This is a genomic window from Pseudomonas sp. IT-232MI5 (assembly GCF_949767845.1).
Taxonomy (GTDB): Bacteria; Pseudomonadota; Gammaproteobacteria; order Pseudomonadales; family Pseudomonadaceae; genus Aquipseudomonas.
The window spans coordinates 1-55,252 of sequence record NZ_CATKQE010000011.1 but is presented as its reverse complement, the minus strand read 5'-3'; the positions used below and the strand labels follow the sequence as shown (position 1 = coordinate 55,252).

Annotated in this window: 53 protein-coding genes; 24 read left to right on the top strand and 29 right to left on the bottom strand. The window is 59.0% G+C overall.

The features are described from left to right. Positions 1 to 80 precede the first annotated feature (80 nt). A complete protein-coding gene (locus ACM6JQ_RS09145; RefSeq protein WP_095111958.1) occupies positions 81 to 479 on the top strand; it encodes a hypothetical protein in 399 nt (132 codons plus the stop codon). Here ACM6JQ_RS09145 and ACM6JQ_RS09140 read toward each other — a convergent pair whose 3' ends face one another. Then, a complete protein-coding gene (locus ACM6JQ_RS09140; protein WP_414893606.1) occupies positions 480 to 1,988 on the bottom strand; it encodes an EAL domain-containing protein in 1,509 nt (502 codons plus the stop codon). It abuts the gene before it with no gap. Between the two features lie 512 nt (positions 1,989 to 2,500). Between ACM6JQ_RS09140 and ACM6JQ_RS09135 the strand changes: the two genes are divergently transcribed. Continuing rightward, positions 2,501 to 4,420: a tyrosine-protein phosphatase gene (locus tag ACM6JQ_RS09135; protein ID WP_414893605.1), complete on the top strand. Its 1,920-nt coding sequence runs from the start codon at positions 2,501 to 2,503 to the stop codon at positions 4,418 to 4,420. An 809-nt stretch (positions 4,421 to 5,229) separates the two neighbouring features. On the opposite strand, the gene ACM6JQ_RS09130 is transcribed toward ACM6JQ_RS09135, so the two are convergent. Beyond that, positions 5,230 to 6,201, bottom strand: a complete 972-nt coding sequence (locus ACM6JQ_RS09130) for an AraC family transcriptional regulator (protein ID WP_414893604.1) — start codon at positions 6,199 to 6,201, stop codon at positions 5,230 to 5,232. Between the two features lie 266 nt (positions 6,202 to 6,467). On the opposite strand from ACM6JQ_RS09130, the gene ACM6JQ_RS09125 reads away from it, so the two are divergent. Beyond that, positions 6,468 to 7,271 (top strand): 2OG-Fe(II) oxygenase, encoded by an 804-nt coding sequence (locus ACM6JQ_RS09125; protein WP_414893603.1) that lies wholly within the window; start codon positions 6,468 to 6,470, stop codon positions 7,269 to 7,271. Positions 7,272 to 7,514: 243 nt separating this feature from the next. Here ACM6JQ_RS09125 and ACM6JQ_RS09120 read toward each other — a convergent pair whose 3' ends face one another. The 8 genes from ACM6JQ_RS09120 to ACM6JQ_RS09085 form a co-directional block, all read right to left on the bottom strand. Continuing rightward, on the bottom strand, positions 7,515 to 8,408 hold the full coding sequence (locus ACM6JQ_RS09120) for a LysR family transcriptional regulator (protein ID WP_007913030.1): 894 nt from the start codon (positions 8,406 to 8,408) through the stop codon (positions 7,515 to 7,517). Between the two features lie 82 nt (positions 8,409 to 8,490). Beyond that, entirely contained in the window at positions 8,491 to 9,543 is a 1,053-nt protein-coding gene (locus tag ACM6JQ_RS09115) for an alpha/beta hydrolase (protein WP_007913032.1), read from the bottom strand. Positions 9,544 to 9,591: 48 nt separating this feature from the next. Continuing rightward, positions 9,592 to 10,536 carry an alpha/beta hydrolase gene (locus ACM6JQ_RS09110; RefSeq protein ID WP_177321049.1) on the bottom strand — a complete coding sequence of 315 codons (945 nt, stop codon included), beginning with the start codon at positions 10,534 to 10,536 and terminating at the stop codon, positions 9,592 to 9,594. A 121-nt stretch (positions 10,537 to 10,657) separates the two neighbouring features. Next, the gene (locus ACM6JQ_RS09105; RefSeq protein ID WP_007913034.1) at positions 10,658 to 11,431 is read right to left on the bottom strand and encodes a carboxymuconolactone decarboxylase family protein; all 774 of its coding nucleotides are present in this window, start codon (positions 11,429 to 11,431) and stop codon (positions 10,658 to 10,660) included. Between the two features lie 229 nt (positions 11,432 to 11,660). Next, positions 11,661 to 12,128: a cupin domain-containing protein gene (locus tag ACM6JQ_RS09100; protein WP_007913035.1), complete on the bottom strand. Its 468-nt coding sequence runs from the start codon at positions 12,126 to 12,128 to the stop codon at positions 11,661 to 11,663. A gap of 62 nt (positions 12,129 to 12,190) precedes the next feature. Next, positions 12,191 to 13,183, bottom strand: a complete 993-nt coding sequence (locus ACM6JQ_RS09095; protein ID WP_007913036.1) for an aldo/keto reductase — start codon at positions 13,181 to 13,183, stop codon at positions 12,191 to 12,193. Positions 13,184 to 13,207: 24 nt separating this feature from the next. Then, positions 13,208 to 13,798, bottom strand: coding sequence for a flavodoxin (locus tag ACM6JQ_RS09090; RefSeq protein ID WP_007913038.1), 591 nt, complete (start codon positions 13,796 to 13,798; stop codon positions 13,208 to 13,210). Further along, complete coding sequence (locus tag ACM6JQ_RS09085; RefSeq protein ID WP_007913039.1) at positions 13,795 to 14,784, bottom strand: aldo/keto reductase; 990 nt, start codon at positions 14,782 to 14,784, stop codon at positions 13,795 to 13,797. Before ACM6JQ_RS09085 ends, ACM6JQ_RS09090 begins: the two co-directional genes overlap by 4 nt. Before the next feature lie 397 nt (positions 14,785 to 15,181). Between ACM6JQ_RS09085 and ACM6JQ_RS09080 the strand changes: the two genes are divergently transcribed. From ACM6JQ_RS09080 to ACM6JQ_RS09065, 4 genes are all read left to right on the top strand, one after another. After that, positions 15,182 to 15,727 (top strand): PAAR domain-containing protein, encoded by a 546-nt coding sequence (locus ACM6JQ_RS09080; RefSeq protein WP_007913041.1) that lies wholly within the window; start codon positions 15,182 to 15,184, stop codon positions 15,725 to 15,727. Between the two features lie 10 nt (positions 15,728 to 15,737). Then, positions 15,738 to 16,520 (top strand): hypothetical protein, encoded by a 783-nt coding sequence (locus tag ACM6JQ_RS09075; protein ID WP_095111966.1) that lies wholly within the window; start codon positions 15,738 to 15,740, stop codon positions 16,518 to 16,520. Further along, positions 16,505 to 16,861, top strand: a complete 357-nt coding sequence (locus ACM6JQ_RS09070; RefSeq protein ID WP_007913045.1) for a hypothetical protein — start codon at positions 16,505 to 16,507, stop codon at positions 16,859 to 16,861. The genes ACM6JQ_RS09075 and ACM6JQ_RS09070 overlap by 16 nt, the downstream gene beginning before the upstream one ends. 110 nt (positions 16,862 to 16,971) lie before the next feature. After that, the gene (locus ACM6JQ_RS09065) at positions 16,972 to 17,349 is read left to right on the top strand and encodes a hypothetical protein (RefSeq protein ID WP_095111967.1); all 378 of its coding nucleotides are present in this window, start codon (positions 16,972 to 16,974) and stop codon (positions 17,347 to 17,349) included. 140 nt (positions 17,350 to 17,489) lie between these two features. Here ACM6JQ_RS09065 and ACM6JQ_RS09060 read toward each other — a convergent pair whose 3' ends face one another. Both ACM6JQ_RS09060 and ACM6JQ_RS09055 read right to left on the bottom strand, forming a co-directional pair. Continuing rightward, a complete protein-coding gene (locus ACM6JQ_RS09060; protein ID WP_007913049.1) occupies positions 17,490 to 17,852 on the bottom strand; it encodes a DUF6124 family protein in 363 nt (120 codons plus the stop codon). 461 nt (positions 17,853 to 18,313) lie between these two features. Then, positions 18,314 to 18,874 (bottom strand): hypothetical protein, encoded by a 561-nt coding sequence (locus tag ACM6JQ_RS09055; protein WP_007913051.1) that lies wholly within the window; start codon positions 18,872 to 18,874, stop codon positions 18,314 to 18,316. Between the two features lie 215 nt (positions 18,875 to 19,089). On the opposite strand from ACM6JQ_RS09055, the gene ACM6JQ_RS09050 reads away from it, so the two are divergent. The 3 genes from ACM6JQ_RS09050 to ACM6JQ_RS09040 all read left to right on the top strand — a co-directional run bounded on the left by ACM6JQ_RS09050 (position 19,090) and on the right by ACM6JQ_RS09040 (position 22,695). After that, a complete protein-coding gene (locus ACM6JQ_RS09050) occupies positions 19,090 to 19,962 on the top strand; it encodes a helix-turn-helix domain-containing protein (RefSeq protein ID WP_176472282.1) in 873 nt (290 codons plus the stop codon). A 129-nt stretch (positions 19,963 to 20,091) separates the two neighbouring features. Then, positions 20,092 to 21,360: a DUF1479 domain-containing protein gene (locus tag ACM6JQ_RS09045; protein ID WP_007913055.1), complete on the top strand. Its 1,269-nt coding sequence runs from the start codon at positions 20,092 to 20,094 to the stop codon at positions 21,358 to 21,360. Between the two features lie 54 nt (positions 21,361 to 21,414). Beyond that, positions 21,415 to 22,695: an ABC transporter substrate-binding protein gene (locus ACM6JQ_RS09040; RefSeq protein WP_176472283.1), complete on the top strand. Its 1,281-nt coding sequence runs from the start codon at positions 21,415 to 21,417 to the stop codon at positions 22,693 to 22,695. A gap of 224 nt (positions 22,696 to 22,919) precedes the next feature. On the opposite strand, the gene ACM6JQ_RS09035 is transcribed toward ACM6JQ_RS09040, so the two are convergent. Further along, positions 22,920 to 23,555: a TetR/AcrR family transcriptional regulator gene (locus ACM6JQ_RS09035; RefSeq protein WP_095111971.1), complete on the bottom strand. Its 636-nt coding sequence runs from the start codon at positions 23,553 to 23,555 to the stop codon at positions 22,920 to 22,922. Between the two features lie 131 nt (positions 23,556 to 23,686). On the opposite strand from ACM6JQ_RS09035, the gene ACM6JQ_RS09030 reads away from it, so the two are divergent. The 3 genes from ACM6JQ_RS09030 (at position 23,687) to ACM6JQ_RS09020 (ending at position 25,890) form a co-directional block, all read left to right on the top strand. Beyond that, positions 23,687 to 24,904 (top strand): MFS transporter, encoded by a 1,218-nt coding sequence (locus ACM6JQ_RS09030; protein ID WP_414893602.1) that lies wholly within the window; start codon positions 23,687 to 23,689, stop codon positions 24,902 to 24,904. Positions 24,905 to 25,118: 214 nt separating this feature from the next. Continuing rightward, on the top strand, positions 25,119 to 25,625 hold the full coding sequence (gene msrA / locus ACM6JQ_RS09025) for a peptide-methionine (S)-S-oxide reductase MsrA (RefSeq protein ID WP_414893601.1): 507 nt from the start codon (positions 25,119 to 25,121) through the stop codon (positions 25,623 to 25,625). 34 nt (positions 25,626 to 25,659) lie between these two features. Further along, positions 25,660 to 25,890, top strand: coding sequence for a hypothetical protein (locus tag ACM6JQ_RS09020; protein ID WP_414893600.1), 231 nt, complete (start codon positions 25,660 to 25,662; stop codon positions 25,888 to 25,890). 127 nt (positions 25,891 to 26,017) lie between these two features. On the opposite strand, the gene ACM6JQ_RS09015 is transcribed toward ACM6JQ_RS09020, so the two are convergent. The 3 genes from ACM6JQ_RS09015 to ACM6JQ_RS09005 form a co-directional block, all read right to left on the bottom strand. Continuing rightward, a complete protein-coding gene (locus tag ACM6JQ_RS09015; protein WP_095111975.1) occupies positions 26,018 to 26,479 on the bottom strand; it encodes a hypothetical protein in 462 nt (153 codons plus the stop codon). 104 nt (positions 26,480 to 26,583) lie between these two features. Further along, on the bottom strand, positions 26,584 to 27,375 hold the full coding sequence (gene sseB / locus ACM6JQ_RS09010; RefSeq protein ID WP_095112196.1) for an enhanced serine sensitivity protein SseB: 792 nt from the start codon (positions 27,373 to 27,375) through the stop codon (positions 26,584 to 26,586). Positions 27,376 to 27,434: 59 nt separating this feature from the next. Further along, positions 27,435 to 29,561 carry a TonB-dependent receptor family protein gene (locus ACM6JQ_RS09005; RefSeq protein ID WP_414893599.1) on the bottom strand — a complete coding sequence of 709 codons (2,127 nt, stop codon included), beginning with the start codon at positions 29,559 to 29,561 and terminating at the stop codon, positions 27,435 to 27,437. Positions 29,562 to 29,750: 189 nt separating this feature from the next. Here ACM6JQ_RS09005 and ppk2 point away from each other — a divergent pair, with 189 nt between their 5' ends. Further along, a complete protein-coding gene (gene ppk2 / locus ACM6JQ_RS09000; RefSeq protein WP_007913069.1) occupies positions 29,751 to 30,566 on the top strand; it encodes a polyphosphate kinase 2 in 816 nt (271 codons plus the stop codon). A gap of 264 nt (positions 30,567 to 30,830) precedes the next feature. Continuing rightward, positions 30,831 to 31,046 carry a hypothetical protein gene (locus tag ACM6JQ_RS08995; protein WP_007913071.1) on the top strand — a complete coding sequence of 72 codons (216 nt, stop codon included), beginning with the start codon at positions 30,831 to 30,833 and terminating at the stop codon, positions 31,044 to 31,046. Positions 31,047 to 31,051: 5 nt separating this feature from the next. On the opposite strand, the gene ACM6JQ_RS08990 is transcribed toward ACM6JQ_RS08995, so the two are convergent. Further along, positions 31,052 to 33,664, bottom strand: a complete 2,613-nt coding sequence (locus ACM6JQ_RS08990) for an EAL domain-containing protein (RefSeq protein ID WP_095111977.1) — start codon at positions 33,662 to 33,664, stop codon at positions 31,052 to 31,054. Positions 33,665 to 33,885: 221 nt separating this feature from the next. On the opposite strand from ACM6JQ_RS08990, the gene ACM6JQ_RS08985 reads away from it, so the two are divergent. Together ACM6JQ_RS08985 and ACM6JQ_RS08980 are read left to right on the top strand one after the other, a co-directional pair. Further along, positions 33,886 to 36,090 carry an OsmC domain/YcaO domain-containing protein gene (locus ACM6JQ_RS08985; protein ID WP_414893598.1) on the top strand — a complete coding sequence of 735 codons (2,205 nt, stop codon included), beginning with the start codon at positions 33,886 to 33,888 and terminating at the stop codon, positions 36,088 to 36,090. 155 nt (positions 36,091 to 36,245) lie between these two features. After that, positions 36,246 to 36,692 (top strand): hypothetical protein, encoded by a 447-nt coding sequence (locus ACM6JQ_RS08980; protein ID WP_007913077.1) that lies wholly within the window; start codon positions 36,246 to 36,248, stop codon positions 36,690 to 36,692. Here the strand turns inward: ACM6JQ_RS08980 and ACM6JQ_RS08975 are convergent. From ACM6JQ_RS08975 to ACM6JQ_RS08965, 3 genes are all read right to left on the bottom strand, one after another. Continuing rightward, positions 36,689 to 37,183: a PaaI family thioesterase gene (locus tag ACM6JQ_RS08975; RefSeq protein ID WP_123376842.1), complete on the bottom strand. Its 495-nt coding sequence runs from the start codon at positions 37,181 to 37,183 to the stop codon at positions 36,689 to 36,691. The two genes, ACM6JQ_RS08980 and ACM6JQ_RS08975, sit on opposite strands and share 4 nt — an antisense overlap. An 8-nt stretch (positions 37,184 to 37,191) precedes the next feature. Next, a complete protein-coding gene (locus ACM6JQ_RS08970) occupies positions 37,192 to 38,349 on the bottom strand; it encodes a GGDEF domain-containing protein (protein WP_123376843.1) in 1,158 nt (385 codons plus the stop codon). A gap of 147 nt (positions 38,350 to 38,496) precedes the next feature. After that, positions 38,497 to 38,745, bottom strand: coding sequence for a hypothetical protein (locus ACM6JQ_RS08965; RefSeq protein ID WP_123376844.1), 249 nt, complete (start codon positions 38,743 to 38,745; stop codon positions 38,497 to 38,499). A gap of 171 nt (positions 38,746 to 38,916) precedes the next feature. On the opposite strand from ACM6JQ_RS08965, the gene ACM6JQ_RS08960 reads away from it, so the two are divergent. The 3 genes from ACM6JQ_RS08960 (at position 38,917) to ACM6JQ_RS08950 (ending at position 41,370) form a co-directional block, all read left to right on the top strand. Next, complete coding sequence (locus ACM6JQ_RS08960; protein ID WP_414893597.1) at positions 38,917 to 39,561, top strand: ATPase; 645 nt, start codon at positions 38,917 to 38,919, stop codon at positions 39,559 to 39,561. Positions 39,562 to 39,647: 86 nt separating this feature from the next. Beyond that, the gene (locus tag ACM6JQ_RS08955; RefSeq protein WP_007913083.1) at positions 39,648 to 39,989 is read left to right on the top strand and encodes a hypothetical protein; all 342 of its coding nucleotides are present in this window, start codon (positions 39,648 to 39,650) and stop codon (positions 39,987 to 39,989) included. A gap of 739 nt (positions 39,990 to 40,728) precedes the next feature. Beyond that, positions 40,729 to 41,370 carry a LysE family translocator gene (locus tag ACM6JQ_RS08950; protein ID WP_007913084.1) on the top strand — a complete coding sequence of 214 codons (642 nt, stop codon included), beginning with the start codon at positions 40,729 to 40,731 and terminating at the stop codon, positions 41,368 to 41,370. Here the strand turns inward: ACM6JQ_RS08950 and ACM6JQ_RS08945 are convergent. The 4 genes from ACM6JQ_RS08945 to ACM6JQ_RS08930 form a co-directional block, all read right to left on the bottom strand. Then, the gene (locus tag ACM6JQ_RS08945) at positions 41,367 to 42,560 is read right to left on the bottom strand and encodes a GAF domain-containing sensor histidine kinase (protein ID WP_095111983.1); all 1,194 of its coding nucleotides are present in this window, start codon (positions 42,558 to 42,560) and stop codon (positions 41,367 to 41,369) included. The two genes, ACM6JQ_RS08950 and ACM6JQ_RS08945, sit on opposite strands and share 4 nt — an antisense overlap. A gap of 140 nt (positions 42,561 to 42,700) precedes the next feature. Next, positions 42,701 to 44,878, bottom strand: coding sequence for a TonB-dependent siderophore receptor (locus ACM6JQ_RS08940; RefSeq protein ID WP_414893595.1), 2,178 nt, complete (start codon positions 44,876 to 44,878; stop codon positions 42,701 to 42,703). A gap of 274 nt (positions 44,879 to 45,152) precedes the next feature. Continuing rightward, positions 45,153 to 45,992 carry a glutathione-dependent disulfide-bond oxidoreductase gene (yghU, locus tag ACM6JQ_RS08935; RefSeq protein ID WP_007913089.1) on the bottom strand — a complete coding sequence of 280 codons (840 nt, stop codon included), beginning with the start codon at positions 45,990 to 45,992 and terminating at the stop codon, positions 45,153 to 45,155. A gap of 111 nt (positions 45,993 to 46,103) precedes the next feature. Further along, a complete protein-coding gene (locus tag ACM6JQ_RS08930; RefSeq protein ID WP_414893594.1) occupies positions 46,104 to 46,724 on the bottom strand; it encodes a LysE family translocator in 621 nt (206 codons plus the stop codon). Positions 46,725 to 46,890: 166 nt separating this feature from the next. On the opposite strand from ACM6JQ_RS08930, the gene ACM6JQ_RS08925 reads away from it, so the two are divergent. Then, positions 46,891 to 47,766, top strand: a complete 876-nt coding sequence (locus tag ACM6JQ_RS08925) for a LysR substrate-binding domain-containing protein (protein WP_414893593.1) — start codon at positions 46,891 to 46,893, stop codon at positions 47,764 to 47,766. Positions 47,767 to 47,825: 59 nt separating this feature from the next. Here ACM6JQ_RS08925 and ACM6JQ_RS08920 read toward each other — a convergent pair whose 3' ends face one another. From ACM6JQ_RS08920 to ACM6JQ_RS08910, 3 genes are all read right to left on the bottom strand, one after another. Next, positions 47,826 to 48,236: a GFA family protein gene (locus tag ACM6JQ_RS08920; protein WP_007913096.1), complete on the bottom strand. Its 411-nt coding sequence runs from the start codon at positions 48,234 to 48,236 to the stop codon at positions 47,826 to 47,828. A 2-nt stretch (positions 48,237 to 48,238) separates the two neighbouring features. Continuing rightward, complete coding sequence (locus ACM6JQ_RS08915) at positions 48,239 to 49,315, bottom strand: alpha/beta hydrolase family protein (protein ID WP_414893592.1); 1,077 nt, start codon at positions 49,313 to 49,315, stop codon at positions 48,239 to 48,241. 88 nt (positions 49,316 to 49,403) lie between these two features. Continuing rightward, positions 49,404 to 50,330, bottom strand: coding sequence for a LysR substrate-binding domain-containing protein (locus ACM6JQ_RS08910; protein WP_414893591.1), 927 nt, complete (start codon positions 50,328 to 50,330; stop codon positions 49,404 to 49,406). Between the two features lie 123 nt (positions 50,331 to 50,453). Between ACM6JQ_RS08910 and ACM6JQ_RS08905 the strand changes: the two genes are divergently transcribed. Next, a complete protein-coding gene (locus ACM6JQ_RS08905) occupies positions 50,454 to 50,729 on the top strand; it encodes a DUF2798 domain-containing protein (RefSeq protein WP_414893590.1) in 276 nt (91 codons plus the stop codon). A gap of 132 nt (positions 50,730 to 50,861) precedes the next feature. Here the strand turns inward: ACM6JQ_RS08905 and ACM6JQ_RS08900 are convergent, their stop codons facing one another. Beyond that, positions 50,862 to 51,632, bottom strand: a complete 771-nt coding sequence (locus ACM6JQ_RS08900; RefSeq protein ID WP_123376854.1) for an APH(3')-II family aminoglycoside O-phosphotransferase — start codon at positions 51,630 to 51,632, stop codon at positions 50,862 to 50,864. 185 nt (positions 51,633 to 51,817) lie between these two features. Here ACM6JQ_RS08900 and ACM6JQ_RS08895 point away from each other — a divergent pair, with 185 nt between their 5' ends. Together ACM6JQ_RS08895 and ACM6JQ_RS08890 are read left to right on the top strand one after the other, a co-directional pair. Next, complete coding sequence (locus tag ACM6JQ_RS08895) at positions 51,818 to 53,605, top strand: thiamine pyrophosphate-requiring protein (RefSeq protein WP_414893589.1); 1,788 nt, start codon at positions 51,818 to 51,820, stop codon at positions 53,603 to 53,605. A gap of 159 nt (positions 53,606 to 53,764) precedes the next feature. Further along, positions 53,765 to 54,535, top strand: a complete 771-nt coding sequence (locus ACM6JQ_RS08890; protein WP_414893588.1) for a DUF72 domain-containing protein — start codon at positions 53,765 to 53,767, stop codon at positions 54,533 to 54,535. Positions 54,536 to 54,815: 280 nt separating this feature from the next. Here ACM6JQ_RS08890 and ACM6JQ_RS08885 read toward each other — a convergent pair. Further along, positions 54,816 to 55,252 (bottom strand): IS3 family transposase (locus tag ACM6JQ_RS08885; RefSeq protein WP_414893587.1); only part of this gene is annotated, 437 nt, incomplete at its 5' end.

Genomic DNA, 55,252 nt, shown 5'->3' with positions numbered 1-55,252 from the left:
AGGGTGAGGCAAACGTTGGCAACGGTGGGGATCCATTGCATGCTGCGCGCACACTTCACTGTACGCCCGGAGGACACGCCTTGCCGACCCTGAGCCGCGCTGATCTTGCTTACGTTCTACAAATCCTCGAGCAAGACACGATTCACGACTTGAGCCTTATTTCTCAGGCCGTGCAGATGAATCCTCGCGACCTGTTGAATCAAGTCGCGATTGCCATGGCCGATCAGTTCCTTAGCGGTGCACGCGACTTTCACGCATGCGACGAGGTGATGAATCTGTTGTTCGGCGATATCGTGAACCTCGGCATGGATGCCGAAATGCCCGAGCCGGCTTTTTCCATCTACCTCGCGTTTGATTCTGGAGAGCATTGGCACACCGGTGATAACAAGGAGGTCGTACCGTGGGAAAAATGGACGCGACCTGAGCTCGTGCAGATTCTTGGTCAGCTGACGGGTGGCTTGTCCGGAGGTCGTCGATAGTTACACGCTTTCTAGCGCTGGATGGTCGACAAGCACGTTTGCCCGGTCTTGATAGAACCGCAAAAACTCATCCGCCGGCATCGCTTTGCCAAACAGCCAGCCCTGACCAAAATGCACGCCGTGATCGCGCAGGTAATCGCGCTGGGCTTCGGTCTCGATGCCTTCGGCGACTATCTGCAGGCGCAGGCTCTTGGCCATTTCGATGATGTGGCCGGTCACGGTGCCGGTCGCGGCATCCTGATCGATATTGTCGACAAACGACTTGTCGATCTTCAGCACGTCCAGCGGCAGTTGCTGCAAATGCTGCAGGCTGGAAAACCCGGTGCCGAAATCATCGATAGCCGCCAGATAACCCAGCTCGCGGGCATGGTTGACCGTGGCCCGCGCGGCGTCGATCTCGACGAATCCGCGCTCGGTGGCCTCCAGCCAGATTTGATGCTGCTGCACGTTGGCCCGGTCCAGCGCGGCCTCCAGTTTCGCCAGAAAGCGCCCGCTGCTGACGTCCTTCGCCGCCAGATTGATCGCCACGTGCAAGCTGCGCTCCTTGACCAGCAACGGGCCGAGGTCACGCATCACATTGTCGATGACTTGATCGGTGATCGGCAGAATCAAACCGCTGTGCTCGGCCAGCGGAATAAACGCATCGGGGCACACCCGCGAGCCATCCGGATGCTGCCAGCGCACCAGTGCCTCCGCACCGACGCAGGCTCCGTCGCTGAGGCGGATGATCGGTTGATAGTGAACAACGAACTCACGATTGCGCACCGCCATTTGCAGTTCCGCCAGCGGCGACAGACGTTGCCGGGTGCGGCGCACGATCAGCAACACCAGCACCCCAGCGAGCAAACCACCGATGGGCAATAGCAGTAACTCCCGGCGGATCAAGCCTTGCATCAGCTCATGGCGCGACAGCGCGGCGATGACGACCCAGTCGCCGCTGTGCACGAGGGTGTAGAGATAGCCGTCGGCAAGGCCCGAATGCGGGCCGGAATGCACGCGAGCAAGAAAGTGTTCTGCGCCCGGACGCGAGGCACTGATCAATTGCCCGGATGCGGTGCCGACCGCCAGGTGCAGATCCTCGTCAAGCATCACCTGCAAAAACTGCTCGGGATCGACCAGCACGTTGAACGCCGCGTACTGCAGCGCCATCATCGGCTTGGCCGCAACGATGCGCGACTGCACACCGAGCGACACACGCACGCCATCCGCGGTGGTGAAGTCTTCACGCCACGGCGCCGCATGCTGCCCGACCAGGCCCCATGACCCGCAGGCGTAAATCTCTTCTTCGACATAGCCGATCGACTTCACCGAGAGGATGTTGATGGTCAGCAGACGCATCTCGTCGATGCTTTCCGGCGTGCACGGAGCGAGCCGGGAACCGGCGATGGATTTCAGCGCGCCGGCCGCTTCACTGAAGGTGCCATGGGCACGACTGGAGGCGACGGAAGCGAGGGCTTCCAGACGTTGTTGAGCCGCTGCCAGATTCAACATCCAGGCGACGTAACCCATCAAAATGACCGGAAGCAAGACACACGGAAGGCCCAGGAGAATGCTCCCCCAGACAATGCGTTTTTTGTTCATGGCGCCACCTTGGCCTCAAGGCCTGTGACGTGCGCACAGCACGGCTGTTTCCCAGCCCATTCAGAATACCGCCGGTGTGTGGGGCAAATATTGCTGTAGATCAACCGCCGGCTCGCCTTGCGCGAGCATTCCATACACCGCAAAACTTTGTGGGAGCTGGCTTGCCAGCGATGGCGTCGGCACGTCCAACATCCTCATAGCCAGACCTACCGCTTTCGCGGGCAAGCCATGCTCCCACAGGTATTGGGTGACGCCCGAAATCTTCAATCATCCAAGCAGACAGGTCTAAATTGCTCCCTGGATTAGCGCCTGGTACGGACCAATCGCGCACCCCACGGCCCGATCACGCAGCCATTTCCATTCAAAGCAAAACTGTCATATTCAGTATCACTTGCCTACCCATAGTGACCAGCCCAACGCTTAAACAATGAGGCTGCACTGTGTTTCAACGTCTACTGTGTTCGCTGTCCGTACTGAGCCTGTCCATTGCCGCCGCCCATGCTGCCGAGTCCGTGCCGCTGGACACGCCGCGCCTGCAAGGCATCGACAACTTCCGTGATATCGCCGGCATCACCACCGCGTACACCACGGCCCACGACGGCACGATGCGCAGCGGCGTGTTCTACCGCTCCAACGCGCTGACGCCGACGACCAGCGATCTGGCGACCCTCAACAGTCTCGGCATCAAAGCCATCTACGACCTGCGCACCCCCAGCGAAATCGCCGCCACCCCGGACACGCTGATCAGTGGTGCGACCTACCAGAACATCGACATCATCGGCAGCACCACCTCCGGCTCGAATATCACCAACATTTCCTTCAACAGCGCCGCCGACGCGATCGCCATGATGGAACAGACTAACCGCGCCTTCGTCAGCGATGCCGGCATGCGCGGCCAGTTCGGCGTGCTGTTCAATGAACTGGCCAGTGTCGATGCCGCGCAACTGTTTCACTGCACCGCCGGCAAGGATCGCACCGGCTGGACCGCTGCCGTTTTGCAGAGCATTGCCGGCGTCGACGACGCCACCATCATGGCCAACTACCTGGCGACCAACGACTACACCGCCGCCCGCGTCGCCGCCACGCTGAAGGCGCTACCGCCAAGCATGGCCGCGATCTACGAGCCACTGCTCGGCGTCCAGGCTAGCTACTTGCAGGCCGGACTCGACGAAGTCACCGCCGAATACGGCAGCATGGACAACTACCTCAAACAAGGCCTCGGCCTGTCGCAAGAAACCATTTACGTCCTGCGCGGCGAACTGGTCGAATACAACAGCCTGCCGGGTCAGGCCGGGCTGATCGGCAACGCCGCTGCCGGCGCCGAATTGCTCCGCGAGTTGCAAAACACCAGTCTGTCCGGCACCTACAGCGCCTACAACTATTACCTGCAATCGGCCATCGACGCTGGCACCCTCGGCGGTGTTGAATCCCAGGTCGGCGGCCAGGTACACGCCGACGCCGCCAGCTACTTGCTGCGCCAAAACGGGATGATCGAACAAGTCGCCGCACCGTTCGCCAGCGGCACTGATCTCAAGGTCGGCCAATACCGCCTCTGGACCACCGCGCTCGCCGGCTACCTCGGCACCGACGGCTCGTCCCACGCCGAGAGCAGCAACGAACACAGCCAAGGCCTGATGGTCGGCGTCACCCAACGCTTCAGCGAACAACTCAGCGCACGCGGCGGCTTCGGCTACAGCAAAGGCACGGTCGGCGGCGCCGGTGGCGAAGCTGACACCGACTTCACCTTCCTCAATGTCGGCGCCCGCTACGGTTTCACCAGCCTCGAACAAGGCCTGTTCCTAGACGCCAACGCCAGCGTCGGCTACGTCGACTACGACAGCAAACGCGATCTCGGCGGCGGCCTCGGCACCGCGAAAGGCAACAGCCACGGCAACCTCACCGGCGCCACTGTCGCCCTCGGTTACCGCGCCCCGGTCAACGGCATGACTTTCGAACCAAGCCTGGGTTTGCGCATCAGCCACCTAGACCTCAACGGCTTCAAAGAGAAGGGCAGCGAACTCTCACTCGATGTCGACGACAACAGCGCCACCCGCCGCAGTGCCGTCGCCAATCTCAACGTCGCCTTTGCGCCGGTGACGATGGGCGCATGGCAACTGGTGCCGGGCGTACAAGTGGGTTACGAACGCACACTGGGCGACAACCAGGTCGACAGCCAAAGCCACTTGCTCGGCCTCGACATCGAACAACGCGCCGCCTTCGACAACCGCGACCAATTCAGCGGCGGCGTCAACGTCATGGCCAGCCTCGGCGCCCTCAGCCTGGGCGCAGAAGTCGGCGCCAACGGCGGCGGCGACAGCCACGGCTTCAACGGCGGCCTCAAAGCCAGCTACGCCTTCTAAACAGAAGCGGGGTCAAGGAAGACCCCACTCCAACCAACACCACAGGTTCTATGGGTTGCTATCAATCTAAATCACACCACAAACCCCTGTGGGAGCTGGCTTGCCAGCGATAGGGCCAGCCCAGCCAACATCTCCATCGACTGACCCACCGCCATCGCTGGCAAGCCAGCTCCCACAGGTTTTGTGGATTGCCAACAATCTCAGGCACACCAAAAATCCTTGTGAGAGCTGGCTTGCCAGCGATTGGGCTAACACAGCCAACCTCTTCATTGCCTGACCCACCGCCATCGCTGGCAAGCAGCTCCCACAGGTTTTGTGGAGTGCCAACAATCTCAGGCACACCAAAAACCCTTGTGAGAGCTGGCTTGCCAGCGATTTGGCCAGCACAGCCAACCTCTTCATTGCCTGACCCACCGCCATCGCTGGCAAGCAGCTCCCACAGGTTTTGTGGATTGCCAACAATCTCAGGCACACCAAAAATCCTTGTGAGAACTGGCTTGCCAGCGATTTGGCCAGCACAGCCAACCTCTTCATTGCCTGACCCACCGCCATCGCTGGCAAGCAGCTCCCAAAGATTGTGGAATGCCAACAATCTCAATCACACCGCTGACCCCTGTGGGAGCTGGCTTGCCAGCGATTTGGCCAGCCCAGCCAACATCTCCATTGCCTGACCCACTGCAATCGCTGGCAAGCCAGCCACAGGTTTTGTGGATTGCCAACAATCTCAATCACAACACAGACCCCTGTGGGAGCTAGCCTGCTAGCGATAGCGCCTTCCCAGCCACCATCACCACAACAGACTCACACCCTCAATCCCGCCCGCGCAAATCCGCAGGACTCACCCCATAAGCCCCCTGAAAATACCGACAAAACCGCCCCACATTACTAAACCCAAATCGCAACGCCACCTCAGTCACCGACCCCGAACCCCGCCGCTTCAAAACCTCATAAGCCCGCTCCAGCCGCACCTGCCGCTGATACGCCACAATCGACATCCCGACAAACCGCCGAAACCCCTCCTGCAATGCGCGCTGACTGACATGGCTCAACCGCGCCAGATCCACACCGCTCACCAACTGCTCAGGATGCGCCTGAATAAACTCCACCGCCAACTTCACATGGCGCGGCGCAACCATCGCCGTCGGCCGCCGCAACGCCTCGGAAAAGTTATGCGGCCAAGCCTCTAGCACCGCATCAACCAACATCTCGCGCAACCGCGACGGCATCAACGTCCCGCTGTTGAGCAACAGATCAAACTCCGTCCCCGTCGCCAGATCAATCAACGCCTTGATCCCCTGAAACGCTGCCGTCTCAAGATCCACGCTCGGTTCAAAAACGATCTTCTGCAGAATCGGTTTATCCAACAGCGCCGATAGCCGCTCGGTGAGCTGATGGCGATTGATCGACATCCCGTGATGCGCGTGATCATCCAGAAAGCGCATCGAACGGATATCCGCCTTATCAATCGCCAGCCCAACGTGCGACACCCCGATAGACTCGGTGGCATGGTTGAAAACGATCTTGCCGGCAGTGGGAATGACGAACGTGATCTCGTCCTGTGGATCGGGGAAAGCGACGGTGAAATCACCGTGATAACGCATCCGCCGAAAACTCACGCCATCGTGCCGCCCGTAGACCCCGCCAATAATGATGTTCGACGGCAGCGGCGGGTTGTCGGCATAACGATTGCCAAACAATCGGGAAAACAGTGCACCGAAGTCGTCCGAACGGAGGTTGTCGGAACGCAGGATAATTTGCTGGCGAACAGGAGTTGGAAACACCTTGGCGGCACCTTCGGTTGGGGGCTCTAGGACAGGGGTGAAGGGTAGGGCGCCGAGGAGGTTAGCAGAGGAAATATGACCGGTTTGTGACAGTCGGAAATATGTCGTTACAGCGCCGCACCACGTTTAAGCAAAGGACACTCGGCAGCCAATCGCCGACATGGCAACCTGCTCGCCACTGTACTCAGCAAGCAAACACAGGCACCGCGCCAAACCCCCAGCCCCTGTTTGCCCAGCCCTGAAAGCCAAAAATCATCGGAGCGGCAATGCAAGCCAACACGCAAACACTCCCCATCACCCTGACCCCGGAACTCGACTTCGACCAAAACGCCGCCAGCGCTTTCGGCGAATCGCTGACCCGCGAATACACCCAAGCCACACCATTCCCGCACATCGTCATCGACAACTTCCTGCAAGCAGACGTCATCTCCAGCATCCGCGAACACTTCCCGGTCGAACCAACCAACAACGAACAGACCTACGAGCGCGGCTACAAAGGCCAACTCAAACGCCAGATCAGCCCCAACGCCTGCAGCCCGTATCTGAAGAACGTGTTCAACACCTTCAACTCCGCACCCATGCTGGAATTCCTCGAAAAACTCACCGGCATTCAAGGGCTAATCCCCGACCCTTATTTCGCCGGCGGCGGCTTACACGAAACCAAAACCGGCGGCTTCCTCGGCGTGCACTCGGATTTTCGGCTGAACAAAAAGCTCAACGTAGAGCGGCGGTTGAACGTGATCATTTACCTGACCGAGGACTGGCAGGAGGCGTACGGCGGCAACCTGGAGCTTTGGGATGTGGGGATGAAGAAATGTCTGAAGAAAGTGCTACCGGTTTATAACCGGTGTGTGATTTTTAATACGGACAAGGATAGTAACCATGGGCATCCGGAGCCGTTGACTACGCCGGAACACATCACTCGGCGGTCGATTGCGCTTTATTACTACACGGCGAGTGGGGTGGGCGGGGAGCCGGGGCAGAGGAATAAAACGCACTATAAGCCGCGGCCGAAGGATCGGTGGAGTTTGAGGTACTACATGAATAAGTTGTTTAGAACGAAAGCGTGAGGAGGCTGCGTAATCAGGGAAGCAGCCGTTTTTTGGACTGGGTGGTAGCAGCTGGTGGTGGTTCAGCTTTCGGCCAATTGCTGCCATTCACGAAAGGCTGCTCTCGGCCAATAGCTGCCATTCATAATGAGCAGTAAACCTCCCATTGCAGCCGGTCGCGCCCGACGCAGTCGATCAAAATCATCTGCTCATTCACGGTTGTGAGGGGGCGGAAAAAATCCAGACGCCTTGAAGGTCGATGTCTCAGTCCCTGTAGAGTAACGCTTCAACTACAACGCCAAACGCTGATGAGTGTTCGCGACGATTGGGGTAGTAGAGATGGTAACCGGCAAAGGGTTGACACCAATCTTCCAACACCCGCACAAGGCTACCGTCCGCAAGTTCCTTCGCCACCATGTCCTCTGGCAGGAAAGCCAAGCCACATCCCGCCACGGCCGCACGCAGAATTGGCACGCTGCTGTTGAATGTCCATTGGCCCTCGACGCGGGCCTTGAGCTCGTGGCCATCCTTTTCGAAATCCCATTGCATCAGGCTGCCGTGAGTCGGTAGGCGCAGGTTAATGCAGTTGTGCGCCGCCAGATCTCCCGGTTCCATCGGGTAAGGCCGATGCTGGAAATACTGCGGCGAGCCGACAACGGCGATGCGCAACGATGGCCCAATCGGTACGGCAATCATGTCCTTGGCTACCTGTTCGCCCAGGCGCACCCCCGCGTCATACCGCTGCGCGACGATGTCGGAAAGGGCGTAATCGACGGTGATTTCGACCCTGATGTCCGGGTAGTCGGGCAGCACCTTCAGCAGCTTCGGCCAGAGAATATTGTTCGCCGCATGCTCGGACGCCTGAATCCGCACATTGCCGGCGGGGGTGTCGCGAAACTCGCTGACGGCGGCCAGTTCCAGTTCGATCTCATCGAACCTCGGTGCCATCGATTGATACAACCGCTGACCCGCCTCGGTCGGCGAGACGCTGCGTGTGGTGCGCGTCAGCAGGCGCACACCCAAGCGGCTTTCCAGTGCGCGCATGGTGTGGCTCAGCGCCGACTGCGAGACGCCGAGTTGTGCGGCAGCACGGGTAAAGCTGCCTTCGCGGGTGATGACCACGAAGGCTTGCAGGTCGTTGAGATTGGCGCGGGACATTGATGAGAACCTCTCATGAGGGGGCGCGTGATTATTCCATGAAAGCAGGTCGCACACAGATGCGCGACCCCCAGAGAGTTGATTACAAGGTACGGGCGTAGAACGTGGTCAGTTTGCCAATCGCGGCATCGACATAACGCGGCACCCAGTAGGTTTCAATGTGGGTGGCGCCATCGAGGATGAACACTTCCTTGTCGGTGGTGCCGGTGGCTTTGGGGAACGCATCCTGGGTCATGTACAGGCTGTCGGCCTTGCTGCCGGCGATCATCAGCAACGGTTGATTGATCAATTCGATATGGTCGGTGGCGTCGAAACGCATCAGGTCAATAAGGCTGCTGGTGGTGTATTTGAAGGTCGAGTTCGGGTGCGCGTGGGTTTTCCAGTAGTACTCATAGCCTTGGCGATACAGTTCGAAAGGCAGTTTGGCAATCTGCTCGTCGGTGAGGTTGGCATCCCCCGAATACAGCACCGCGCCCCCCGCTGCTTCTTGCGCGCGGGCAGCTGATGCCTGCTGCAAACGTTGCTGGATGCTGTCCATTTGCGAGTCGTTGTAGCCGTTGCGGCGTACTCGACCCGAGTTGAACATGCTCACCGTCGCCAGGGATTTGAAGCGTTTGTCGGTTTGCGCCGCCGCCAACGAATAACCACCGCCGCCACAAATGCCGAGCAGGCCCAGACGATTGTCATCCACGCCAGCGAACTGGCTGATGAAATCGGCCATGCCGTGAATGTCTTCGATGCGATACGCCGGTTTATCGATGCTGCGCGGCTGGCCACCGCTGGCGCCCTGATAGGCCGCATCGGCCGTGATGGTGATGTAGCCCTGTTCGGCGAGCCGCTGGGCATAGAGACCGGCGACTTGCTCTTTTACGCCGCCATTGGGATGCGCAACCACCACGGTCGGGTAGTTCTTCTTCGCGTCGTAGTTGGCAGGAGTGTAGACATTGGCGGCGATGTCCAGCCCGTTGAGCTTATAGCTGACCGGGTGGATGTTGACCTTGCCCGGCTCGTTCTTGCTGATCGCGCCGTCATAGGCGAGTGTGAACGGGTTCTTCTTGTAGTCAGCGGCTAACGCTTCGCCCGCCGAGAGACCGACCAATGCCGACATGAGCGTGGCTTTGAGAGTGTTTTTCACGTGAAGCTCCTGAGCAAAAAAAGGGCGGCAGTAGCAAAAGTATTTGGGTCAGTCCAGCTGTTTTTCTTTGAGGAACTGCGCGACCAGATCAGCGATCTGCACGTTGTTCAGATCCGACATGGGGAAATGGGTATTGCCGTGAATGCCAATCTCCGGCAGGTGTATCAGTCGCACATCACCGCCATGGCGATTGACCGCGTCACGCCAGAGCCGGGCCATTTTCAGGCGTGCGCGCCAACTGTCCTGAGCGGGCAGATCGACTGTCTGTTCCGGAATGTTGTCTCCGTACAGGATCAGGATCGGAATGCGCGTCAGTGCCATGAATTGCTCCATCGGCACCGCTGCGCCTTGCACCGTGTCGAACGCGCTGGGAATCGGCGCCGGCACTTCACCGTCAGCAAACACGAAACTGCTGCCCGGTTCGAACGCCACGATGGCTTTGACCTTGTCGTTCTTGATCGCCGTCAACCAGCCCGGCCCGCCACCCTGAGAATGCGTAAACAGGATGCCGGGGCCGATTTTGTCGAACAGCGCCGACACACCATCGGAGACCACGCCCATGTCAAACGGCCCGGTGTTCGGCGTCATTGCCCTGAAAAACTGCTCGCGGGTCTGGGCGTCCTGTGCCACTTGCACGCCGTTGAAGTAGCGGGGCCAAAGGCCGATGCGGAACTGGTTGAACCACAGTTGTTCGTCCGGCACAGGCTTGATGGTGGTCTCGACCATGCTGCGCCCGGCATCACCACGCCGGGGCTGATCGATCAGATAGACGCCGTAGTGGCGGCGCAGAAAGATGTTCTGAAAACCCTCGCGACCATCGGCGGTGGTTTCCCAGGTCTTGGAAAACTGACCCGCGCCGTGCCACATGACGATGGGCAGTTTTCGCGCGTCCGCCGGGATTTGATAGAAGGCGTAGACGTGGTCACCGTGGTAGGTCTGGCCGTTGGGTGTCATCGGTTGGCGCGGGTTGAAGGTGCCCGGTGCCGTGGTCATCGTTCCGCCGGCGGCGAAGCTGCCTTGTTTCTGGATCAGCAGCGGGCCTTCGGAGTGGTTCGCGCAGGCCGCCAACAGGCTCAGCAGCGTGACGCTCAGTAAATGCTTTGCAGATTTCATGTCATTTCCCCGCTGTTGCGAGCGCTTGGGTCAGCGCTGCGCTTGCCCGCTTGGCAGTCTGTGTATCGCCATGCTTTTCAAGCAGCTCGGTGACCTGGCGCAACTGTGCCGCACTTAGCCCGACGCGCAGGCTCGCCGCCATGTGCGAACGCAGTTGCGATTCCACGCCCGGGGACGCTGCCAGCGCCCCGACTGTCGCCAGTTCGCGGCTTTGCCAGTCGAGGTTGTCGCGCTCGAAAATGTCGCCGAACAGATGGGTTTGCAGGAACCGGTTGATCACCGGAGCGAACTCGAACACCGGGCCTTTGACCGGGGCGCCGGAGATTTTCGTTTGATTCGCCGTACCCGCTGCCAATAGCTCATCCCCGACCGGAGTCGCCCGGCTCGGCTCACGTCCCGGCGCATCGTCAAGGCCGCGTTGTTTGCGCGCCTGCACCACGGTCATCAATTCATTCAAGGCGTTGAGGCTGCGGGGGAAGCCGACGTAGGCGTAGAGCTGCACGAGAACTTCACGGGTTTCGCTAATGGTCAGGCCGGCATCAAGCCCTTGGTTGAGCGCCGTGTTGAGGTTGGGCATGTCGCTGGTCGCCATGAACGCCGCGATCAGTGGAATGGCTTGTTGCTGGCTCGACAAGCTGGCTGCGCTGGCGGGTGTGCTGGTCATGGTGGGCGAAGCCTCGGCTGCTTGAGTGGTGACGCTGAACATCGCCCCGACGCCAAGGCAGAGCGCCATGAGTGTGGGGAGTGCAGTGCTGTTGCGGGTGTCAGTGATCATCGTGAAGGGCTCCATCCATTGCGGGGCGCTGCGGTGTCGCTGAATCGTACGGAGGTTGGTTATGGCGATTAACCCTGATATTGCGCATGGGTTCCTGAGCAGAACTCATGAATCGACGGAGCAGTCATCGCAGAAATCCAGACGCAACCCCGCAGATTCGGGGCTTAGACGTCGACTAGTCGATTGCCCCCAACGTGCCGGGAGCGCAACTTCGACACATTCCGTAACTTCATTTACCGGCGTATTGCGCATCCGAGACCTGTTCCCCCCAAGTGACGGTCTTGCCGTCCTCGGCTTCAGCGATGGCGATGTGGGTCATGCCGTTGCTGGCCGTGGCGCCATGCCAGTGACGGGTGTTCGGTGGAATCCAGACACTGTCGCCCGGACGGATCTCCTGACGCGCGCCACCCTCTTGCTGCACATAGCCGACGCCGGCAGTGACGATCAGCGTTTGCCCCAGCGGATGGGTGTGCCACGCCGTGCGTGCGCCCGGCTCGAAGGTCACTGTGCCGCCGCCGATGCGCGCCGGCGGTTCACCTTTGAACAGGCCATCAACGCGCACCGTGCCGGTAAAGTTTTGCGCCGCGCCCTTGACCGAGGGCTGCGCGCCGTTTGGCGTGATGCGGATTTCGCCGGCGGCCTGGGACTCTGCCGCCATCAGTGACAAAGCAACGAGTGGCGCAATCAATCGGTTCATCGGATTGGTTCTCCGGTCAGACAAGAAAAGCGGCGCCGCCCGTGGCGCCGCGTTGGGCAGACTCAGAGTCCGGTCATTTTCAGTGCCGATTCCGGCAGGCGTTCACCGTGCACCTGAATCTGCGCGATCTGCTCGTTGATCACGCGCAGATCGTCGCCGGTCAATTGCAGTTCGACCGCGCCCAGATTCTCTTGCAGTCGATGGGGTTTGGTCGTGCCAGGGATCGGCACAATCCACGGTTTTTGTGCGAGCAACCAGGCTAGCGCGACTTGCGCAGGTGTCGCGTGCTTACGCTCAGCGACGACTTTCACCACATCGACCAGCGCCAGGTTGGCCTTGCGCGCTTCGGGGGAAAAACGCGGGACGAAGTTGCGGAAGTCGCTGGCGTCGAACTGCGTGTGCTCATCGATCTGACCGGTGAGAAAACCGGCGCCCAGCGGGCTGAACGGTACGAAGCCGATCCCCAGTTCTTCCAGCACCGCCAGCAGCTCCAGTTCCGGGCCGCGCCAGAACAGCGAGTATTCGCTCTGTACCGCCGTGACCGGTTGTACCGCGTGGGCCCGGCGGATGGTTTCCACACCTGCCTCAGACAGGCCGAAATGCTTGACCTTGCCCTCGGCGATCAATTCCTTGATGGTGCCGGCGACGTCTTCAATGGGCACCTGCGGATCAACGCGGTGCTGATAAAACAGGTCGATGTGATCGGTACGCAAGCGCTTCAACGACGCCTCGGCGACGGCGCGGATACGCTCCGGCCGGCTATTGGTGCCGCCGCCTCGTGCGCCGGTGATCGGGTCGATATCGAAGCCGAACTTGGTGGCGATGACGACCTGCTCGCGGATCGGCTGCAAGGCCTCGCCCAGCAGCTCTTCATTGGCGAACGGGCCATACGCTTCGGCGGTGTCGAACAAGGTGACGCCTTGCTCGTGGGCCGAACGAATCAGCTTGATCATGCTGGCTTGGTCGGCTGCCGGCCCGTAGGCCGACGTCATGCTCATGCAGCCAAGGCCCAATGCAGACACTTCCAGGCCATTGCCCAACGTGCGGTTTTTCATTATGTCACTCCGTACAGAATTCGATTAATGCGTGAGAGGGTGATCGTTCAGCCAGCCGTTCACGCGTTCCATGGTCTTGCGCTCCTGCTCACCCTCCATCACAAATCCTTCCAGCACTTTGGCCTTCGGCGCGTGCTTGACCAGCACACTGCGGCTGTTGCCCAAGCCGTAACCGCCGTGGGTGTTGAAGGGGATGAGGGTCTTGCCGGTCAGGTCGTGGGCGCTGAGGAATGCGCGCACGATCGGCGGCGCGGTTTCACCCCAGATCGGAAAACCGAGATAGATCGTGTCGTAGTCGCTGAGGGCATGAACCTTGTTCTGCAGCTCGGGCTCGAAGCCACTGTCACGCTCCTGGCGGGCCTGCTCCACGGTTTGCAGATAGTCCTCGGGGTAAGCGTGGGCCGGACAAATCTCGAACAGATCGGCACCCAGTCCACGCTGGATCAGCCCGGCAACCACACGGGTATTGCCCGAGCGCGAAAAATACGCGACCAGAATGCGCGAGCCAGAACGCGGTGTTTCACCGGCACTCTGCGTGTCGGCAAGCGACAGCAGTGGCGCGCTGGCCAATGCGGCGATCACCGTGCGCCGCAGCGGATCGTGATCGTTACTCATCGGCCGACACGCGCCTTGAGGGATTCGGGGTAGCGCTCGCCTTCGATGCGGACTTGCGCCAGCGCGGTATCAATCGCTTTGAGTTCGGCCGCATCGAGCGTGATCTCCGCGCCGCCGAGGTTTTCTTCCAGGCGATGCAGTTTGGTCGTGCCCGGAATCGGCACAATCCACGGTGCCTGCGCGAGCAGCCAGGCCAGCGCGATCTGCGCCGGTGTCGCTTGTTTCTGCGCGGCTATCTGACGGACCAACACCACCAGCGCCTGATTGGCCTGGAGCGCCGATTGGCTGAAACGCGGGACGATGCTGCGGAAATCGTCGCTGCCGTAAGTGGTCTCAGCCGTCACCGTGCCAGTGAGAAACCCCTTCCCCAGCGGACTGAAGGGCACGAAGCCAATGCCCAGCTCCCAAAGCGTCGGCAGGATTTCCTGCTCGGGATCGCGCCACCACAGTGAGTACTCGCTTTGCAGCGCCGTGATCGGCTGCACCGCATGCGCACGGCGAATGGTCTGCGCACCGGCCTCCGACAGGCCGAAGTGCTTGACCTTGCCTTCGCCAATCAAGTCCTTCACTACGCCGGCGACGTCTTCGATCGGCACGTTCGGATCGACGCGGTGCTGGTAGAGCAAGTCGATGTAGTCGGTCTTCAAACGACGCAACGAGCCCTCGACGGCTATTCGAATACGTTCGGGGCGGCTGTCCAGAGTCTGCTTTGTATTGTCGGCGCCGACGGCGAAGCCGAATTTTGTGGCGATCACGACCTGGTCGCGAACTGGCGCCAGCGCCTCGCCGACTACTTGCTCATTGATATAGGGGCCGTAGAATTCGGCGGTATCAAAGAACGTGACGCCTCGCTCAACGGCTGAGCGGATCAGTGCGATGGCTTGTTCGGTGTCCGTGGCCGGGCCATAACCATGGCTCAGACCCATGCAGCCGAGGCCGAGGGCGGATACTTCGAGTGAACTGTTGCCGAGTGTGCGTTTGTGCATGTTGATCTCCCGTTGGGCATGGGAAGAACAGTAAGCGCGCTAACGACTGAGGACTAGACGGGTAAATCGGCAAAGCTTGATGAGGTTTGCTCATCAGTCCCGGAAAAGGGGACGTGGCGACTGCCGAATGAAAGCCTGGGTCACGGTAGGCCATCACCGCTCGCACACAAAAAATCTGACACTCTCTTGACCGTCCGCTTTTGGCCGATTGCTGCCCGTGAATGCAATCAGAGGCAGCCTTTCCCATCCGAGTTGTGACGTCTCGATTCAAACGCTGATCAGCTAATGCGTGCGGCTATTGGAGGGCGATAGACAATGCCCTCCAACACATAGATTTTTAACAAGTGACCTGTTCTGGTAGCTTACGACGCTCACAAGGATTTGACAGGAAGTCATTATGGCCAAGCCAGCGGCGCGAAAAAGTGATCCATACAGTTGCCCATTGCCAGGACACGGCACCAACCCTATTGCGGTCGGCTCTCCCGACGTGTTTTTCGACGGACTGGCCGCAGCACGGCAAGGTGACGCGTGCACATGCGGGAGTGCGCTCTCATCTGGCCTATCTTCGACTGTGCTCATCAACGGTAAGAATGCCGCAACCATTGACACGGGTGGCACTCACGGCGGCGTCGTAGTTGGCGGGTCGGGGACGGTGATAATCGGTGATACCCATTCGCCTTGTGAGTTTGTTGCTCCTGCGCCGTTAGCGGGGTATGCGCGTTGGATCGGCTTCAGAATACCTGCGGACGAGAGCTACGAAGGCCTATCCTGCACCGCGCATTTTGATGACGGCTCATCGTTGCCCGGTGTATTTGATAAAGACAACGCCATTAAATTTTCGAACCTATCGGGGAAGGCGTGCGTGATGCTCCAATTTGAAGAGCAAGCATCCGAAGAAGCGGCATCTCTCACCGAAAGTCTATTGAATTCGATTTTGGGATAAGGACCATCCTATGACAGAGCCGTACATCGTCACTGGCAGCTATGTGGTCCAGCGAGAGCACGCCTTGCAAGACTCTCCTCTTGATCGGGCTTTAGAGCTAATGGAGGGCTCTGCGCTGCGGTTTTCACTGGATGCGATATCTGATGAAAAAACTCGAGCGAGCTATATCAAGAATATCCAGCGTATGTCTCAGCAAACACGCGATGACGTGAAAGCTGGAAAGATTACGGCGCAAGAGGGAGTGAAGTTCAGTCACGAGATGCGCAACAAAATCATGGTTGAGCATCGCAAGTTCACCTCTGCGCAGGGGCTGGCAATCGCCCAGAGGAAGAAAAAGGGTGGGACGGAGCTCAAAACACTTTTAAATATGTACTCTGAAAACCTATTCCAAAAAGGTTACGACAGCCTTTCGGAAATAGAGAAGAACAAAGTCCATTACACCATTCTGGAATCTTCGGGCCGGGATAATGCCAAGTTCTCGGCCGGTACAAAAAAGATGCTGATCATGGGCAAGCTTGGTGTTCTCGTAACTGCGGCTCTGGCGACATATCAGATATTGAATGCTGAAAACAAACCCAAGGAAGCTGCGCGCCAAGGAATCATTGTCGGTGCTGGGGCATTTGGTGGGGTACTTGCAGGGTTGGGCGTCAGCGCATTTTGCGGACCTGGTGCCCCCATTTGTGCAATCGCAGTGGTCTTGGTTGGAACAATCGCAGGCGGTGTTGCGGGCGAAGCTGTTGCGAGTTCATTGGATGAAGAGCTTGAGGAGTTCACGCATTGGGACACCTTCTGACTGAGCCAGAACTGACCAAGGTCAGAGCGGCACTCTCCGAGCCCTTCAACGACTTTCCGGTTGAATATGACTACCTAGCAAGGAAAGTAAGAGGCGTCGACCCTGACATTCTTTACGAAATTCTCTATTCAGAGGTCGCACCGGTGTGCTTCACCAATCTTGTGGCCGCAGTACCCCCGGTATGGACTGGTTTCGATCCTGACATACTCAGAGAGTCGATAGAGGAAAGGTTGGCTGCGAGAAAACGTAATTGGTTTCGTCGGCAGTTCGATAAGGTGTTGGTGCGCTGGCTGAAATACAACTACGCCTATATTTGGAAGGAAATCGCCAGCAGATTGTGATCCAGAATGCTTCAAGGCCTCAGCTTGGTGAACCTTGAAGACTGGCGACCACCGCAGCTGCTTTTTCACGCTAAAGGCAGCCTCCATCGGAAAGAGTGGGAGATCTCGAGATGCTGCGCGGAGCTGAGAACAGTGAGATGTTGCGGGAATACTACGAGATTCTGGTTACTCCAGAGGCCAAGCACGCGCTCTTGTACATGATTGGATGGGCATCAACGCTTAAGGGCTATGACTGCTTTCCAAGCTCGCACGGATACATCAAGGATTTTCGTTTCTTGCGTGAGGATGACTGCGATTTTGCATTCATTCCGAACCAAAAGTGGATGTTGTTCTACTTCAGAAAGCCGTGCCTGCGTCTCCAAAAGTTTTCGCGTGAGGAAATTTTTGGAAGAATTCCCGACGTAAAAGAGAATGCGAACGGAGAGTTTACTGTCAGGCTTAAAAGTATGAGCGACGTCATGCGCTTAGCTAGTTACATCGAAAGTTAGATGTGATCACGGTGATATTTGTTCGATTACATCAGTCGACTCCGAACAGCCGCAATGGGCCGAAAATTGGTCGTTATGCTCATTTTTCTCTCTGTTTTCTCCCGTATGGCGGCCTAATCGCCGCCATAGTCGGGGGCCGGTTACTCCGTTGGCACTACGTTATCCAACGCCCGATTCACTGCCAACTCCCCAAGCATCACCACCTGTGCAATGCCTTGCAGCGTCTTGCGTGCCGGTCCCTGCACCAGCCCGATCACATCCCCAAGCATCACCGAGGCCGAGCCGAGTGATTCGCTGGCATTCACCAGCAATTCCTCAGTCTTGGTGTTCGGGTTGGCGATAAACATCGTGTTGGTTTGGTACGGGGTGAGCATGATTTCCGGGGCGGGGCCGAGGTAATGGGAGAGGGCGCGGTCGACGGCTTCGTTGAATTTCTTGGCGTCTGGGGATTCGTCGCCCGCGATCGGGTCGGTTTCTGGCGGATTCGGTGTGATTTTGAACATGATGTAACTCCCTTGTGTCGCTTAAAAGGAGCCATCACCCTCTCGCTACCAAACGATGGGTGGCGGCCATGCACAGGTTGGTAGACCGGGACACAAGGAAAACCGGCGCGCTCGAAAGCGCCCTGCGCATGACCACCATAAAAGCCAGGCGAAGACTTTCGCCAATAGTGAAATTGCGCACCTTGTATACACGGGCTACCAAACCCGATCACTGCTATTCAGTGACCGAACCACAATAGAACCCGCATCCAAGGCGCACAAGCCGGCGGATTCTGGCGTAGTCGTAGGCAACGGCGCAAGGCGTTGTAGGTTGGGATGACGTAACTTGGGGTGTCTTTAAACAAAGTCCAGGAATTGCTTCAACAGGGCAGTTCGAGCTGTTTTTGCGATGTCTTTGTGGACTGGAGGAGCGATAGCCGTTTCGCGATCCACCGCAGCAAGTCCCGTGGCTAGAGGGGGAGTTAATTCGCCAGCGAAATCAGCGTGTCGATCACATTGATCGGCACATAAATCAACGTAATCGCCGCATACGCTTTACGCGACCGAGCCACAAATGCGCCAATCGGCAACGCAATCATGACCACATCGAGCAAACCCCAAAGCGCTACAGGCGATGCCTCAAACAGCGTGACATTGACGATCAGCCCCAGGCACAGATACGTGGACAGCGACAGCAATGCATAGCGCCCATCCTGTTCGAAATACACGCGCAACCCGTTCTGCTCATCCTCACTACGGCTCGGCAGCAACAACGCAGCGGTGACAAACAGCGACAGTGTCAGCATCACCAACAGTAGAAATTCAAGAAACGAGAAGCTCTGTTTCACCGTCGACAGTGCGTTGACGGCCCACCAGAATTGCAGCTGCATGGTAAACAGCATCACCGCCCAGACCAGCGCCACCCAATCTGGCTTGGCTACTCGGCGGATGCGGAACACCGTTAATACGCCAAGCAGCAGGCGAGTGACGGAGAGCCCGAGGATCATTGAGAGAACGGTGGCGACGATTGGGAAGTTGTTCATCAGGCCTCCCGGGGTACGCGTTATGGGTTAAAAGGGTGTTTTGCGCAGGCCCGGTGATTGGTAGCGTCATTCCTTGACCTTAAAACTAGCGTGTTCACGCGATAGGGCAAGGCAGCGCCATGATCGGGCGGAGGACGACTTCACGCCTTGAACGGCTGGGTGTGAGTGATACGATCGTGGCGTGCCAACCACGCCAGCTAGCAGAATCCGTCACCATGAAGCCCAGTTTCGAGAAAATTCCCACCGAGGCCGATGCCTCTTGGACGCTGCTGAACCGGCGCTTACCCGAGGCGATTCCGTTCGAGTGGCATCACCATCCCGAGTATGAGCTGACGCTGACGTTGAACAGCCGAGGCCATCGCTATATCAGCAATGACGTTGCGCCTTACGATGACGGGGATCTGATTCTGGTGGGGCCTAATGTGCCGCATAGCTGGTCTTCGGCGGAGTTGATTGATCCGCGGCAGCCGCACGTTGCGTTGGTCATCTGGTTTTCGGCGGCGTGGGCGGAGTCGTTGGTGACGTTGTTCCCTGAGTTGGGGTCGGTTCGGCGGTTGCTCGCGGCGGCGGGGCATGCGTTGAGTTTCAGTGAGGACGCGTCTCGCGAGGTGCGGCCGGTGATTGAGGCGATGGTCGATCAGGAGCCGGCGGAGCGATTGATTGCGCTGCTGGCGGTGCTCGGCAAACTGGCGAAAGACGTTGATGCCACGCGGATTCTCCCAGCGCCGAGCACGCAGGCCGGGAGCCCCATCGTCGAAGACCCGCGCATCCATCGAGTCCTGGAGTACCTGCATGGGCACTACGCCCAACCCGTCAGTATTCCTGCTTTGGCCGAGATGGCGTGCGTGAGCGTGTCGGCGTTCCATCGAATGTTTCGTCGTCACACGCGCTGCACGGCGCTGGACTACATCGTGCGCTTACGGATCGGACATGCTTGTGCGCTGTTGATGCAAGGGCACACTACGGTTTCGCTGATCGCTGAGGCGGTTGGCTATTCGTCGTTGGCGCTGTTCAATCGTCAGTTCAAGGCGCAGAAAGGGCTGACCCCCTCGGAGTTTCGCCGCCAGCACGAGCATCATTTTCACTAGGTCGATCGTCCCGGCCCATCCGGGCAAAACGCCACAATCGTATTACCTGACGCTTCAATCGAGGCTGCCGCGATAGCCCTCGGAAGTGCTTCCATACCTGCCTGAATAACAAGAACAGCAGGTCATTCAATGAGCAAATACCAGGCATTCGAAAGCGCAACGCTTCCCGACGATTACCGAGCCAGCATCGTCAATATGAAGCGCGCGCTGCGTGAGCAGATCGGCGATGTGGATGCGTTGTTCGCCCAGGTCAGTGAGTTTGTTGCTGGCGAAATCGCCTCAATCAAAGAGCAGGAAGCGCTCACAGGTTCGGCTTGGCCGGAGCTGGAGTTCGCTGACATTCTCGCGGCGAAAGTGAAGCCGCAGCAGTTGGCGTTGATCAAACGCCGGGGTTGCGTGGTGATCAGAAACCACTTTCCACGAGCGCAGGTGTTGAATTGGGACAAGGGCCTGCTGGAATACCTCGATAAAAACCACTTCGACACTGTTTACCGTGGCCCGGTTGACCAGTTTTTCGGCAACCTTGAGGGTTCACGTCCGGAGATTTTCCCGATCTATTGGTCTGCGTCGCAAATGCAGTTGCGTCAGGACGAGCGGATGGGCGCCGCGCAATCGTTCCTCAATCGTCTTTGGAAAACTCAGTCGCACGGTCAGGAATGGTTCGACCCTGACGTCAATGCGCTGTATCCCGACCGGGTGCGGCGGCGCCCACCGGGCACGTATTCCAAAGGGCTGGGGCCGCACACCGATTCGGGTGCGTTGGAGCGCTGGTTGCATCCGGCGTACCTGAAGGTCTTCGACAAAATCTACAGCAACGATTTCAACGCCTACGACCCCTGGGACGCGGCGTTTCGTACCGAGGTTGATGAATACGCCTACAAGGACACGGTCAAGTGTTCCGCGTTTCGCACGTTTCAGGGGTGGACGGCGTTGTCTGACATGAAGGCGGATCAGGGCGTGCTGCATACCTTGCCGATTCCGAAAGCGATGGCGTACATGCTGCTTCGCCCGTTGCTCGATGACGTGCCCGAGGATGAGTTGTGCGGCGTGGCGCCCGGCAAAGTGCTGCCGGTTTCAAGGCAATGGCATCCGCTGTTGGTCGACGGGCTGAGCCCGATTCCGGATGTGCAGGCGGGGGACTCGGTCTGGTGGCATTGCGATGTGATCCACAGCGTCGCGCCCGTGGACAACCAACAAGGTTGGGGCAACGTGATGTATGTGCCTGCGGCGCCGATGTGTCCGAAAAACCGGCGTTACGCCAAAGATGTATTCAGGGCATTTGAACGGGGCGCGTCGCCTGACGATTTTCCGCCTGAGCATTACGAAAAAAACTGGCAGGAACGCTTCAGTGTCGAAGGCTTGAATGCACTGGGGCGCGCGGGTCTTGGGCTCGAGTAAGTCATCGAACTGCACCGCTGAATCCGTTCAATAACAACAATAAAGGTATCGAAAATGAACCGCATCAATCGCCTTGCTGCAATGGTTTCTTTGGCGTCACTTTTCCCCTTCGTCGTCCACGCCGCTGAAAGCAAAGGCACCGTCGAGGTCGTTCATTACTGGACGTCCGGTGGCGAAGCCAAGTCGGTGGACGTGTTGAAGAAGATCATCCAGAGGGAGGGTTTCACTTGGCAGGACAGCGCCGTCGCCGGCGGCGGAGGTGGCGCGGCAATGACCGTGCTGAAAACTCGCGCGGTGTCGGGCAATCCGCCCTCGGCCGCACAGATCAAAGCGCCGGATATTCAGGAGTGGGGTCGGCTCGATTTGTTGACCAGCGTGGATGACGTCGCCAAGGCCAACCATTGGGACAACCTGCTGCCCAGGACCATCGCCGACAGCATGAAATACGAAGGGCATTACGTCGCGGTGCCGGTGAACATTCATCGCATCAACTGGTTATGGCTGAACCCGGTGGTGCTGAAAAAGGCCGGCGTGAGCAAGGCGCCGGCTACTCTGGAAGAGCTGTATGCCGCTGGCGACAAGCTCAAGGCAGCGGGTTTTATCGCCATCGCCCATGGCGGCCAGGCCTGGCAGGACACCACCGTTTTTGAGAATCTGCTGCTGAGCGTCATGGGTGCTGACGGGTTCAAGAAAGCCTTTATTGATGTCGATGAGGCCACTCTCACCGGGCCAAAAATGACCGAGGTGTTTGCTGCATTGCACAAATTGCAGGGTTATCTGGATCCCGACGGCAATGGTCAGGACTGGAATCTGGAAACCGCCAAAGTCATCAACGGCAAGGCCGGTATGCAGATCATGGGTGACTGGGCGAAAAGCGAATGGACGGCGGCCGGCAAGCAAGCCGATGTCGATTACCTGTGCGTACCGTTTCCCGGCTCGCAGGGCGTTTACAGCTACACGATTGATTCGCTCGCGATGTTCAAATTGGCCACAAAGAACGACAACCCCGGCAACATTGCTGCTCGTGATGATCTGGCCAAGGTCGCGCTGGAGCCGGAGTTTCAATATGTCTTCAACCAGAACAAAGGCTCCATTCCAGTGATTAAAGGGCTGGACATGAGCCGATTCGACAGCTGCGCTCAGGCCTCGGCGAAGGATTTTGCCAACGCCGAAAAGACCGGCTCACTGGCGCCGAGCATGGCGTTTAATATGTCGACATCGCAGGCCGTGCAGGGCGCGGTGTTTGATGTGGTGACGCACTTCATGAATGACAAAGATGCTGATCCGGCAAAGGCCGGAAAGCAGTTGTTGGCGGCGATCAGAGCTGCGCTGTAGGGCGAGAGGCTTTCCGGTTGGTCGCGGGGGACGGTCGGGGTTGATGAGGCGGGGCGGACGACGTTGAGTTTTGTGTGGGGCTGGCTGTCGGGAGCGAGTGGGGGCGGGGAGTCGAATTATGTTGAGGTTGTTGGGGAATAGTTGAGCGGGATTTACGGCTGTTGGATTTCGGTTGGATGAGCTGACGCGTAGCCGAATGGTTTTCGGCTACGCGAGCCCTTCAATTACTGCAATTCCACCAATGTCTCACTCACCGCCATCACATCCCACGTCCGCATCACCTGCGTAATCGCCGCATCAATGTTTTCAATCGGCGTGTTATCCCGAGCAAGGATGGAAATCCCCTGCAGGAAACTGTCGAACACCGTGGCCATGGCGGCCGCGTTCGTATCGTCCGCTAACAGTCCTTCACTCACCCCACGCTCGACACACGCCACAATCCCGGCGCGGGTTCGTGCGCGGGAGTGGGTGAGGGCTTGAGCGACGTGGGCGTTTTCCGGGCTTGGGGCGCTCATAACGCCGAGGGTGACCATGCAGCCTTTCGGATGCCCGTCGTCGCATTGCATGCGTGCTGACCGGCGCAGTGCGGTTTCGATGGCTTGGCGTGGCGGCAGGCTTTCGTCCCACAGGCATTCGGTGACTTGGGCGAAGGTCGCCAGGTAACGCTGCACGCATTCGTCGAACAAGGCTTCTTTGGAGCCGAACGCGGCGTAGAAGCTGGGGGCGGAGATGCCGCCGCCCAGTTCAGCCTTCAGCAGTGAAAGGGATGTCGAGTCGTAGCCGTGTTGCCAGAACAATTGCATGGCCTGGTCGACGGCGTCGTCACGATCGAATGCGCGGGGGCGGCCGGTTCTGGCCATAGCTGAAACTCCTCGGAAAGTGATTTGGATACTAGTCGATACATAAGTCGTTGACAACGTGCCTTGGCTGCCGCCAGTATTCTATATCGATCGGTATGCAAGTCTGATTTTCCAAACTCAAGGAGTTTCCCGTGACACCTTCATTGACTCTAACGGCTGCGCCCAAACGCCTGCCCATTGGCGCCTTGCTGGCGCTGGCCATGACCGGATTCATCTGCATCGTCACCGAAACCTTGCCCGCCGGGCTGTTGCCGCTGATCAGCGACGGCCTGGCGATTTCACCTTCCATGGCCGGGCAGATGGTCACCGCGTATGCGCTGGGCTCGGTGCTGGCGGTGATCCCGATGACCATCGCCACTCGCGGCTGGCGTCGGCGCAATGTGTTGTTGCTGACGATTCTCGGTTTTCTGCTGTTCAATTCGATCACGGCGCTGTCGTCTCACTATGGTGTGACGCTGGTGGCGCGCTTCTTCGCCGGAGTCTCGGCAGGGTTGGCGTGGAGCCTGTTGGCCGGTTATGCGCGGCGAATGGTCGAGCCTGATCAGCAGGGCAAGGCGTTGGCGCTGGCCATGGTCGGTACGCCGATTGCCCTGTCTTTGGGCGTGCCGCTCGGCACATGGCTGGGAGGGCTGGTCGGTTGGCGTACGACGTTCGGCATCATGTCCGGGCTGACTTTGATTTTGATTGTATGGGTGCTGGTGAAGGTCCCCGACTATCCACCGCAGCCTGCGCATCAGCGCCTGTCGCTGCGCGATGTGCTGACGACGCCCGGCGTCCGACCGGTGCTGGCAGTGGTGATCAGCTGGATGCTGGCGCACAACATTCTCTACACCTACATCGCCCCGTTTGTGGCGCCGGCGGGGCTGGCGGATCGCGTGGATCTGGTGTTGTTGGTGTTTGGTCTCGCAGCGTTGGCGGGGATCTGGCTGACGGCGAAACTGGTTGAGCCGCTGTTGCGCAAGACCGTGCTGGTGAGCCTGGCGACGTTTGCATTGGTTTGCGTGGTGTTTGGCTTTTGGGGACAAATGCCGCAGGTGATTTACCTCGGTGTGTTGGTGTGGGGATTGAGTTTTGGCGGCGCGGCGACTTTGTTGCAGACGGCACTGGCGGATGCTGCCGGTGATGGCGCGGATGTGGCGCTGTCGTTGAATGTGGTGGCGTGGAACAGCGCGATTGCCGGTAGCGGGGTGGTCGGCGGGGTGTTGCTCGACCGCTGGGGTGTCGCCTCGTTTCCATGGGCCATGGTGGTGCTGGTGAGCGTGGGATTTGTCATTGCCTTTGGCGCACGGGTGCACGGGTTCAGGTCGGGGCCGCGTGTTGCTGGAGCGGCTGCGGTTGCCGGGCACTGATGCCCGGACGCGCGCACTGCGTGGGCCTCGAGGGCGACCACGAATCAATACTTTGTCAGTGATTACAGCGGCCGAAGGATTACGGGTGTGTTGCTCGATGAAGCCAATTAGGTTTCAGCGCGTCAGTAGTTCTATTGGCTCAGCCCCTTGGAATCCGCCAACCCGCCCTCATAACAATTGCTACACCCAACACCCCCGAGAGGAACGACAAGCCATGACCAGTCAAACCGAAACCGCCATCCTTGCCGGCGGCTGCTTCTGGGGCATGCAGGATCTGCTGCGACGCTATCCCGGCGTGTTGCAAACCCGCGTCGGTTACAGCGGCGGCGACGTGCCGAACGCCACCTATCGCAACCATGGCGACCACGCTGAAGCCATCGAGATCACCTTCGACCCGGCGGTGATCAGCTATCGACAGATCCTTGAATTCTTTTTCCAGATCCACGACCCGAGCACGTCCAACCGGCAGGGCAATGACCTCGGTCGCAGCTACCGTTCGGCGATTTATTACCTCAACGAAGCGCAGCGCGGTATCGCTGAGGATACGGCTGCCGATGTCGACGCCTCAAAACTGTGGCCGGGCCGCGTGGTGACCGAAATCGAACCGGCGGGGCCGTTCTGGGAAGCGGAGCCGGAGCATCAGGATTACCTCGAGCGCATTCCGAATGGCTACACCTGCCATTTCATTCGGCCGAACTGGAAACTGCCGAAGCGCGCGTGAGTCCAAAACGTCCTTAACCACCAGAACCTCGAATATGAATCATGAACTTTGGCTGGACCCTGATGGCTGTCAGACCTTTTGTCTGGCCGGTGCTCAAGGTGATAGTGCGCGGGCACTTATGGATTCGGACGCGAAGCTTGTTTGGGAGGTCGAGGCTGCCAGTCATTTCGAAGCGATGACCAAGTACTATGCGCACATGCAGTGGGGCGAGTACCAGACCGACTTTCCCGAACAAGACAAGACGTCCTACAGAGACCTGGGCTGAGAGTGCTGTCGCGCATCCAGCGCCAGCACATAAGCACTGACATTGAGCTGTCGATGCAACTGGGCTGAAGCGCTCTTTTCGGGGCCATCTGTTGCAGGATGGCGCCCGAGTGGAGCGGCAACGGTGTTCAATTCACACGCGTACTCACGACTTCCCCGGTGGCGGTGTCTTCCAGCCAGACTTGCAGACGATTGAGGCCAACGTATTGCGAGCGTGCCATGATTTTCTGGCCCGGCTTGCCATCGAACTTCAGATCCGCATACATGAAATGTTGCGGCAGTCGGTATTCCAGTTGAATCGTGTAGGTGCCCGGTTTCAGCACCGCGCGCTGCGGCGAATCGTTCTTGTAGTAGTACGTGGAGAACGGGATATTGCCGACTTTTTCATCGTTGATCCGGATGATGTTCAGGTTCGGCTGAAGATCGGCAAAGTGCCGCTGGGGCCGGCCGGCATAGGTGTCGGTTTCGACCACGGTGTAGCGCGACTCGTCTGCTGCGGTGGTGACGCCGACGTTGGAGTACGCCGGCATTTCTGCGCAACCTTGCAGGCCCAACAGCGCCATGATCAAGGGAAGGACAATCTTTTTCATCGATAAAACCTGTTTTTACTCAAAGTTGATTCACGATCAGACGGGCGTCTGACGTTGTTGATTTGCTGATTGCGAGCGGGTGTTTGCCAACAGAGCGCCAGCGCTCAAGCCTTGCCCAAGCCAAACAGTGAACGCAGCTTGCTGCCCCAACTGCGCTCATAGAAGGGCGTCGTTTGCTTGAGAAAGTAATCGCTCAGCCCCGACTCACCTTCGCAGACGCGGTACAGGTCAACGGGTTCGCCCGACGGCGCCGTGTCCCCGGCGACATTGCCGGCTTCACGCATGACCCGCTGAACATCGCCGTCCGCCTCGATCCCGACGATCAAGTGCGGTTTTTCGTCCACCGAAGTGTCGTGCATCAACGCGAGAAAACCGCGTTTGACGTTGCGATGTTTGGCGAGTAACTGCGTCAGCGAATGGATCATTTGTGTGGGGTATTGCGAAGGCTGGCCGAGCAGGACTTTGGTTTCTTTTTCGACGGTGCGCGAGGTGGCTGTCTGGCCGACTTCATCGGAGAGCAGATTGGCCACTTCCTGCGGGAAGAACTCTTTGCCATAAGGCGACTTCGGGTTGAGAAAAAGAGGCGTGCCCAGCGTCATCTCGAACAGCGACCTGGCCGGCAACTCCAGATAAGTCTCTTCACCGTTGATCGACTGTTGCAGGGTTTGCAGCGACGAAAAAAACGGAATGACCGAGGTGCCATCCGGTTTCTCCCAGTGCGCGATGCTGATATTGCTGCCGGCTTCGAGATTGACCACGCCGTCTGCCGTGCCCGTCGTGCCGAGGATGTAAACCGGCGAGTTCAGCAGTGTCGTGAAGAACTCAGGCCGTTGCGCGGGCTCGTCGGCGGCCAGCCTGAGCGATTTTTCCAGTGGGTTTTCTTGCCGGTTATCCATGATGTCCATCCGTGACTCGCTAGAAAATTGCTGACTTGGGTTTTCGCCACCGGCTCGTGTCAGAGCAGACTCCACGACACCCCGACATACACACCCATCCCTTCACCCGGTGTCGATCGCGCCGCGTCCAGACCTTTGTCGTCATACCCCGGTGTCACCGTGGCGGCGTAGTGCTTGTTACTCAGATTGCGCATGTCCAGCCACGTCTGCCAGTCACCTTTCGGCGCGTTGTAGCCGAGTGTCGCGCCGAACAGCGCGTAAGGGTCGGCGTAGTAGCTGTTGGCGTAATCCACGGCAACTTTCGACACTAGTTGCGTGTTGACCGCGGCGAAGAAGCCCTGAGGCCAGTCGTAGCGCAACTCGCCCTGGTAGTAATGCATCGGCAAGCCGGGCAGGCGATTATCGCCAAAACGATCATCGTCGCGATAGTGGAAATCGCTGAAGGTATACGCCTGACGCAGGCTCAACTGGCGACCATCGGCGGCCGACCAGAGTTGACTGTTGAGGCTCGCTTCGACGCCTTGGTGCACGGTCGGGCTGGCGTTGAGTTCGTAAGGCGTGACGGCGTTGGCATCTGGCAACACCGACAACAACTCATGCCGCACTTGCGCGTAGTACCACGCCAGACTCCATTCGCCGACGGCGCTGTCACCACGGCCGCCCAGTTCCAGTGTGGTCGCGGTCTGGTTCTGCAGTTTGATCGGGTCTTTCTGCGTGCCGGTCGCCGCGCCATTGCCAGCGGGGAAGCGCACGTTGGAGCTGTAGATCAGCGACCACGGGTGCGGCGCTTCAACCGAGCGGCTGAGGTTGCCGAACACCTGCAGATCCGGGGTGATCTGGTAGCGCAGGCCCAGGCGCGGCGCGTAGTCCCAGTCGTTCATGCTGGTTTTGCCACCGCTTTGCGGGTAGGTCACGGCGCTTTCGCGGCGGGTGTAGATGGCTGCGAGGCCGGTGGTCAGCCAAAGGTCGTCGGCGATTTCCAGATCGTTGCCAAAGTGCAGAACGGTGTCCGAACCCTGATAGGTGAAATTGCGCATGCGCGTGCCTGGCACGTAGCTGGCGGTGTTGCCGGAAGGGATGCGCACGAACTCGCTGGCGCCGTCGTTGGGCAGGTGTTTGGTCACGCGCAGGCCGACGTTGCTGCGACTTTCCATGCCGAAAATCGTGTCACGGCGTTTGTAGTCAAACGTGCCGCTGACGTCGGTGTAGGCGACCTTCAAGCGGTTCGGGCCTTCACGCAGGTCCATCGGGTAGTCGTGGTAGACGAGGCCGGTCTGGATGCTGGAATCGTCGTCGATGTAATAAGTAGTCTTGTTGCCGATGAAGGTGCTGCCCGGCTGTTTGCGGCTATCGTCGCGCGCCACGTAGGACGGATTGGCCGCGCGAGGCGAGTGTTCGATGGAGTGCTTGGTCACGCGGCCGGCGAGGTCGTTGTCGGTCTCGCGGTAGCGGATATAGAAGCGGGTTTCCAGGTTCGGGTTGAAGCGATAGCCGAAGTTGGCGATCACACCTTTGCTCTCGCTGGCGGTGTGGTCCTGATAGCCGTCGGCGTTGGAATCGGTCAGCGACACGTAGTAATCGAAATCGCCGAGCACTTGCCCGGAACTGACCTGACGCTGCTGATAGCCGTGGCTGCCGGTGGCATAGCGCACTTGCAGTTTCGGCGCGTTGTAGCCGGTGTGGCTGACGTAATCGATGGCGCCGCCCAGTGCCAGCGAACCGCGATCAAAACCGTTGGCGCCGCGCAACACTTCAACGTGATCGACCCACAGCGGTTCGAGCAATTCATACGGCGTGCCGCCCGGGCCAGTCAGAGGCAGGCCGTCGAGCAGGGTGTACAGCCCCGACGCATGCGCGCCCGGCGCGCGGTTGATGCCCGAGCCACGCACCGAGATCTTCACGCCTTCGTTGCCCGCCGACTGCGCATAAACCCCGGGCTGATAAGCCAGCACATCCTGATTGCTCGCCACGCGACCCTGCAATGGCTGGCGCATGTCGACCACGTTGGTGCCGCCGGGGACTTGTTCCAGACGGGTTTTGGCTTCTTCGACGCTCGCGTCTGAAGCGCTTTGCTCGTCGGCCGAAATCAGCACTTGCCCCAGTTCCAGACCTTGAGTCTCGGCCATTGCCGGGCAGGCGAGGGCCAGGCCGAGCAGGGCGGTGGGCAGGGATTTGGACGCGGGCATCGAGAAACTCCAGGCAGACAAGGGCAGGGCAATGAACAGTGCGACGCAATAAAGAACGAAGGAAACACATGGCAATTTGGCTTTTTGCCCGGCAATGGCAATCAGCACGGCATGAACTAACCTCACGTGTCTGGTTTGTCCCGTCAATCAACACTCTGTTTCTGCATTTATTGGAGAGAGGCCAAGGTCATGGCAAAAGGCAAAAAGAAGGCCGCCACGGCGCCTGAAAGTCCGAAGCTGAAGAACAAGGATTACCTTGAGCAGTTGCGCAAACTGCACGTCGAACTGGTCAAGTTGCAGGAATGGGTGATCGCCAAGGGCGTCAAGGTCTGCATCGTCTTCGAAGGCCGCGATGGCGCTGGCAAGGGCGGGACCATCAAGGCATTGACCGAACGTGTCAGCCCGCGAGTCTTTCGCGTGGTGGCGCTGCCGGCGCCGACCGATCGCGAGAAAAGCCAGATGCATGTGCAGCGTTATCTGCCGTATCTACCGGCGGCAGGCGAAGTGGTGATTTTCGATCGCAGTTGGTACAACCGCGCCGGCGTCGAGCGGGTGATGGGCTTTTGCACCGATGAGCAGGCCGACAAGTTCCTCAAATCGATTCCCTGGGTCGAGCACGCCATCGTCCAGTCCGGGGTGATCCTGCTCAAGTACTGGCTGGAAGTCAGCCCCGAAGAGCAGACCCGTCGGCTTGAGGCGCGGATCAACGACGGGCGCAAGACCTGGAAACTGACACCGATGGACCTGAAATCCTACAGCCGCTGGTACGACTACTCACGGGCGCGGGACGAAATGTTCAAGCACTCCGACACCGAACACGCGCCATGGCTGGTGGCCGACTCCAACGACAAGCGCCGTGCCCGGCTGAACATCATCACCGATGTGCTCAGCCGCATTCCGTATGAGGATGTGAAGCGCGAGAAGGTCGAGTTGCCCAAGCGGCAGAAGCCGGGCAAGTACCGGGATCCGGATTATCCGTATAAACGCGTAGCGGAAAAGTTCTGACGAATTGCGTCAGACACAGGGGAACTGACCAGCACAAATCCCTGTAGGAGTGAGCCTGCTCGCGATAGCGGATTGTCTGTGGCGGATGTGTTGCCTGACACACCGCTTTCGCGAGCAGGCTCAATCCCACAGTATTCGGTGGTGTATCCATCATTGTTGATCGGCAAAGCCCTTTAGAAGCAAACAGTCCATCCGTCGACTGCGCTGAACCCCTTTGATCCCGTTTCTTTCTATCAAGGAAGCCCTTCACGAGATCATTCCCCGATGTTCAATCAGCGCAAACAAGAAAAACTGGCGGCATGGCGAAAATTGGCGACGCAATCGCAGATGCGACTGGATCCGGAAGAACAGTACGACGAACTGCTCAAGGCAGCCGATGAGATGGAGGAGCAGGGGTTGATCACCAGCGCCGAGTGGCGGCAGTTAGTTCGCGATGCAGGTAATGTGTTTACCGCTGATTTGGGGCGAACAAACGGTTAAGTCCTTCAGGTCACGCGACCTTTCTTTGCCTTCAGCTGTGCGCCCCTGGAATCGTGCAGTAGCCGCGCAAACGCGATTTTGTCGATCGGCCGACTCATGAAGTAACCCTGCACTTCATTGCATTGGTCGACCCCGAGAATATCCAGCTGCTCTTCGGTTTCGACCCCTTCGGCGGTCACGGTCAGGCCCATGGCTTTACCCAGCCCGATGATCGCCTGCACCACCGCGCGATCGTTGGTGCCGCTGCTGATCGAGGCGATGAAGCGCTTGTCGATCTTGATCCCGTCAAACGGATAGGCACGCAGGTAACCGAGCGATGAGTAACCGGTGCCGAAGTCGTCCATGTTCAGGCGTACACCCAATTCCTTCAGGGCATTCATGGTGGTCAACGCGCCGTCGGTGTCGTTGAGCATCACGTTCTCGGTGATTTCCAGTTCCAGGCGACTCGCTGGAAAACGGGTTTGCACCAGTACCTCCCGAACATCCTCGACCACATCGCTGACGGCAAACTGCGCGGGTGACAGATTGACCGACAGCATAATGTCTTCCGGCCAACCCAATGCGGTTTCGCAAGCTTCGCGCAGCACCCAGCGACCGAGCGGGACAATCAGATCGGTCTGTTCCGCCAGCGGGATGAACAGGTCCGGACCGAGCAGGCCTTTGCTGGGGTGTTGCCAGCGCACCAGCGCTTCGACCGAAACGATGTGTTTGCCATCGACCTTGTAGCGCGGCTGATAGTGCAGGATGAATTCGTTGTGCTTGAGCGCGTGGCGCAGGTCATCCTCCAGTTGCCGGCGCGTCTGGATCTGATCGCTCATGTGCGCTTCGAAATAACACCAGGTGTTTTTGCCCTCGGATTTGGCTTGATAGAGAGCGATGTCGGCATAACGGATCAGGTCGCTGGGCACATAGCCGTGGCGGCGACTGAGCGAAATGCCGATGCTGGCGCCGATGTGCAGCGGGTGATGTTCGAAGACTATCGGTTGATGCAGGCTGCCGATCAGGCGGGTGCAGAATTTGTCGATCTCATGCTGACTGTCCATGCCGTTGAGCACGACGATGAATTCGTCGCCGCCCAGTCGCGCGACGATGTCGTGTTCGCGGGTGCATTCACGCAGGCGCACGGCGACTTCCTGCAGCACGGCGTCACCGGCCGGGTGGCCAAGTGAATCGTTGATCGGTTTGAAGTTGTCGAGGTCGATCATCAGCAGCGACAGCGGCGGCGCGTGCTCCTTGAGCAGCAGCGCCTCATCCAGATAACGTGCGAGTTTGTTGCGGTTGGGCAGGCCGGTCAGGGCGTCGTGCATCGACAGATGCTGGATTTGCGCATGAGCGGCGACCTCGTCGGTGATGTCGCTGGCAGTGCCGCGATAGCCGATGACCGCGTGTTTGTCGAAGATTGGCCGGGCGGACAACCGACAGTGGCGCGTCTGGCCGGAGTGGTCACGGTAGGTGCAACGCAAGTCACTCGCGCTGTTCTCCTCGGTCAGTTTTCTCAGCCACAGTTCCAGCGGCGTGGTGTCGCAACTCAACAGGTGGCCGATGTCCTGCCCCAGCCACAGGGTTTGCGGGTAGCCGGTCACTTCGCTGAAGCGCGCCGACAGGTACGTCAGCGCCAGGTTGCGGTCGACTTCCCAGATCCAGTCGGACGCGGCTTCGGCCACGGCGCGAAAGCGTTCTTCGCTGGCTTCCAGCTCGCGATTGGCGTGTTCCAGCGCCTGATTGGAGGTTTGCATGACGGCAAAACTCTGGTCGACGTACTGCGATGAGCGCAAGGCATGGCGGAAGAAGTACGCGGTCAGCAGCATCAGCACCACAATCGTCGCGCCGAGTGGCGGTAGCAATGACCACAGTAAATGTTGTCCGGGCCGTTCCAGATCAGCGATCAGGCTGTAACCGGTGCTGTCCAGCGGCACGCGAGGGCGGTTCGGGTCGAGCGTATCGTCCAGTGCCAGGGTCAGGTTATTCAAGCCGTAACCGCTGCCGATCAGGCGCAATTTGGTCGGCGTGAGTTTGTCGACGAACACCAGCACCGAAGAAGTCTGCGGATCGCCGAGTGGTCGCTCATCGTTCGGGATGATCGCCGCCGTCGACACCAGCGCCGGCCAGCCCTCGAACAGTGAATAGCGACTGACTGGCTTGGTCAGGTCACCTTGGCCCAACACTTGATCCAGTAATTCCGTGGCGCTCACCTGAACGAACGCGGACAACTCGGCATCGACCATTTGCCCGCGCACCACCGCGTAACGGGTGCCTTCGCGGTTGAGGACGAACACGCCGTCATAGCCGTCACTGGTGAACAGGGTCTTGCCGAGGTTCTGCTCGGTGTAGGCCCAGTCGGTGTCGACCTGACCGCTCAAATGCTCGTAGGCGGTGGTCCAGTAGGCGTAGCTGGTGATGTAGTTTTTCGAGGCAGTGATGCGGTTTTCCAGCGCGCGAGCCGAGTAAAAGCGGGTTTTGTTGACCTCTTCGCTGTCCAGGCGCTCGGCGATACCCAGCAAAGCGACCGCCGCCGCAATCACGCCGCTGACAAACAGCGCACCGACCGCGAAGGCCAGGCGGCGGGTGACGGCGCTCTGGCGCGGTGGAAGCGGGGCTGCATAGCTGGAAAGGTCCATGTGCTCGTCCTTGATCCGCTGTCTTCTGAATCTAGAACCACGGCGCGGGCGCAATGTTCAGATTCTTCTCGGCGACTGCATTGAAAGCGTAGTGAAGCCCGCGTGATTTGCCTCCCCGAGTGCAGCGCGCCGATCAGCGGCGATTCCCGAAAGGGCAAGACTTCCCGCGCAAAAACCGGATAATGGCGCCCATTCGTTTAGCCGTATTCTGGTAATCCCGCATGGAAATCAAGGTCAACTTTCTCGACAACCTTCGACTTGAAGCCAAGTTCGACGACTTCACGGTGATTGCCGATCAGCCCATTCGCTACAAGGGCGATGGTTCGGCACCGGGGCCGTTCGATTACTTTCTGGCGTCGTCGGCGTTGTGTGCGGCGTACTTTGTGAAGTTGTACTGCGACACGCGCAACATCCCCACGGAAAACATTCGTCTGTCGCAGAACAACATCGTCGACCCGGAAAACCGCTACAACCAGATCTTCAAGATTCAGGTGGAATTGCCGGCGGACATCTCCGAGAAAGATCGCCTGGGCATCCTGCGTTCCATCGATCGCTGCACGGTGAAGAAGGTCGTGCAGACCGGCCCGGAATTCATCATCGAAGAAGTCGAAAACCTCGACGCCGATGCTCAGGCGCTGTTGATGCCGGTGGCCGGTTCCGACGCAGGCACCTTCATCGCCGGTAAGGACCTGCCGCTGGAGCAGACCATCGCCAACATGTCGGGTATCCTCGCCGACCTCGGGATGAAGATCGAAATTGCTTCGTGGCGCAATATCGTGCCCAACGTCTGGTCGCTGCACATCCGCGATGCGCATTCGCCAATGTGCTTCACCAACGGCAAGGGCGCGACCAAAGAGGGCGCACTGGCCTCGGCATTGGGCGAGTTCATCGAACGTCTGAACTGCAACTTCTTCTACAACGATCAGTTCTGGGGCGAAGAAATCGCCAACGCCGAATTCGTCCACTACCCCGACGAGCGGTGGTTCAAACCGGGCCCGAAAGACGAGTTGCCGAGCGAGATCCTCGACGACTACACCCTGAAGATTTACAACCGTGACGGCGAGCTGCGCGGCTCGAACCTGTTCGACACCAACTCCGGCAACACCCAGCGCGGCATCTGCTCGCTGCCGTTTGTGCGCCAGTCGGACAATGAAGTGGTGTACTTCCCGTCCAACCTGATCGAAAACCTCTACCTCAGCAACGGCATGAGCGCCGGCAACACCCTCGCCGAAGCGCAGGTGCAGTGCCTGTCGGAGATCTTCGAGCGCGCGGTCAAACGCGAAATCCTCGAAGGCGAAATGGCCCTGCCGGACGTGCCGCAAGAAGTACTGGAGAAATACCCGAGCATCCTCGCCGGCATCAAAGGCCTGGAAGAGCAGGGCTTCCCGGTGCTGGTCAAGGACGCGTCGCTGGGCGGTGAATTCCCGGTGATGTGCGTGACCCTGATGAACCCGCGCACCGGCGGCGTATTTGCCTCGTTCGGCGCCCACCCGAGCCTGGAAGTGGCGCTGGAACGCAGCCTCACCGAGCTGCTGCAGGGCCGCAGTTTCGAAGGCCTCAACGATCTGCCGCAGCCGACGTTCTCCGGTCAGGCCGTCACCGAACCGAACAACTTCGTCGAGCACTTTATCGATTCCAGCGGTGTGGTTTCGTGGCGCTTCTTCAGTGCCAAACCAGATTTCGAATTCGTCGAGTGGGACTTCTCAGGCCAGGGTGAAAACTCCAACGCCGAAGAAGCCGCAACGCTGTTCGGCATCCTCGAAGACATGGGCAAAGAAGTCTACATGGCGGTCTATGAGCACATCGGCGCCAAGGCTTGCCGCATCCTCGTGCCGGACTACTCGGAGATCTACCCGGTCGAAGACCTGATCTGGGACAACACCAACAAAGCCCTGCAATTTCGCGCCGACATCCTCAACCTGCACAACCTCAGCAAGGTCGGCCTGCGCAACCTCGCCCAAGGCCTGGAAAACAGCGAGCAGGACGATTACACCGAGATCACCACGCTGATCGGCGTCGAGTTCGACGACAACACGCCGTGGGGCAAGCTGACCATTCTGGAACTGCGCCTGCTGATCTGCCTCGCCCTGCAGAAGTACGAACAGGCCAAGGATCTGGTCGAAGCGTTCCTGCAGTACAACGACAACACCGTTGAGCGCGGCTTGTTCTATCAAGCGGTCAACGTGGTGCTGGAGATGGAGCTGGACGAGGATCTGCAACTGGAAGACTACGAAGCCAACTTCCGCCGGATGTTCGGTGACGAGCGCATGGACGCGGCGATTGGCTCGGTCAATGGCAGCGTGCGCTTCTATGGCCTGACGCCGACCAGCATGAAGCTGGAAGGGCTGGATCGGCATTTGCGTTTGATCGAGAGCTATAAGAAGTTGCATACGGCGCGGGCGAATGTGACGGCTTTGTCGCGCTGATATCTGCGCTAGAACAAAAGCACCCTCGGGTGCTTTTTTTACCTGCAAGTCTTGAATCGTGTGAATGTCTTATAGGTGAGTAGTGGCCAAGTGCTAGAATTTGCCACGAGCGTCTGAAGTCACGGACGATGATTTAAAATCAGGGAGAAGTGTAAATGTCGGAAAAGATTGTAAAGTCCAAACTGGTCAACTTTCTGGTAGCTGATGTCGAGGTGAATTACGAGGAGGTGGGTGAGTTTTACGATGCTGTTGGCGCCGGCAATGTCGACGTGGTGGCCGGGGTCATGGAGTCGTTCAAGCAAGCTTATGGCGGTCTGTGGGTCGGTGGGAAGATGGTGCTGACCAAAACGGCGGTTCACCTCAATGCCAACGCCCTGAATCGCATGGTTCAGGACGGTACGTTAGACATCGAGATTCCGATCGGTATGATCCGCGCTGTCGCCAACGAAGGTGGATTCTTCACCAAGATCATCCGTCTGGACACCGACGCTGGTAGCGTCAAATTCCGCTGCTATGGCGCTAAAGAGGTGGTGGCGCTGATCGAAAGGATGATCGTGCCACGGGTCTCGACTGCGGTGCTCAAACGGTCTTCTAACGCTTAACGACCATGCGCCGCATTCGCCAGCAGCTCGGTATCCACTCGCACAAACACCGAGTCACCCACCGCCGTCAACACGTCCCCGGCAAACACCTCACAGATCACCCGGGTCTTGCGCCCGACGTCACCCTCGACTTTCGCGCGCAGAGTCAGCGGCACGCCCATCGGTGTCGGTTTGATGAATTTGATCCCAAGGTTGCCGGTGACGCAGTCGATACGCGGCAGGCTGCCAGGCTCGCGGTTTTCCGCGCGGTAGTGATACGCCATCGCCGTCCAGTTGGAATGGCAGTCGACCAGCATCGCGATCAGCCCGCCGTAGACCAGATCCGGCCAGCCGCAGTATTTGGCCTCCGGCAGGTGTTCGGCAATGACGTGCACGCCGTCTTCATGCCAATGGCTTTTGACGTGGAGGCCGTGCGGGTTGCGGCCGCCGCAGCCGTAGCAGACGCCTTCGGGCGCGGCGAGGTCTTGCAGAGGAGTATCGAGGCTGGACATGGTTTTTATTATCCTGGCGTGGTGAGTCCGGTCAGGCGCAAGCGATTGCGCCCGCCGCGTTTCGATTCGTAGAGGGCGGCGTCGCCTTGCTCGATCAGCGCGGTGAGGTTGGCTGGCGGTTTGTCGAACAGGCTGGCGCCGATGCTCAGTGTCACGGCGGCAGTAGTGGGGAATGTCTGTGAAGTGGTGCTCAGAAACTGCTCGCGCAGTGTGTTGCCCAGTTGCATGACGCGCTCACTCGATGCGCTGTTGAGCAGGATGACAAACTCGTCACCGCCCAGGCGCGCTGTCAGCGCATTGCGCGGCAGCACCGAGCGGATCATCTCGCTCATTGCGATCAGCAAACGATCCCCGGCGGTATGGCCGTACTGGTCGTTGACCAGTTTGAAATTGTCGATGTCGATCAGCAGCAGGGCGCCGGGATGCTCCGGCGATACGTGTTCGAGCAAGCGCGGTGCGCGTTTTTCCAGGGCGCGGCGGTTGTACAGGGCCGTCAGCGGGTCGCGCTCGGCGAGGCGGGCGATCTGTTTTTCCCGACGGTAACGTTCGGTGCCGGTCATCGACAGGGCGATCAACATGATTGCCATCGCACCCTCGACCAGAGAAATCTGAATGATCTCGCCCCGAAACGCCGCCAGATCGATCAACGTGCCGGGGATCACCACGGTCAGGGCTTTGGCCACGTAGAAGATCCCGTGACCGAGCAGGACGTAACGCAACTGCACCGCACCGACGCTCAGCGACTTGCCGTGGGGGCGCAGCAGTGAACTGGCCTTGAGGGTCGACAGCGCCACCAGCAGCGAATTGGCCGCCAGCATGACCTTCGACCACAGCGGCCCGTCCGGCAACAACAGCATGACCAGCCAAGTGGCGAAGATCAGATACCAGGCCGGCGACAGTCGGATCTGGGTGAAGCGCGCCACGCCGAGCAGGAACAGGAAGTGCGCGGTCACCAGCAAGCCGTTGGCGAACCAGATGCCGATCAGCAAAAAGCCGCTGCTGCGCAGCAGAGCCAGGGTGGAACCGACGGTGATGGTGGCGAAACCGGCGCTCCAGAACAGTAGCGAAGGCTCACGAATGCTGCGCCACTCGATCGCCAGATACAGCGCGGCGGCGGCTGCGAGGGCGATGGAAATGGTCAGCATCGTAGGTGGGTCGAGCGGCATTTCTGGATGAGCCTGTCTGATTGGCGGTGAGACCGGCGATTGTAAGCGTTCGGGCGGCTTTTTCGCAGCGGTCGTGTTGCCGCGCAGACCATTGGCAGCGGGGAGGGCGCGGTTGCTGACCGCCGCCCTGATCACCGTGCCGATCGGTCATTGCTCGGGCGTGAGCCAAGTGTCGACGACTCGACGATCCAGTTCTTCCCAATACGCCATACCCAGCACCCGCGTGGTGTTGAGCCCGCGCAGGTAGCCGCGCAACTGGTTAGCGGTGTCTTTGATGAGCTGCCGGTCGGTCGCGTCTTTGTTCAGCAATACGCTTTCGTACTGAACCAGATACTCGGCCACGCGCTCGCGGAAATCGGGCAGAACGGCGTCACGGATCAGGTCAAACGTTCTCAAGGCGAACTCCTCATTTCATGTTTTTCTCGTTGTGATTGAGTGTGTATCAGTCTGCACGTCGCGCAACTATTGCTAGAAGTAATAGTGACCATCAAGAAACGCAAGTTCTGCTTTGGCGGCAATCGGCGGAAAATCGCCTCCATCGAACACGCCGCTCAAGGAATCTGCGCGATGAAGACTATGACCCGACTGGCTTTGGTCGCCCTGCTGGCAGGCGGCGCACTGTTCACAGCACCGACTTACGCAGCCGACACCGGGTCGTGTCACTTCCAGACCATCACCGGCAGCAGCGCGACGTTGCAGCATTCGCAGACCGTGGGCGTGTTGCTCAGTGAGAACACGCTGGACAACCTGCAATACCTTGGGCGTTACCACGACATGGCGGTCAACGGTGCGAAAGGTGCGCTGGATTCGCGGATTCGAGCAGCCTTTGTCAGCAGTTCCGATCCGGAATTGGCCATCGACTGGCTGGTAAGTTCGCTGCAACAGCAGTTCTTGTCCGTGACCGTTTACGACAACCTTGATGCGTTGGTACAGGCGCATCCGGACATCGTGGTGAAACTCGACACCTTCAATCGTTTGCTGACGCAGCAAAACAGCCTGGTCGAAGCGCGTTTCACCGCACGTTTCTACGACGCCGACCTGCAATACATCGGCAAGGCTGAAGGCGCCGTTGAGAAACAGCTGCCCTCGGTGTGGGTGCATAACCAAGCGGCACCGGCCATTGCTGCACAAATCGACAGGCAGCGTGACTTGCAACTCAACGCCTTGAAGCAATTCGATGTGTCGCTCAAGGCGCTGGTGGCGTCGAGCTGATCACTTAAAACATAAATGGCGACGGCGGCTCCGTGAGGCTGAACCGTTGCCGGTTGAACCGAACCTTTATTTTCAGGATGACACCGATGCGTCTTTTATTTGTGCCTGCTTTGGCCTTTGCTTCTTTGTTGCTCGCCGGTTGTGCTTCGGCGCCGAATAACCCGAGCCTTACTTTGCAGACCAGCAAGACGCCTGCGCAGTACGCCGATTGTGTTGTGCCGAAGTTGCAGGGCAGTGCGTTGAACCCGACGGTTTCGCAGACTCAGCGTAGTTACCGGATTGTGGTGCCGAGCAAGATTTCTGCTGACAACGTGCTTGAGGCGTACAAGGCGGGTAATGGCGGCAAGGTGTTTATTTACGAGCGGCATTTGTTGGCTTCGAATCTTTTGCCTTCGAGTTTTGAGCGGGCTGCGCAGGATTGCATCTGATTTTCGCTTTTGTACGGATTTGACTGAGCTCCTTTGGTTGGCCGCAACCAACCAATTTTTTGCCCCGCGCCTTTATGTGGCTGCGGGGCTTTTTTTTGTTTGGGCTTGGCGGCCTTTGGGCCGACCATGCTCGGGGTGTTCTTTGTGAATATCCGTTGCTGCGGTGATGGCTTATTACGGTTTCGCCCTTACGGCGACTCACTTTTTTTCAAACGCCAAAAAAAGTAAGCAAAAAACGCTTGCTCCTGCGTGCGGCCCGCTCGCTGGGGCTCGGGGTTCCTTCGCTGCGGGATCGATCCGGGCGCAGCGTCTCCGGTTTGCTTCGCTGCACCTACTCCCGCTGTGTTTGGCTGCGCCAAACGGTCGCTGCGCTCCCACGCCCGGATCAATCCCTCCACTCAGCCTTCCGACGTCGCCCGTGGATCAAGATCAAGAGCAGGCGAGCTGATACTCGGCCTATTGAGTGGTGAAGGGCGCGGGTGTTCGGCTTTTGATTTGCGTTGTTGCTGCCCTTCATCGGAACGCCGCCCGCCCAGCCCTCTCCCGAGGGAGAGGGAGCCGATTTGTGGGCTTTTCAAAATCTGAGTTCAACGCGGTATCGCACGTCGGCGTAACTCTCCCAAACACCATCGTCAGTCCCCTCTCCCTTTGGGAGAGGGCTAGGGTGAGGGGCTTTTGATCTGGGCTATGCAGCAGGTTGCTGTAACATGCGGCGACTTCACTTATGCGAGCAGCGGAAATGGATTCTCACTCGATATTGACCTTCACTCTGGTCGCCGCAATTGCCATCGCCAGCCCCGGGCCGGCGACTTTGATGGCGATCAATAACAGTCTCGCGCATGGGCAGCGCAGCACGATCTGGTCTTCGCTGGGCAATGCCAGTGGTTTGTTCTGTCTGTCGGCTGCGGCGATGTTGGGGCTGGGTGCGTTGTTGGCCAGTTCGGAAATTCTGTTCAATGCGGTAAAAATCATCGGGGCCGGGTATCTGTTCTACCTCGGGGTCAAGCAGCTGTTCAAGAAGGGCCCGATGCTGCCGGAGGGTGTCGAGGGGGAGGCGAGCATGGTGCGGCCGACTCGCGGCAAGTTGTACAAGTCGGCGTTCCTGACGGCGGTGACCAATCCCAAGGCGACGATGTTTTTTACCGCATTGTTTCCGCAGTTCATTGATCAGGGCGCCGCGCTGTTGCCGCAGTTTCTGATCCTGACTTCGATCTTCATGGCGTTGTCGGTGTCGTCACTGAGCGTGTACGCCGCGTTGGCTTCCCGCGCCAAGGGCGTGCTGACCCGGCCGGCGTTGTCCCGTTGGGTCAGTCGTGTGGTCGGTTCAACGTTTATCGGTTTTGGCGCAGCGATTCTGACGATGCGTCGGCAGGCGGCTTAAACCCATTTGAACCGGGCCGGGAATCTCGCCACGAAGCAGGTTCCCAACTCGGCGCTTGAGGTCACGCTCAAGGTGCCGTTGTGCGCCGTCGCTATCTGCGACGCGATATAAAGTCCCAACCCCAAACCCTCGCAACGCTGCCCGGCTTCGGCGCGGGAAAACGGTTCGAACAGCAGTGGCATCAGCTGCGCTGAAATCGGCGTGCCCTGATTGGTCAGGGAAATCACGATCTCGTCGTTTTCTGCACAAGCATTGAGGACGATCGGTGTGCTGTTCGAGCCGTGGGTAACCGCATTGCCCAGCAGATTGGAAAGCAATTGGCTGATCCGTAGCGCATCGCAATAGACGCCTGCCGGCACATCCAGTTCATGAATGAATTTCGCCTGCGGATGGGACGCCTGAACCTCGGCAAGGGTCAATTGCAGGGTGTGCTGTAAGTCGTCCACCAGCTTGCGCTGCACCGGAATCCCGCCGCCCAGGCGTCCTCGGGCAAAGTCAAGGATGTTTTCGATCAGCACGCCCATGCGCACCGAGCTATTGCGGATCGCCGCAATCAGGTTGAGCGAGCGCTTGTCTTCGGTTTTGCTTTGCAGCAGGTCGGCGCTCATGCGCACGGCGCTCAGTGGTGTGCGCAAGTCGTGGCCGAGTACGGCGATGAATTGCTCGCGCAGGCGCCCGAGTTCATTGGCGTTGTCCAGCTCGATTTGGGTCGCTTCCAGATGGCGTTGCGTGTCCAGGTTCATGGCGATCAATTGAGCGAACAAGGTCAGTGTTTTGGTAATGGCCGGTTCGTCGATATTGGCCGGGACCGAGTCAATAGCGCACAGAGTGCCGAAGAAGTCGCCATTGGCTTTGACGATGGGAATGGAGATGTAGCTTTCCAGGCCATAGGTTTTCGGCGTGTGGTGCAGCGAAAAGACCGGGTGCGCACTGGCGTGCCCGAAAATCACCGGTTGTTGATGCTGGCGGATCTCGTGGCAGATAGTCGATTCAAGTACCAGCTCGCCACCGGGTTTGAGCCCGAAATCAATAGAGTCATCGACGGCGCACGCCACCCAGTTGCTTTCGGTGACCCGCGCTACCGCAGCGAAACGCATGCCCGTGAGGTGCTTGACCATGCTCAGGATGACCGGAACAGCTTCAATGCTGCGGATCGCGTCGATGTCGGGGGTAAAGGCCGGATTGGTCATAGCGCGATGCTTCGTGAAGAGTTCGCTCAGAGACTAACGGTTATTACTGCTCATGACTAATCCAGCGGCCAGAAAGTACAAGGGCGCCGTGGATGTCCCCGGCGCCCTTGTTTATTGCTGCTGATCAGAACGTCAGTGACTCAGAACTTGTATTTGGCGGTCAGCATGTAGCTGCGCGGGTTGCCGTAGTTGTCGTTGGAACCCCACGTGACATTGGAGCCGATGGCGGAGTAGTAGACGCGGTCAAAGATATTGTTCGCGTTAACCTGAAGATCCAGGTGTTTGTTGACCTCGTACCCGGCCATCAGATCAGTGACGGCGTAGCCACCCTGTTCGAGGCGGTAGCTGCCGTTATTGGCCAGGGCGACATCGTTGTACATGCGGCTCTGCCAGTAAACGTTGCCACCCACGCGCAGGTGTTGCAGCGGACCCTGGAAGCGGTACACGGTGGAGACCTTGAACAGATGCTCAGGCGTGTCGGTATCGAAACGCTGATTGTTGTTCGTCGGGTTCTCGTCTTTGATGTAGTGCGCGCGGGTATAGGTGTAACCAGCGCCGACCTGCCAGTTTTCGGTCAGCGCGCCTTGCAGTTCCATGTCCACGCCTTGGCTACGTACCTTGCCCGATGACCCGTAGCAGGTCAGGACCGGGCAACCGAACTGATTGTCGGCCAGGGTGGCGCGGCCGGTCTGGTCCATCTGGAACACCGCCAGACTGGCGTTGAGAGCGCCGTTGAAGTATTCGCCCTTGATGCCCACCTCGTAGTTTTCGCCGACGATCGGCTCGAGCACCTTGCCGCCGAGGTCCTTCTGGGTTTGCGGGGTGAAGATGTCGGTATAGCTGGCGTACACCGAGTGATGGTCGTCGAGTTTGTAGATCAGACCGGCATAGCGAGTGACGTTACGAGTGACCTTGTAATCGCCATCGCCGGAGCGATCATCGTAGTCGTACCAGTCGAGACGGCCGCCGAGGATCAGCGTCAGCGGATCGGCCAGGCTCAGGCGGGTGGTCAGGTACACCGCGTCCTGGGTGGTGACGTTGCGGGTTTTGCCGTCACGCACGAAATCAGGCTTGGGCGCGCCAATCGGCCAGGCCGTGGTGTACGGATCGTATTCCTTGGTGGTCGCGTCATATACGCGGTTGCTGGCGCCGACCACCAGTTCGTGGCTGCGGCCGAACGCTTCGAACGGGCCGCTGGCAAACACGTCGAGCGAGTGTTGCTTGTCGGTGTGATGGGATTGATAAGCGGTGGTTTCCAGCGGGCCCGCGTAACGCGACAGGTAAGTCCCGGAGAACTCGCCGTCGAGGGTCGAGGACGAGCCGGCGACGTGCAGTTTCCAGTCATTGTCGAAGCGATGCTCGACTTCACCGAACACGGTGTCGATTTGCAGCTTGCGGTTTTCCCAGTCGGTACCCGGGTAGGTGGAGCGGGGCAGATCGAGGTGATGGCCGTTGGTGCCAATCGGCAGGCCGCCCCAGAAATAGTTGGTTTGCTCATTCTGCCGCGAGAAGCCGAGGGTCGCGGTGGTGCTGTCGCTCAGGTCGGCTTCACCGATGGCGTAGAACAAACCATGATCGTTTTCTTCCTTGTCGCGGAAGCTGTCGGCGCCCTGGTAGGAACTGACCACGCGGCCACGCAGGGTGCCGCTTTCGTTCAACGGGCTGGAGGCGTCGATCTCGCCACGGTAGTCATCCCAACTGCCGGCGGCGCCAGTGAGGGTGACGCGTTGATCGGCGGTCGGACGTTTGCGCACCAGGTTGATCGCCGCCGAAGGGTTGCCGGCGCCGGTGACCAGGCCAGTCGCACCGCGGACGATTTCGACGCGATCGAACATCGCCAGGTTCGGTTGCACCGCCATCGAGAACGGCGAGTAGGAACTCGGCAAGCCGTCGTACATGATGGTGTCGATGTCGAAACCGCGTGAACTGTACGTCTGCCGCCCTGGACCGCTGGCCTGACTGAGGAACAGTCCCGGCGTGCCTTGCACCACATCGTTGATGCTGGTCATGTTCTGGTCGTCCATGCGCTGACGGGTGATCACCGTCACCGCCTGAGGCGTTTCGCGCATGGTCAGCGACAGCTTGGTCGCCGTCCGCATCGGGCCAGTGGTGTAAGACTGGGTGTCCTCGGTGGTGCTGCTCATCTGCGTGGCGCCGATTTCCGTCGCATCCAGTTCCAGCGTGGTCGGCGCGGTTTTTTCAGGCGTGGCGGGCGTTGTCTCGTCGGCCAGTGCCGGTGCGATGCTGGCCATGCAGATGGCGAGCGCCAACAGGTTAGGTGAACGGTTTGAACGGCGGTGAATGGTGCGAAACGACATCAATCTGCTTCCCCAAATGATACGAAAACGAATCCAGTGCGAGTGCGTGTAGGAATTATTCGCATTAGTGTGTCAGATCATTCCGGGTGAAGAAAGCCGTACGGCTTAGTTAGTTAACGAATTTTTCACAATTGGCTGACCGCTCTGTGGCGCGGGTTGGCGCAGAGTCGTGGTTTTTTGGGGGGCAAATGAGATGTAGCAGACCGGTCACAAAGGTCGGTGACCGGCGCTGCTGAGGGGCGTGCTCAGTGGGTGAATATGACGAACAGGGCTGTCAGTTCAGATCGCTGGCGTCGTGCCGCTCGGGCACTTGAGTCGCTTCATCGCCCCACGTGCGATTGACGCGTTGCCCACGAATGACTGCCGGCCGTTTGGCGATGTCTTCGGCCCAGCGTTGCACATGCGTGTATTCGTGCGCCGCGAGAAACTCGGCGGCGGAATAAACGTTGTTGCGCACCAGTTGCCCGTACCACGGCCAGACCGCGATGTCGGCGATGGTGTAGCTGTCGCCGGCCAGGTAGGCGCTTTCGGCCAGGCGCCGATCGAGCACATCCAGTTGGCGCTTGGCTTCCATGGTGAAGCGGTTGATCGGATACTCCATCTTTTCCGGCGCATAGGCATAGAAATGCCCGAAACCACCGCCCAGGTACGGCGCGGCGCCCATTTGCCAGAACAGCCAATTCAAGGTTTCGGTGCGGCCGGCCGGGTCTTTCGGCAGGAAGGCGCCGAACTTTTCGGCCAGATACAGCAGGATCGAACCGGATTCGAACACACGAATCGGCGGCTCAACGCTCCGGTCCAGCAGCGCCGGGATTTTCGAGTTGGGGTTGATCTCGACAAAACCGCTGGAGAACTGATCACCTTCGCCAATGCGAATCAGCCAGGCATCGTATTCGGCAGCGCTGTGTCCCAGCGCTAGCAGCTCTTCCAGCAGAATCGTGACTTTGACGCCGTTGGGCGTGGCCAGCGAGTAGAGCTGCAGCGGATGTTTGCCGACTGGCAGCGTCTTGTCATGGGTGGGGCCGGCAATCGGTCGATTGATACTGGCGAACTGTCCTCCTGACGGGGCTTCGTTTTTCCAGACCTGGGGCGGAACATACGGCGCTTTGCTCATCTAAGGGGCCTCTTCGTTGGCAAGTGGAAAAAATACCTCGCTGATAAGAGACAGGACACCACAGAACTCGCTGTGTAATCCAGAGGTCGCCAGGCCAAATGTCCCCTGCATTCAAGACTGGCTAATCCCCGGAATCAATAAACACGCGGCAAGGCCAATCAGGGCGGTGCCAATCACCCGGTCAATGACTCGCTGTTTTTCCAGCATGCGGCGGCGCAATCCCTCTGTGGAGAAGAACAACGCGACCAGACTGAACCACAGCCAGTGGGCCAGCGACATAAACAATCCGTAAGCGAAGTTAATGGCGAGCGAGCTACCGGCCTGAACAAACTGGCTGTATGCCGCGACGACAAACAACATGGTTTTCGGATTCAGTGCATTGGTCAGAAAACCGCTGCGAAATACCGCCCAGGCTGAGGGGGCCGAGCCGCCAGCGTCCGCAAACGTCATCACCGAGGTATTGGTAAAAGATTTGATGCCCAGATAAACCAGGTATCCGCCGCCCAGCAGTTTCATCGCCATAAACAACAAGGGCGACTGCGTGATGATCACGGCCACGCCAAACACCGTGTAGAGCACATGAACCTGCACGCCACAGGCGATGCCCAGCGCCGCCATCAAGCCACTGCGTCGCCCGAACGCGTAACTGTTGCGGGTGACCATGGCAAAGTCCGGGCCAGGGCTGATCACCGCCAACATCGTGATGGCGATCATCAGAAACAACTCATTCATCAACATTCTCCAGTCATTATTTGCGCTACGTTAACTCACAGATGTCGCGCTGCATGACGCGACCCGGATCGTGATCAGTACAGCGTTTGGCGCGAATGATGAAGAATTTTCGTCTGCAGAAAAAACGATTTATAGTCGCGTAAATCTGTGAGAAATCGTCGTCTATATGAACTTGCCCCCATTGGCTGCCTTTCGTTTTTTCAACACCGCCGCGCAGACCCAGAGTTTCGTCAAAGCCGCGCAACAGCTGCACGTCACTCATGGCGCGGTGAGCCGTCAGGTGCGCTTGCTGGAGGAGGCGATCGGGGTCGAGTTGTTCGAACGACGCAATCGGGCAATCTTTCTCAATCAGGCCGGTCGCCTGTTGTTCGAGGTCACTCGACCGATGTTCGAGCAGTTGGAAGGGGTGGTTTATCGTTTGCAGCAAGAGCGGCATGACGATGTGCTGGTGGTGTCTTGCGAGCCGACCATCGCCATGAAATGGCTGATCCCGCGTCTGCCCGACTTTCACCGCAGCCACCCGCACATTCAGGTGCAACTGCTGACTGCCGGAGGGCCGATCGACTTCGCCCGTTCAGGTGCTGACCTGGCGATCCGCCGAGACGATTTTCACTGGGACGAATCGGTTCATGCCGTGACGATTTGCCAGGAGTGGATAGGCCCGGTTTGCCTGCCCTCGAAAAAGCCCGAGTCCGCTGATTTGCGCGGCGCCTGCCTGTTACGCAGCAAAACGCGTCCGCTGGCATGGGACAACTGGCTGCGGCTTGCCGGCCAAGGCGTACCGGACGGCAGTCGCGTCGACTACGAACATTTCTATCTGTGCATCCAGGCAGCATTGGCCGGCCAGGGCATCGGCATGGCGTCTTTTCTGATGGTGCAAAGTGAGCTGGAGTCCGGCCAATTGATCGCACCGTTCGGTTTTACGCAGGACGGATCGACTTACTGCCTGCTATCGCCACGGCCGTTCGAAAACTGCGCCAACAGCACCGCCTTCCGAGTGTGGCTGACTGAAGCGATGAGTGTGTGCCGTTCTCATCGCTGACCTCCTGAACAGAGCTGCTGCAACGAACCTGTTAACGCCTGGCGCACAATCAGCTCAACTCAGCGCTGCGGCCATTGATCCTTGATTTCAAACCACGGCGCCTTCGACGTCACTTCGACGTGTTGCTGTTTTTCGCTGGTGAACGTTGTGTCCAGCGTGCCCAGCGCGACCGAAATCCATTCCCTGTGCTCACCCTCATCACGCGCCCAGAACAGTGACGAGCCGCAGTGCGAGCAGAACTGGCGCTGTACCGCTTCAGAAGAACGGTAAGACTTGACTTGATCGGCCCCCGCCAGCAATTCCAGATTCTGGCGCAGCACGCTGCCATAGCTGGCAAATGCCGCACCATGGCTTTTGCGGCACTGGCTGCAGTGGCAGTGCGAAAGTGCTTTGGGCCGTGAGCGGATCTGGTATTTCACCGTACCGCACAGGCAACTGCCCCGGAAGGTTTGAGGGGAGGGCGTGAGCATTATTATTGGGAGTCCTTATAAGTGATGGCGTGTTTCAGGCTGTCGGGTGACTGCGCCAGAAACCCGGTAATCAGGGAAATCACTTGCTGCTGAATCACCGCGCGTGGACGGCCACCCTCGCCATCGGTGCAGATGATGCTGTCGCCCGGTACGTCTTTGTCGAGTATGGCCACGGCGCCAGGTTTGCAGATCGCCATAAAGGTGAAATGGCTGGCGTCGCTGATCTCGACGAAGCGCGATGAGGTTTTCGGCAGGCGTTTGGCGAGGTCGACGGATTCCAGTTGCGCGGGCAGTTCTTTCGACGGTACGCCGGCGGCGATCACCAGGATCGGTACGGGGTAGGTCGCCAGGCTGGCGTCGGTCATTCCGCGCGACAGCCCCAGGTCCAGTGACACCACGGCAGTGATGCGCTTGTCACGCCAATCGGCGGCGAGCTGAGCTTTCGATTGCGCCGTGCTTTCAGTGTTCATCTGTTGATACGCCGTGCAACTGATCAATTGCGTTTGGACTTTGCAGTCGTCGGCAAAGCGCTTGGGGTCGAAGCGCGCGCCGCCGCTTTCCAGCACCGTCCAGCCACCGAGAGAATGGCCGATAACGGCAATTCGATCCTTGGCCACCGTACCGAATTTACCCGGTTGCGCCGTTACCGCATCAATGGCACGGCTGAGGTCAACGGGGCGTTGCCACAGTTGCGCTGCTGCTTGCGGGCTGCGATCGCGGCTGGTAGTGCCGGGATGGTTGACCGCGGCGACGATGTAACCCTGATGGGCCAGCGCACTGGCCAGCCATGTCTGGTTGATCCAACTGCCGCCGTTGCCGTGGGAAATCACCACCAATGGATGCTCACCCTTGGCGGCTGGGGCGTCGAGCACGGCTGGGGCGCCGACGAAGACCGGGTTGTCACCGAACAATTGGGGCGTCGCATCCGTGGTCGCACTCGGGTACCAGACGACCATTTCCAGCGGGCGCTCGTTGCGCGGATCGGCCAGCGTGGCGTACTGGAAACCGACGGGTCGGGTATCAGCGAATACGTGGCTGCTAAAGCAGATCAGTAGCAAGGCGCCGAGAGACTTTTTCATTGTTGTTATCTTCCGTGATGGGCCGAATGGGCGAGGTGAACTTTGCCCGATTTCGCGCGCGTCAGCGAGCCTCTTTGATCCCTGCGTCTTAAACATTTTCCATCGGCCAGCGCGTGGCCAGATGCGCTGTCAGATAGTCCAGAAAGGCTTTGACCTTCGGCGTCATCGCCGCGCGTTCCTGTACGCAGGCGTAGATGTCCATCGGCTCGACAACGGAGTGGGTGGCGTCGCTGTGTTCAAACAGCGGCACCAATTGCCCGCTCGCCAGATAAGGTGCCGCGACAAACTCCGCCAGCCGGGTGACCCCGGCGCCGTGGACCGCCATTTGCGCCAACGCATCGATGTCATCACTGACGGCGGTGGCATTGATCGGGGCATCGAAACGCCGGCCGTCGCGAGTAAAACTCCAGCGCAGAAAACGCCCGTCCAAGGGATAACGAAAGGCCAGGCAAGCGTGGTTTTGCAGGTCGTCTGGTGATTGCGGGCGACCGGCGCGTTGTAGATAGGCCGGCGCGGCGCACATGACGAAAGGCAGCGAAACGATCTTGCGCGCGACGATGCCGTCCTCCAGTTGCGGTTTGATCCGCAGGCTCAGATCGATGCCGTCCTGGATGTGGTTGATCTTGCCATTGGTGGTCGAGAGTTCGATGAGCAGACGCGGATGCCGAGCAGCGAAACCGGCGATCAGCGAGGCCAGCACATGGCGGCCGAACGCAGACGTCGACGCGATACTCAAGCGGCCCTGCAACTCGGTTTCATCGCTGCTGATCGAGCTTTGCGCGGCTTCCAGGTCCGCCGCAATACGGCGAACTTTCTCGTAGTAAACCGCACCGTTTTCGGTCAACGCCATGCTGCGCGTGGTGCGCTGCAACAGGCGCACGCCGAGATGCGCCTCCAGCCGATTGATCGTCTGGCTCACCGCCGCCGCGCTCACGCCCAAGGTCTTGGCGGCGCCGACAATCGAGCCGGCTTCAACCACTTTGATAAAGCTGGCAATCGCCGCTAACAGATTCATCCATGCCCCGTTGAGGGTTGATTCGTAAGTTCTGCTTTATAAAGTACCTGCGGTTGAGCGTCTAGTTGCAGTCGGAGGGCTTTGCTAACGTGCGGTCTCCCTGTCAATGGATGGAAACGCCTTATGAATCAACCAACAAACTCCGAAGCCATGATCGTTGGCCGTCGAAAGCTGTCGCCGCGCGCCACGCCTTATGTGTTTGCGTTGTACATGGCGACGATCATGGCGTTTTTGATGTCGCTGGTGATCACTGCCGCCAACTCCGGCATTGATAACGACTACCTGAGTAATGCCTTGCACGCCTACAAGCTGGCGATGCCTGCGGCGTTCCTGTGCATCCTCATCGTGCGGCCGATCGTGATCAAACTGGTCGCGTGGACAGTGCATCCGCATTGTTGAAAACCGCCACGTCAGCAGTGATTGTTCTGACGTCTTCGCGAGCAGGCTCGCCCCACATTGGAACTCAATTCCCGGTGGGAGCGAGCCTGCTCGCGAATGGCCTCACCGCCAACCTGGAGGTCTTGTGGGGTCTCAGAAAAATTCATCGAGCATTTGATAAAAGGCGATCCGCTGCTGATCCGGCTCCACGCCATAAACCTCGAAAAACAAGGGCAGCCACTGCTCGCCGAGGTTGTCCGTGATGCTGTGCGCAGCCAACGCCAAATCCTGATAACGATCGGCAACGCCCAGGCGTCCGCAGTCGACAAACCCGCTGAAACGACCATTGGCAGCGAGCAGGTTGGGCAGGCACGCATCGCCATGAGTCACCACCAGATCCTCGTGCGCCGGGCGTGTGGCGAGCAACTGCTCGAACACTTCCTCGGCGGATTGTCCGAGGCGCGAGTCGTCGAAGTCTTCTTCATCGATCAGCCCGGCGAGCAGGTGTTCGCGGGCCCGTGTGATCTTCTGCTCCAGGCAATGATCGAACGGGCAACTGTCGATCGCGACCGCATGCAGTGCGCGCAACGCCTGGGCTGCGAGCGTGACGATCTGCTGCGGCGAGAGGTGCTCGCTGCTGGCCAGATCGCGACCGGCCACGGCGGTCATCAACAGCCAGTTGTGTTGCGCTTGCGTGGTGGTGTCGAGCACTCGCGGCGCCGGCAAATCCTGAGTCGCCATCCAGCGTAACCGCTGCACTTCACCGGGCAACTCGCCCCAGGTCATCACCTGTTCGGTTTTGACGAATTGCGGCGCAGCCCCGGCAGGCGTGATCCGCCATACATCAGCGCGCGATTCGCCAATGGTCTGCTGTTCAATGGCCGCACCGGCAAATTGGCTGCGCCATGCTGCTGGGAAATCCATGTCTTTTGTCCTTGTCATTATCGATGTGCGCATTGTGCCGCTCTGGCGGTTTTGTTCGCAAACAAGGATCGGCGCGCAGAAATCCATCGAAACTTCGCCAACGCCCCGAGTGTCCAGACCCTTACACCTCCCGGCGGATGTGCTGCCGGGACAGCTCCATGCAGCGGAGAAAGACGAGGATCGAGATGACGATGACAGTGGGAGATTTTCTGGTCGAGCGGCTCAGCCAATGGGGCGTTACGCGGATTTTTGGTTACCCGGGTGACGGCATCAACGGCGTGTTCGGCGCGCTCAGTCGGGCCAAGGGAAAAATCGAATTCGTCCAGGCGCGCCATGAAGAGATGGCTGCGTTCATGGCCTCGGCACACGCCAAGTTCACCGGTGAGCTGGGCGTGTGCATTGCCACTTCCGGCCCAGGCGCCTCGCACCTGATCACCGGCCTTTACGATGCGCGCATGGACCACATGCCAGTGTTGGCCATTGTCGGCCAGCAGGCACGCACGGCGCTGGGCAGTCACTACCAGCAAGAGCTGGATCTGGTGTCGATGTTCAAGGATGTCGCCGGGGCATTTGTGCAGCAGGCGTCGGCGCCTTCACAGGTGCGGCATCTGCTCGACCGGGCCGTGCGCACGGCCGTGGGCGAACGCCGGGTAACCGCGCTGATTCTGCCTAACGATTTGCAGGAGCTGAAATACCAAGCACCGGCACGCGCCCATGGCACCGCGCATTCCGGGGTGGGTTACACGAAGCCCAAAGTGTTGCCGTATGACGTGGATCTGCAGCGTGCCGCTGACGTTTTGAACGCGGGCGAGAAGGTCGCGATTCTGGTTGGCGCGGGGGCTTTGCAGGCGACCGATCAGGTCATCGCGGTGGCCGAAAAACTCGGCGCGGGCGTCGCCAAGGCTCTTTTAGGCAAGGCCGCGTTACCCGACGATCTGCCTTGGGTCACCGGCAGCATCGGCCTGCTCGGCACCGAGCCAAGCTACAAGCTGATGAGCGAATGCGACACTTTGCTGATGATCGGTTCGGGTTTTCCCTACGCGGAGTTTCTGCCCAAGGAAGGTCTGGCGCGGGGCGTGCAAATCGATTTGCAGCCCGACATGCTCAGCCTGCGCTACCCGATGGAGGTCAATCTGGTTGGCGACTCGGCGGAAACACTCGCGGCGTTGTTGCCGCTGCTTGAGCAGAAAACCTCTGGCAAGTGGCGCAAGAAAGTCGAAGGCTGGCGCGGCAGCTGGGAGAAAACCCTGGAAAAACGCGCGATGGCCAAGGCTGACCCGGTCAACCCGCAAAGGGTGGTGTATGAATTGTCACCGCGCCTGCCCGATCAGGCAATCATCACCAGCGACTCCGGCTCGTGCGCCAACTGGTTTGCCCGTGATCTGAAGATTCGCCGTGGCATGCAGTGTTCATTGTCCGGTGGGCTGGCGTCCATGGGCGCCGCTGTGCCTTACGCGATTGCCGCCAAGTTCGCCTATCCCGAACGTGCAGTCATCGCGCTGGTGGGCGATGGCGCGATGCAGATGAACAACATGGCCGAGCTGATTACCGTCGCCAAATACTGGCGACAGTGGGCGAGCCCGAAATGGATCTGCGCGGTGTTCAACAACGAGGACCTTAATCAGGTCACGTGGGAACAGCGGGTGATGGAGGGCGATCCGAAATTCGAAGCTTCGCAAAGCATCCCCGATGTGCCTTACCACTTGTTCGCCATTTCCATTGGCCTGAAAGGCATTTTCGTTGATCGCGAAGAAGACGTCGCCGCTGCCTGGGAGCAGGCACTGGCCTCGGAGGTGCCGGTGTTGATCGAGTTCAAGACTGATCCGAATGTGCCGCCGCTGCCACCGCACATCAAACTTGAGCAGGCGAAGAAATTCGCCACGACGCTGCTCAAGGGCGATCCGGATGAGGCCGGGGTGATCCTGCAAACCGCCAAGCAGGTGCTCGGCTCGGTGTTGCCCGGCAAAAAATAACCGGTTAATCGACAGGCAACTGTTGATCGTTCCCACGCTCTGCGTGGGAACGCCTCTAGGGACGCTCTGCGTCCAGTGACGCGGAGCGTCACGGGCAACATTCCCACGCGGAGCGTGGGAACGAGCACCGATCGAGTGGGCACGACAAGAGGTAAGTTGATGATTTTCGTGGGCTGTGCAGGCTGGAGTCTGGGGCGCGAGCATTGGCCGGCATTTCCGGTGGAAGGCACGCATTTGCAGCGCTACGCCGCACGCCTCAATTGCGTGGAAATCAACAGTTCGTTCTACCGCCCGCATCGTCGGCAAACCTACGAGCGCTGGGCCGATGGCGTACCGGAGGACTTTCGCTTTTCGGTGAAAATGCCCAAACACATCACCCATGAATTACGCCTGGCGGGATGTGAGGCAGCGCTGGACAAGTTTCTGGCTGAGTGCGGCGCGTTAGGCGAGCGTCTCGGTTGCTTGCTTGTGCAATTGCCGCCATCACTGGCGTTCGACGCCACCATCGCCGAAGCCTTTTTTAAGATACTGCGTCAGCGCTTCTGCGGCCCTGTGGTGCTCGAGCCACGGCATGAATCGTGGGTCATCGCTGAGCCGATGTTGATGACTTGGCAGATCGCCCAAACAACCGTCGATCCCTCGCGCATCAGCAATGATGCTGCGCCCAGTGGCTGGGCCGGAACCCGGTATTGGCGCCTGCACGGCTCACCGCGCATTTACCACAGCGCCTACGATTCAACTTATCTGCTAGACCTCGCACAAGCTCTGCAATCAGCGGCCGCAGCAGGTGCTGCGACCTGGTGCATATTCGACAACACCGCCAGCGGCGCAGCGCTGGGCAACGCCTTGACGCTGGCCACACCGACGGCCGATTGGGAGCAGGAATGTGTGGCCGTGAAACTCAACCTGGCGAAGAAGCCCTCACCCTAGCCCTCTCCCAGAGGGAGAGGGGACTGACCGAGGTGTTTGTGCAAGTAACGCCGACTTGAAATACCGAGTTGAACGCAAGATTTGAAAAGCGCACAAATCGACTCCCTTTCCCCCTCGCCCTTGGGGGAGAGGGGACTTACCGAGGTGTTCATGCAAATGACGCCGACTTGAAATACCGAGTTGAACGCAAGATTTGAAAAGCGCACAAATCGGCTCCCTTTCCCCCTCGCCCTTGGGGGAGAGGGGACTTACCGAGGTGTTCATGCAAATGATGCAGTGGTCAACTAATTCCGGACACCTCGATAGGTGGTTTTGACGCCATCGCTCGTTCATAAACGGTCGGTGGCAGATATCCCAGTTTCGAGTGCAGCCGTTCGTTGTTGTAAAACCCAACGATGTATTCGGTAATGTCGCGGATCGCTTCAGCGTGGTTCGCGTAGTCACGTCGCCATACCCGCTCCATTTTCAAACTCAAAAAGAAGCGCTCCATCACTGCATTGTCCCAGCAATTACCTTTACGGCTCATGCTCTGCTGCATGTCGTTTCTTGCCAGTAATTCTCTGTAAGCTGCACTCGCATATTGGCTACCCCGATCTGAGTGGGCAATCAAGCCTGGTGGCGGTTGACGTTGCGCGATAGCCAGTTGCATCGCAGTGCACACCAGCTCTGCCGGCATGTTCGGAGCCATCGACCAGCCCACTATCTTGCGTGAAAACA

Excerpts from the sequence above, each read along its gene's own strand:
- ACM6JQ_RS08930 (WP_414893594.1), bottom strand. The coding sequence starts at position 46,724 with ATGAATGAGTTGTTTCTGATGATCGCCATCACGATGTTGGCGGTGATC.
- yghU (WP_007913089.1), bottom strand. The coding sequence starts at position 45,992 with ATGAGCAAAGCGCCGTATGTTCCGCCCCAGGTCTGGAAAAACGAAGCC.
- ACM6JQ_RS09110 (WP_177321049.1), bottom strand. The coding sequence starts at position 10,536 with ATGACCACGGCACCGGGCACCTTCAACCCGCGCCAACCGATGACACCC.
- ACM6JQ_RS08910 (WP_414893591.1), bottom strand. The coding sequence starts at position 50,330 with ATGAATCTGTTAGCGGCGATTGCCAGCTTTATCAAAGTGGTTGAAGCC.
- ACM6JQ_RS09140 (WP_414893606.1), bottom strand. The coding sequence starts at position 1,988 with ATGGGTTACGTCGCCTGGATGTTGAATCTGGCAGCGGCTCAACAACGT.
- ACM6JQ_RS08905 (WP_414893590.1), top strand. The coding sequence starts at position 50,454 with ATGAATCAACCAACAAACTCCGAAGCCATGATCGTTGGCCGTCGAAAG.
- ACM6JQ_RS09040 (WP_176472283.1), top strand. The coding sequence starts at position 21,415 with ATGAACCGCATCAATCGCCTTGCTGCAATGGTTTCTTTGGCGTCACTT.
- ACM6JQ_RS08940 (WP_414893595.1), bottom strand. The coding sequence starts at position 44,878 with ATGTCGTTTCGCACCATTCACCGCCGTTCAAACCGTTCACCTAACCTG.
- ACM6JQ_RS09065 (WP_095111967.1), top strand. The coding sequence starts at position 16,972 with ATGCTGCGCGGAGCTGAGAACAGTGAGATGTTGCGGGAATACTACGAG.
- ACM6JQ_RS08955 (WP_007913083.1), top strand. The coding sequence starts at position 39,648 with ATGCGTCTTTTATTTGTGCCTGCTTTGGCCTTTGCTTCTTTGTTGCTC.
- ACM6JQ_RS09085 (WP_007913039.1), bottom strand. The coding sequence starts at position 14,784 with ATGCACAAACGCACACTCGGCAACAGTTCACTCGAAGTATCCGCCCTC.
- ACM6JQ_RS08970 (WP_123376843.1), bottom strand. The coding sequence starts at position 38,349 with ATGCCGCTCGACCCACCTACGATGCTGACCATTTCCATCGCCCTCGCA.
- ACM6JQ_RS09045 (WP_007913055.1), top strand. The coding sequence starts at position 20,092 with ATGAGCAAATACCAGGCATTCGAAAGCGCAACGCTTCCCGACGATTAC.
- ACM6JQ_RS09080 (WP_007913041.1), top strand. The coding sequence starts at position 15,182 with ATGGCCAAGCCAGCGGCGCGAAAAAGTGATCCATACAGTTGCCCATTG.
- ACM6JQ_RS09060 (WP_007913049.1), bottom strand. The coding sequence starts at position 17,852 with ATGTTCAAAATCACACCGAATCCGCCAGAAACCGACCCGATCGCGGGC.
- ACM6JQ_RS08975 (WP_123376842.1), bottom strand. The coding sequence starts at position 37,183 with ATGTCCAGCCTCGATACTCCTCTGCAAGACCTCGCCGCGCCCGAAGGC.
- ACM6JQ_RS08920 (WP_007913096.1), bottom strand. The coding sequence starts at position 48,236 with ATGCTCACGCCCTCCCCTCAAACCTTCCGGGGCAGTTGCCTGTGCGGT.
- ACM6JQ_RS09055 (WP_007913051.1), bottom strand. The coding sequence starts at position 18,874 with ATGAACAACTTCCCAATCGTCGCCACCGTTCTCTCAATGATCCTCGGG.
- ACM6JQ_RS08925 (WP_414893593.1), top strand. The coding sequence starts at position 46,891 with ATGAACTTGCCCCCATTGGCTGCCTTTCGTTTTTTCAACACCGCCGCG.
- ACM6JQ_RS09090 (WP_007913038.1), bottom strand. The coding sequence starts at position 13,798 with ATGAGTAACGATCACGATCCGCTGCGGCGCACGGTGATCGCCGCATTG.
- ACM6JQ_RS09005 (WP_414893599.1), bottom strand. The coding sequence starts at position 29,561 with ATGCCCGCGTCCAAATCCCTGCCCACCGCCCTGCTCGGCCTGGCCCTC.
- sseB (WP_095112196.1), bottom strand. The coding sequence starts at position 27,375 with ATGGATAACCGGCAAGAAAACCCACTGGAAAAATCGCTCAGGCTGGCC.
- ACM6JQ_RS08895 (WP_414893589.1), top strand. The coding sequence starts at position 51,818 with ATGACGATGACAGTGGGAGATTTTCTGGTCGAGCGGCTCAGCCAATGG.
- ACM6JQ_RS08960 (WP_414893597.1), top strand. The coding sequence starts at position 38,917 with ATGAAGACTATGACCCGACTGGCTTTGGTCGCCCTGCTGGCAGGCGGC.
- ACM6JQ_RS09020 (WP_414893600.1), top strand. The coding sequence starts at position 25,660 with ATGAATCATGAACTTTGGCTGGACCCTGATGGCTGTCAGACCTTTTGT.
- ACM6JQ_RS08985 (WP_414893598.1), top strand. The coding sequence starts at position 33,886 with ATGGAAATCAAGGTCAACTTTCTCGACAACCTTCGACTTGAAGCCAAG.
- ACM6JQ_RS09035 (WP_095111971.1), bottom strand. The coding sequence starts at position 23,555 with ATGGCCAGAACCGGCCGCCCCCGCGCATTCGATCGTGACGACGCCGTC.
- ACM6JQ_RS08980 (WP_007913077.1), top strand. The coding sequence starts at position 36,246 with ATGTCGGAAAAGATTGTAAAGTCCAAACTGGTCAACTTTCTGGTAGCT.
- ACM6JQ_RS08950 (WP_007913084.1), top strand. The coding sequence starts at position 40,729 with ATGGATTCTCACTCGATATTGACCTTCACTCTGGTCGCCGCAATTGCC.
- ACM6JQ_RS08915 (WP_414893592.1), bottom strand. The coding sequence starts at position 49,315 with ATGAAAAAGTCTCTCGGCGCCTTGCTACTGATCTGCTTTAGCAGCCAC.
- msrA (WP_414893601.1), top strand. The coding sequence starts at position 25,119 with ATGACCAGTCAAACCGAAACCGCCATCCTTGCCGGCGGCTGCTTCTGG.
- ACM6JQ_RS08900 (WP_123376854.1), bottom strand. The coding sequence starts at position 51,632 with ATGGATTTCCCAGCAGCATGGCGCAGCCAATTTGCCGGTGCGGCCATT.
- ACM6JQ_RS09100 (WP_007913035.1), bottom strand. The coding sequence starts at position 12,128 with ATGAACCGATTGATTGCGCCACTCGTTGCTTTGTCACTGATGGCGGCA.
- ACM6JQ_RS09105 (WP_007913034.1), bottom strand. The coding sequence starts at position 11,431 with ATGATCACTGACACCCGCAACAGCACTGCACTCCCCACACTCATGGCG.
- ACM6JQ_RS09050 (WP_176472282.1), top strand. The coding sequence starts at position 19,090 with ATGAAGCCCAGTTTCGAGAAAATTCCCACCGAGGCCGATGCCTCTTGG.
- ACM6JQ_RS08945 (WP_095111983.1), bottom strand. The coding sequence starts at position 42,560 with ATGACCAATCCGGCCTTTACCCCCGACATCGACGCGATCCGCAGCATT.
- ACM6JQ_RS09125 (WP_414893603.1), top strand. The coding sequence starts at position 6,468 with ATGCAAGCCAACACGCAAACACTCCCCATCACCCTGACCCCGGAACTC.
- ACM6JQ_RS09120 (WP_007913030.1), bottom strand. The coding sequence starts at position 8,408 with ATGTCCCGCGCCAATCTCAACGACCTGCAAGCCTTCGTGGTCATCACC.
- ACM6JQ_RS09015 (WP_095111975.1), bottom strand. The coding sequence starts at position 26,479 with ATGAAAAAGATTGTCCTTCCCTTGATCATGGCGCTGTTGGGCCTGCAA.
- ACM6JQ_RS08890 (WP_414893588.1), top strand. The coding sequence starts at position 53,765 with ATGATTTTCGTGGGCTGTGCAGGCTGGAGTCTGGGGCGCGAGCATTGG.
- ACM6JQ_RS09075 (WP_095111966.1), top strand. The coding sequence starts at position 15,738 with ATGACAGAGCCGTACATCGTCACTGGCAGCTATGTGGTCCAGCGAGAG.
- ACM6JQ_RS09095 (WP_007913036.1), bottom strand. The coding sequence starts at position 13,183 with ATGAAAAACCGCACGTTGGGCAATGGCCTGGAAGTGTCTGCATTGGGC.
- ppk2 (WP_007913069.1), top strand. The coding sequence starts at position 29,751 with ATGGCAAAAGGCAAAAAGAAGGCCGCCACGGCGCCTGAAAGTCCGAAG.
- ACM6JQ_RS08990 (WP_095111977.1), bottom strand. The coding sequence starts at position 33,664 with ATGGACCTTTCCAGCTATGCAGCCCCGCTTCCACCGCGCCAGAGCGCC.
- ACM6JQ_RS08995 (WP_007913071.1), top strand. The coding sequence starts at position 30,831 with ATGTTCAATCAGCGCAAACAAGAAAAACTGGCGGCATGGCGAAAATTG.